The organism is Candidatus Hydrogenedentota bacterium (assembly GCA_035450225.1).
Classification (GTDB): domain Bacteria; phylum Hydrogenedentota; class Hydrogenedentia; order Hydrogenedentales; family SLHB01; genus DSVR01.
Genome location: DAOTMJ010000022.1, coordinates 1 through 57,671 on the forward strand (window position 1 = coordinate 1; position 57,671 = coordinate 57,671).

At 58.6% G+C, this 57,671-nt stretch carries 44 protein-coding genes and 1 tRNA gene (1 of these 45 running past the window's edge); 28 read left to right on the forward strand and 17 right to left on the reverse strand.

Going from position 1 to position 57,671, the window contains the following annotated elements; all coding sequences use genetic code 11:
• The first annotated feature begins 73 nt into the window (after nucleotides 1-73).
• The 13 genes from rpmG (at nucleotide 74) to glgX (ending at nucleotide 14,544) form a co-directional block, all read left to right on the forward strand.
• Nucleotides 74-223: a 50S ribosomal protein L33 gene (gene rpmG, locus P5540_12390; GenBank protein HRT65615.1), complete on the forward strand. Its 150-nt coding sequence runs from the start codon at nucleotides 74-76 to the stop codon at nucleotides 221-223.
• 32 nt (nucleotides 224-255) lie between these two features.
• A tRNA-Trp gene (locus P5540_12395) sits at nucleotides 256-332 on the forward strand.
• A 45-nt stretch (nucleotides 333-377) separates the two neighbouring features.
• Nucleotides 378-608: a preprotein translocase subunit SecE gene (secE, locus tag P5540_12400; GenBank protein HRT65616.1), complete on the forward strand. Its 231-nt coding sequence runs from the start codon at nucleotides 378-380 to the stop codon at nucleotides 606-608.
• 12 nt (nucleotides 609-620) lie between these two features.
• Nucleotides 621-1,244, forward strand: a complete 624-nt coding sequence (nusG, locus tag P5540_12405; protein HRT65617.1) for a transcription termination/antitermination protein NusG — start codon at nucleotides 621-623, stop codon at nucleotides 1,242-1,244.
• 15 nt (nucleotides 1,245-1,259) lie between these two features.
• Entirely contained in the window at nucleotides 1,260-1,694 is a 435-nt protein-coding gene (gene rplK / locus P5540_12410; GenBank protein ID HRT65618.1) for a 50S ribosomal protein L11, read from the forward strand.
• A gap of 72 nt (nucleotides 1,695-1,766) precedes the next feature.
• Nucleotides 1,767-2,480, forward strand: coding sequence for a 50S ribosomal protein L1 (gene rplA, locus P5540_12415; protein HRT65619.1), 714 nt, complete (start codon nucleotides 1,767-1,769; stop codon nucleotides 2,478-2,480).
• Nucleotides 2,481-2,530: 50 nt separating this feature from the next.
• Entirely contained in the window at nucleotides 2,531-3,691 is a 1,161-nt protein-coding gene (gene metK / locus P5540_12420; GenBank protein ID HRT65620.1) for a methionine adenosyltransferase, read from the forward strand.
• 78 nt (nucleotides 3,692-3,769) lie between these two features.
• Nucleotides 3,770-3,922: a hypothetical protein gene (locus P5540_12425; GenBank protein HRT65621.1), complete on the forward strand. Its 153-nt coding sequence runs from the start codon at nucleotides 3,770-3,772 to the stop codon at nucleotides 3,920-3,922.
• Nucleotides 3,923-3,931: 9 nt separating this feature from the next.
• Nucleotides 3,932-7,054, forward strand: a complete 3,123-nt coding sequence (locus P5540_12430; GenBank protein ID HRT65622.1) for an exodeoxyribonuclease V subunit gamma — start codon at nucleotides 3,932-3,934, stop codon at nucleotides 7,052-7,054.
• Nucleotides 7,051-10,386 (forward strand): UvrD-helicase domain-containing protein, encoded by a 3,336-nt coding sequence (locus P5540_12435; protein ID HRT65623.1) that lies wholly within the window; start codon nucleotides 7,051-7,053, stop codon nucleotides 10,384-10,386. Before P5540_12430 ends, P5540_12435 begins: the two co-directional genes overlap by 4 nt.
• Nucleotides 10,387-10,560: 174 nt before the next feature.
• Nucleotides 10,561-11,535 (forward strand): hypothetical protein, encoded by a 975-nt coding sequence (locus P5540_12440; GenBank protein ID HRT65624.1) that lies wholly within the window; start codon nucleotides 10,561-10,563, stop codon nucleotides 11,533-11,535.
• A complete protein-coding gene (locus tag P5540_12445) occupies nucleotides 11,519-12,481 on the forward strand; it encodes a Gfo/Idh/MocA family oxidoreductase (protein HRT65625.1) in 963 nt (320 codons plus the stop codon). The genes P5540_12440 and P5540_12445 overlap by 17 nt, the downstream gene beginning before the upstream one ends.
• Nucleotides 12,482-12,483: 2 nt before the next feature.
• A complete protein-coding gene (gene glgX, locus P5540_12450) occupies nucleotides 12,484-14,544 on the forward strand; it encodes a glycogen debranching protein GlgX (protein ID HRT65626.1) in 2,061 nt (686 codons plus the stop codon).
• Nucleotides 14,545-14,551: 7 nt separating this feature from the next.
• On the opposite strand, the gene P5540_12455 is transcribed toward glgX, so the two are convergent.
• From P5540_12455 to P5540_12465, 3 genes are all read right to left on the reverse strand, one after another.
• A complete protein-coding gene (locus tag P5540_12455; GenBank protein HRT65627.1) occupies nucleotides 14,552-15,364 on the reverse strand; it encodes a PspC domain-containing protein in 813 nt (270 codons plus the stop codon).
• Nucleotides 15,365-15,506: 142 nt separating this feature from the next.
• On the reverse strand, nucleotides 15,507-16,445 hold the full coding sequence (locus tag P5540_12460) for a glycoside hydrolase family 43 protein (protein ID HRT65628.1): 939 nt from the start codon (nucleotides 16,443-16,445) through the stop codon (nucleotides 15,507-15,509).
• A gap of 142 nt (nucleotides 16,446-16,587) precedes the next feature.
• Complete coding sequence (locus P5540_12465) at nucleotides 16,588-19,173, reverse strand: choice-of-anchor Q domain-containing protein (GenBank protein ID HRT65629.1); 2,586 nt, start codon at nucleotides 19,171-19,173, stop codon at nucleotides 16,588-16,590.
• Nucleotides 19,174-19,353: 180 nt separating this feature from the next.
• On the opposite strand from P5540_12465, the gene P5540_12470 reads away from it, so the two are divergent.
• From P5540_12470 to P5540_12480, 3 genes are all read left to right on the forward strand, one after another.
• Nucleotides 19,354-20,616, forward strand: coding sequence for a (Fe-S)-binding protein (locus P5540_12470; protein HRT65630.1), 1,263 nt, complete (start codon nucleotides 19,354-19,356; stop codon nucleotides 20,614-20,616).
• Nucleotides 20,613-21,992, forward strand: a complete 1,380-nt coding sequence (locus tag P5540_12475) for a TldD/PmbA family protein (GenBank protein ID HRT65631.1) — start codon at nucleotides 20,613-20,615, stop codon at nucleotides 21,990-21,992. Before P5540_12470 ends, P5540_12475 begins: the two co-directional genes overlap by 4 nt.
• 137 nt (nucleotides 21,993-22,129) lie before the next feature.
• Entirely contained in the window at nucleotides 22,130-24,250 is a 2,121-nt protein-coding gene (locus P5540_12480; GenBank protein HRT65632.1) for a hypothetical protein, read from the forward strand.
• Between the two features lie 18 nt (nucleotides 24,251-24,268).
• Here the strand turns inward: P5540_12480 and P5540_12485 are convergent, their stop codons facing one another.
• Entirely contained in the window at nucleotides 24,269-25,903 is a 1,635-nt protein-coding gene (locus tag P5540_12485; protein ID HRT65633.1) for a hypothetical protein, read from the reverse strand.
• Nucleotides 25,904-26,147: 244 nt separating this feature from the next.
• On the opposite strand from P5540_12485, the gene P5540_12490 reads away from it, so the two are divergent.
• Together P5540_12490 and P5540_12495 are read left to right on the forward strand one after the other, a co-directional pair.
• Nucleotides 26,148-26,390, forward strand: coding sequence for a hypothetical protein (locus tag P5540_12490; GenBank protein ID HRT65634.1), 243 nt, complete (start codon nucleotides 26,148-26,150; stop codon nucleotides 26,388-26,390).
• On the forward strand, nucleotides 26,387-26,827 hold the full coding sequence (locus P5540_12495) for a type II toxin-antitoxin system VapC family toxin (GenBank protein HRT65635.1): 441 nt from the start codon (nucleotides 26,387-26,389) through the stop codon (nucleotides 26,825-26,827). Before P5540_12490 ends, P5540_12495 begins: the two co-directional genes overlap by 4 nt.
• A 35-nt stretch (nucleotides 26,828-26,862) precedes the next feature.
• Here P5540_12495 and P5540_12500 read toward each other — a convergent pair whose 3' ends face one another.
• The 3 genes from P5540_12500 to P5540_12510 form a co-directional block, all read right to left on the reverse strand.
• Nucleotides 26,863-28,098 (reverse strand): hypothetical protein, encoded by a 1,236-nt coding sequence (locus P5540_12500; GenBank protein HRT65636.1) that lies wholly within the window; start codon nucleotides 28,096-28,098, stop codon nucleotides 26,863-26,865.
• 12 nt (nucleotides 28,099-28,110) lie between these two features.
• The gene (locus tag P5540_12505) at nucleotides 28,111-30,246 is read right to left on the reverse strand and encodes a bi-domain-containing oxidoreductase (protein ID HRT65637.1); all 2,136 of its coding nucleotides are present in this window, start codon (nucleotides 30,244-30,246) and stop codon (nucleotides 28,111-28,113) included.
• A gap of 244 nt (nucleotides 30,247-30,490) precedes the next feature.
• On the reverse strand, nucleotides 30,491-32,557 hold the full coding sequence (locus P5540_12510) for an alpha/beta fold hydrolase (protein ID HRT65638.1): 2,067 nt from the start codon (nucleotides 32,555-32,557) through the stop codon (nucleotides 30,491-30,493).
• 206 nt (nucleotides 32,558-32,763) lie between these two features.
• On the opposite strand from P5540_12510, the gene P5540_12515 reads away from it, so the two are divergent.
• Nucleotides 32,764-33,735 carry a Gfo/Idh/MocA family oxidoreductase gene (locus P5540_12515; GenBank protein HRT65639.1) on the forward strand — a complete coding sequence of 324 codons (972 nt, stop codon included), beginning with the start codon at nucleotides 32,764-32,766 and terminating at the stop codon, nucleotides 33,733-33,735.
• A gap of 16 nt (nucleotides 33,736-33,751) precedes the next feature.
• On the opposite strand, the gene P5540_12520 is transcribed toward P5540_12515, so the two are convergent.
• From P5540_12520 to P5540_12530, 3 genes are read right to left on the reverse strand one after another with little or no spacing between them, the layout of a single operon-like run.
• Complete coding sequence (locus tag P5540_12520; GenBank protein ID HRT65640.1) at nucleotides 33,752-35,722, reverse strand: M23 family metallopeptidase; 1,971 nt, start codon at nucleotides 35,720-35,722, stop codon at nucleotides 33,752-33,754.
• Between the two features lie 58 nt (nucleotides 35,723-35,780).
• Nucleotides 35,781-36,989, reverse strand: a complete 1,209-nt coding sequence (locus tag P5540_12525) for a peptidylprolyl isomerase (GenBank protein HRT65641.1) — start codon at nucleotides 36,987-36,989, stop codon at nucleotides 35,781-35,783.
• Nucleotides 36,986-37,240 (reverse strand): hypothetical protein, encoded by a 255-nt coding sequence (locus P5540_12530; GenBank protein ID HRT65642.1) that lies wholly within the window; start codon nucleotides 37,238-37,240, stop codon nucleotides 36,986-36,988. Before P5540_12530 ends, P5540_12525 begins: the two co-directional genes overlap by 4 nt.
• A 156-nt stretch (nucleotides 37,241-37,396) precedes the next feature.
• Between P5540_12530 and P5540_12535 the strand changes: the two genes are divergently transcribed.
• Both P5540_12535 and P5540_12540 read left to right on the forward strand, forming a co-directional pair.
• Nucleotides 37,397-39,037 (forward strand): adenylate/guanylate cyclase domain-containing protein, encoded by a 1,641-nt coding sequence (locus P5540_12535; GenBank protein ID HRT65643.1) that lies wholly within the window; start codon nucleotides 37,397-37,399, stop codon nucleotides 39,035-39,037.
• Nucleotides 39,038-39,065: 28 nt separating this feature from the next.
• The gene (locus tag P5540_12540; GenBank protein HRT65644.1) at nucleotides 39,066-39,689 is read left to right on the forward strand and encodes a carbonic anhydrase; all 624 of its coding nucleotides are present in this window, start codon (nucleotides 39,066-39,068) and stop codon (nucleotides 39,687-39,689) included.
• A gap of 34 nt (nucleotides 39,690-39,723) precedes the next feature.
• Here the strand turns inward: P5540_12540 and P5540_12545 are convergent, their stop codons facing one another.
• The 6 genes from P5540_12545 to P5540_12570 form a co-directional block, all read right to left on the reverse strand.
• Complete coding sequence (locus P5540_12545; GenBank protein ID HRT65645.1) at nucleotides 39,724-41,532, reverse strand: hypothetical protein; 1,809 nt, start codon at nucleotides 41,530-41,532, stop codon at nucleotides 39,724-39,726.
• Between the two features lie 41 nt (nucleotides 41,533-41,573).
• Complete coding sequence (locus tag P5540_12550) at nucleotides 41,574-43,334, reverse strand: tetratricopeptide repeat protein (GenBank protein ID HRT65646.1); 1,761 nt, start codon at nucleotides 43,332-43,334, stop codon at nucleotides 41,574-41,576.
• Nucleotides 43,335-43,674: 340 nt separating this feature from the next.
• A complete protein-coding gene (locus P5540_12555; GenBank protein ID HRT65647.1) occupies nucleotides 43,675-44,382 on the reverse strand; it encodes a hypothetical protein in 708 nt (235 codons plus the stop codon).
• Nucleotides 44,379-45,044 carry an endonuclease III gene (gene nth, locus P5540_12560; GenBank protein HRT65648.1) on the reverse strand — a complete coding sequence of 222 codons (666 nt, stop codon included), beginning with the start codon at nucleotides 45,042-45,044 and terminating at the stop codon, nucleotides 44,379-44,381. The genes P5540_12555 and nth overlap by 4 nt, the downstream gene beginning before the upstream one ends.
• Nucleotides 45,041-47,113, reverse strand: a complete 2,073-nt coding sequence (locus P5540_12565; GenBank protein HRT65649.1) for a sulfatase-like hydrolase/transferase — start codon at nucleotides 47,111-47,113, stop codon at nucleotides 45,041-45,043. Before P5540_12565 ends, nth begins: the two co-directional genes overlap by 4 nt.
• A 259-nt stretch (nucleotides 47,114-47,372) precedes the next feature.
• Nucleotides 47,373-48,401, reverse strand: a complete 1,029-nt coding sequence (locus tag P5540_12570) for a DUF1559 domain-containing protein (protein ID HRT65650.1) — start codon at nucleotides 48,399-48,401, stop codon at nucleotides 47,373-47,375.
• A gap of 407 nt (nucleotides 48,402-48,808) precedes the next feature.
• Between P5540_12570 and P5540_12575 the strand changes: the two genes are divergently transcribed.
• Together P5540_12575 and P5540_12580 are read left to right on the forward strand one after the other, a co-directional pair.
• Nucleotides 48,809-51,592 (forward strand): fused MFS/spermidine synthase, encoded by a 2,784-nt coding sequence (locus P5540_12575; GenBank protein ID HRT65651.1) that lies wholly within the window; start codon nucleotides 48,809-48,811, stop codon nucleotides 51,590-51,592.
• A 100-nt stretch (nucleotides 51,593-51,692) separates the two neighbouring features.
• Nucleotides 51,693-52,403, forward strand: coding sequence for a hypothetical protein (locus tag P5540_12580; GenBank protein HRT65652.1), 711 nt, complete (start codon nucleotides 51,693-51,695; stop codon nucleotides 52,401-52,403).
• Here the strand turns inward: P5540_12580 and P5540_12585 are convergent.
• On the reverse strand, nucleotides 52,349-53,554 hold the full coding sequence (locus P5540_12585; GenBank protein ID HRT65653.1) for a uroporphyrinogen decarboxylase family protein: 1,206 nt from the start codon (nucleotides 53,552-53,554) through the stop codon (nucleotides 52,349-52,351). The genes P5540_12580 and P5540_12585 overlap by 55 nt on opposite strands.
• A gap of 178 nt (nucleotides 53,555-53,732) precedes the next feature.
• Here P5540_12585 and rpsT point away from each other — a divergent pair, with 178 nt between their 5' ends.
• The 5 genes from rpsT to P5540_12610 form a co-directional block, all read left to right on the forward strand.
• Nucleotides 53,733-53,996, forward strand: coding sequence for a 30S ribosomal protein S20 (gene rpsT, locus P5540_12590; protein HRT65654.1), 264 nt, complete (start codon nucleotides 53,733-53,735; stop codon nucleotides 53,994-53,996).
• A 174-nt stretch (nucleotides 53,997-54,170) separates the two neighbouring features.
• A complete protein-coding gene (locus P5540_12595) occupies nucleotides 54,171-56,018 on the forward strand; it encodes a DUF4091 domain-containing protein (protein HRT65655.1) in 1,848 nt (615 codons plus the stop codon).
• Nucleotides 56,019-56,279: 261 nt separating this feature from the next.
• On the forward strand, nucleotides 56,280-56,885 hold the full coding sequence (scpB, locus tag P5540_12600; protein HRT65656.1) for an SMC-Scp complex subunit ScpB: 606 nt from the start codon (nucleotides 56,280-56,282) through the stop codon (nucleotides 56,883-56,885).
• 4 nt (nucleotides 56,886-56,889) lie between these two features.
• On the forward strand, nucleotides 56,890-57,612 hold the full coding sequence (locus P5540_12605) for a pseudouridine synthase (protein ID HRT65657.1): 723 nt from the start codon (nucleotides 56,890-56,892) through the stop codon (nucleotides 57,610-57,612).
• Nucleotides 57,609-57,671, forward strand: the 5' portion of a protein-coding gene (locus tag P5540_12610; GenBank protein HRT65658.1) for a sulfate ABC transporter ATP-binding protein. Its footprint extends 978 nt past the window's final position; 63 of the gene's 1,041 nt are visible here — the first part of the coding sequence; the start codon lies at nucleotides 57,609-57,611; its stop codon lies off the right edge, out of view. The genes P5540_12605 and P5540_12610 overlap by 4 nt, the downstream gene beginning before the upstream one ends.

Sequence of the window (57,671 nt, forward strand, 5' to 3'; positions counted from 1 at the left end):
CCGCGAAGGCGGACGGACCGTCGGCGCGGGCGTCGTCTCGAAGATTATCGAGTAATAAGGAGACGACGAGGCGATGAGAGAACAGATTACGCTCCAATGCACGGAATGCAAACGCCGCAATTACACCGGCATGCGCGACAAACGCAAGAAAACCGAGCGGCTTGAATTGAAAAAATACTGCCGGTTCGATCGCAAACATACGATCCACCGGGAGACGAAATAGTTTTTTTACGCCGGGAAGCCCGGCGTTGTTGCAGGCCTGTAGCTCAATTGGCTAGAGCAGGGGCCTCCAAAGCCCAAGGTTGGGGGTTCGAGTCCCTCCAGGCCTGCCATATTTGAGAAGATTGGCAACCGGCCGCAACGAACAGGAACAGGGTATGGCAAAACAGATTGCAGATGCGGAAGTCAAGAAGACGATTCCGGTTCGGATTAAGGAGTTTTATCAGGACGTCATGGTGGAAATGGGCAAGGTGACATGGCCATCCCGTGAGGAACTGAAGACTTCGACTTCCGTTGTATTGCTGCTGCTGGTCATTGTGGCGGCGATCATCTATGTGTACGATTTCGTGTTCCAAATCATGGTGTTTGGCTTGTTCAAGTTGGTGTAAGGGAGAATGGACGTGACCGAGGAAAGCGCCGTACAAGACAGTCCGGTGATCGAAGCCCCGCCCGAAGAACCGCCGAAGCCCGTGGACGATGGAATCAAGCGGCGATGGTATGCCATCCACGCCCACTCCGGCCAGGAAGGCAATGTGCGCAAAAATCTCCTGGCGATGGCGGAACAGGCGGGAATCATCCATCTGATATCCAATGTTCTTGTGCCGATGGAAGAAGTCGCGGAAATCAAGGCCGGCCAGAAGAAGGTGTCCAAGCGGAAGTTTTTCCCCGGTTATGTGCTCGTTCACCTGCCGGAACATCCCGAGCGGCAGCCCGAGTTGTGGCATTTGATCAAGGAAGTTCCGGGCGTGACCGGGTTCATCGGATCGCGGACCGTGCCCGTTCCACTTGAAGATGCCGAGGTCAACGCCATTCTTGAAGAGTTGCGCGGCGAACGCGAGCGTCCCAAACCCAAAGTCAAGTTTGAACAGGGCGAGCGCGTAAAGATAATTGATGGACCGTTCGCGAATTTCCTAGGCAGCATTGACGAAATGAACTTGGAACGCGGAAAATTGAAGGTAATGGTCGAAATATTCGAGCGATTGACCAGCGTGGAAGTTGAATTCTGGCAGGTCGAGAAAGTGTAACAGGGAGAGTATGCAATGGCCCCGAGAAAAAAGAAACTGACCGCAAAAGTGAAATTGCAGTGCCCCGCCGGACAAGCCACCCCGGCCCCGCCGGTGGGCCCCGCCCTGGGGCAGCACGGCGTAAACATCATGGATTTCTGCCGGCAGTTCAACGAGCGCACGAAGGATCAGCAAGGCTTGATCATTCCCGTCATCGTATCGGTTTATGAAGACCGAAGCATTTCGTTCATCACCAAGACGCCTCCGGCCCCCGTGTTGCTCAAGCGCGCCGCAAAACTGGCGAAGGCTTCCGGCGAACCGAACAAGAACAAGGTCGGTTCCGTCACGAAGGAACAGATCCGCGAAATCGCGACCCTCAAGATGCCGGATTTGAACGCGGCATCCGTCGAGGCGGCGATGAGCATGATCGCCGGAACGGCCCGTAGCATGGGAATTCTGGTTCAGGGATAACGTCCGCAAGGATATGTCACAACAGTGGGAGGGCCCTTGTTGCGGCCCGATCGCACCACAGGAGAACACACGATGGCACGACACAGCAAACGCATGAGGGGCCTGCGGGCCAAGGTTCAACCCGGTCGTTTCTATGGACTCGCCGAAGCAACGGCCCTTGTCAAGGAATCCGCCACGGCCAAGTTCGACGAAACCGTCGAACTCGCCTTCTTCCTCGGCGTGGATCCACGCCACGCGGAACAAATGGTCCGGGGCGCCGTTTCCCTGCCGCACGGAACGGGTAAGAAGATTCGGGTAATCGTCTTTTGCAAACAAGAGGCACAGCAGTCGGCCGCGCGCGACGCCGGCGCTGACGAAGTGGGCGCGGAAGACCTTGTCAAGAAGGTGCAGGACGGTTGGACGGATTTCGACGCCGCCGTCGCGTCGCCGGATATGATGGGCCAGATCGGCCGCTTGGGCAAAATATTGGGACCGCGTGGATTGATGCCCAGTCCCAAAGCCGGAACGGTCACGCCGAATGTCGGCCAAGCCGTCTCGGAAATAAAAAAGGGGCGCATTGAGTTTCGTGTAGACAAGAATGCGAATATTCATGTGCCTATCGGCAAAGCCTCTTTCACCGCCGAACAAATCGCGGAAAACGCGTCCGCGGTGATCGAAGCGATTGTGAAGGCCAAACCGGCGGCCTGCAAGGGCACCTATCTCAAGACCTGCGCCATTAGCAGCACAATGGGTCCGGGTTTCAAACTGGATCCCGCTGCGTTGACGGCGCAATATCGCAGCGTTTAGTGGTCCATCGCAACCCGTGGTCATGATGGCCGCGGCAAGAGGAGCGAGGCATGAGCAAGGGCATACTCTTTACATCCGAATCCGTCACTGAGGGACATCCGGACAAGCTGTGCGACTACATATCCGATTCCGTGCTGGACGCGGTCATTGAGCAGGATCCCATGAGCCGCGTGGCTTGCGAAACACTCGTGACGACCGGTCTTTGCGTGGTCGCGGGCGAGATCACCACGAAGGCCGTGGTTAATTTTGCCGATGTTGCGCGTAAGGCGATATCCGAGATTGGTTACAATGGCGGCGATTCGGGTTTCGACGCCAAGTCCTGCGCGGTGATGGTTACGCTGGATCGCCAGTCGCCGGACATCTCGATGGGTGTCACGGCGACCGCCAGTCATGAGCAAGGCGCCGGCGATCAGGGCATGATGTTTGGTTATGCCTGCGACGAAACGCCGGAATTGATGCCGCTGCCGATTTGGCTTGCCCACAAACTCGGCCTGCAACTTTCAAAACTTCGCAAGAGCAAAAAACTGCCTTGGCTCCAACCCGACGGCAAATCGCAGGTTACGGTCGAATACGTGGACAACAAGCCAGTCCGTATTGACACGGTCGTCATTTCCAACCAACATTCCGCGAGTGTTTCCCAGAAGGAAATCCGCAAGGAAATCATCGAAAAAGCCTGCTTGCCCATTCTTCCCAAGAAGTATGTCAAGGGCGAAATCAAGTTTCACATCAATCCGACCGGGCGTTTCGTGGTCGGCGGCCCTTGCGGCGACACCGGGCTTACTGGACGCAAGATCATCGTGGACACCTACGGCGGCATGGGACGCCACGGCGGCGGCGCATTCAGCGGCAAGGATCCGTCGAAAGTGGATCGTTCCGCGGCCTATATGGCGCGTTACATCGCAAAGAACGTCGTCGCGGCAAATTTGGCCGCCCGCTGTGAAGTGCAACTGGCTTACGCCATCGGTGTGGCCAAGCCGGTATCCATCAACGTCGCAACATTCGGCACCGGCAAAATTGACGATTCTAAACTTGGAAAAATCCTCATGGACGAATTCGACTGTCGTCCCGCCGAGATTATCAAATTGCTCGATCTCCGCAAGCCGATTTTCCGAAAGACCACGAATTACGGCCATTTCGGACGCGAAAACCAAGGATTCCGCTGGGAAATGACCGACAAGGCCGATGTGTTGCGCAAGAAGGCTGGTTTGTAAGCGCATATCCAAAATACGTATCCTATTTCGCGCCCGGATTCTCCGGGCGCGGTTCTTTTTTTCAGGGAGCAGATCGGCATGAAAGTGCAAGATTTCGCGTATCAAGTGGCTTCGCGGACTTTGGCCTTGCTCGAGGAAACACAGCACTATAAAGTGCCTGAGGATCTTCGCAAGAGCGTATTGGCTCAGATTCAGAGCGAAGTGGACCTTCTTATCAAGAAGGCCTCCTGAACCCTTCGCATGGCGGAAGTCCTAATCATTGCCGGCGCGCAGCGTTCCGGTCGTTCCGCGCGTATTGACAGTCTCATGCGCGAACGGTGGGGACGCGCCATGTTATTGACGCCGACACGCCAGTTTGCCTCACGCCGTCTCGAGCGGCTCTTGACCGAAGGCGGCCTGTCCGGCGCTTGGGGAAGGCCGGTTTTGACCATGGATGATTTCGTCGCCGCCTTGCTGCGCGCGGAAGGCCGCCGGCCCTTCCGTCTCGGCGATCTGGAACGTCGCATTCTTCTCGAGCGCATCATTAGCCGCATGGAAGCCGGCGGCACACTCGAAGCGCTGGGTTCGGCCGCCCGGACGAACGGTTTCACCACGCACATCCTACGTACGATCACGCAACTCAAACAGGCCGCCATCGAACCGGCGATCTTCGCGGAACGGGTAAGGCAACGCAAACATCCGTCGCCGCTCGATGCCGTGGTCGCGTCGGTGTACGCGGAATACCAACGCATGCTGCTCGATACGGGATCATACGACTTGCCCGGGCTATTCTGGGAGGCAAATCTCGTTGCCCAAACGGGACGTCCAGCCTTTCTTGAAGATATCGAAACACTTCTACTTGATGGATTCGATGATTTCACGCCCTCGGAATTCAGATTATTGGCCTCCATCGAGCCGTATCTGGCCCGGCTTGTGTTCGGGATGAATTACGACGACGATCCCGGCCGCCGTGATCTATTTGCCCTTCCGCATCGCACCGTCGGGACGATTCAAGCGCAATTCACCGTGCGAACGGAGATTTTCCACGAAGAAGACCCGCGAACCTACGCGGAATTCGCCTCGCGCCACTTCATGCACCGCGGGCGTCCCGTACCCCCGGCTGATCTTTCGCCTGATGTCGTGTTATGGACTTGTCTCGATTTTTCGCTTGAAATGGAGACCCTCGCGCGATCGGTAAAAAAATTATTGATTGACGGCGTGGAGCCGGAACGAATCGCGATCGTTTATCCGAATCTTTCCGAAGCCGCCCCTGGTCTTCGCGCGATATTCGGGGAATTCGGCGTGCCGCTTCGGATCATTCAGCCGCCCTCCTTGTGGTCGAGCGCCCTCGTCGGATTCTTGCTAACGCTGTTCGAGTCGCTGGAAACATGGAGCCGCGCCGCCGTGCTCGACGTGATCATTTCGCCGTGGTTTTTCGGCGAATGCACCGAATCGGGAACGTTTACGCGTCTTGCCGCACAGGCCGGTATCGTGTCGGGTCGTACGGAATGGATCAATGCCGTTGAGCGGCTGAAAACACGCCTAAACGCGGATAATGATGGCATCGGGAAGGCTTTGCCTGATGTGCTTCCCAACGCGGCAAACTCGCTTGAAGCGTTACATGAGCGCCTCCTTGCGCTGGATCGAATCGCCGAATCCACGTCTGATAGCAAAACGGAGGCGACATGGGCCGCATGGCTCGACGACCTTATTGATGAACTGGACATACCCGCCCGCGCCGCCTTGCATCCGGTCCCGGTCATTCGGGACCATGAACGCGCCGCGCTGGCCGCCTTGCGCGAACTGCTAGGACGTTGGGCCGTGTGGACGGCAGACGACCCGACCCTTTCAACGCGTGAAGAATTCGCCGCCGCACTGCGCCACGCCGTCCAGCGGGCATCGTTCATGTCGCCCGGCGCATCCCATGGAGTCGCCGCGCTCGACTTGCCTTCTCTTCGCGGTCTTGAATTCGACCACGTGTTTCTCGCAGGCGCAAACGAGGGCGATCTCCCCTCTCCCCCGCCGGCCAATGCCATCTACTCCGAAGCGGATTTGTCGGACCTCGAACAGGCGGGCATCGCCCTCGAGGGACGTCGCACCCATGCCGAGCGCGAGGCGCGCCTGTTCCATAACGTGCTCGATGCGGCACGCAAACAGTTGATCCTTTCCTGGCGCCTTTACTCCCGGGAAGGCCGGGAACAGTTTCCCAGCCCCTACGTCGCGGAGTTGCGCGAATTGTTGGGCAACACGTTTGGTCAGCCCGTTGTTTATGATCGCATCGCCCCCAAACTGGATGAGATTGCCTCGTGGCGGGATGTATGCAATGCGGCCAGCGAAGGCTGCAAGGCGCTGAAGCCAATTGTCGAAAGCCGTTTCCCATTCATCGAAACCGCCATGCGGATCGAACGCGTGCGCAACGACAAATCGCCTTTCGGGTTTTATGACGGCGTTGTAGACCGTCCGGATATCGCCGATCGTTACGGACCGAATCATGTGTTCAGCGTCAAGCAACTGGAAACCTATGCGGACTGCCCATTCCGCTTTTTTGTCGAGTACATTCTGAACGTCGAGGAGACCGAACTGCCCGAAGCGGAATTCGATCCGCGCGTGCGCGGCCTGATTATGCACCGGGCGCTCGAACTGCTCCATCGCCGCTATCACGGATTGTCCGTCCTGGAATGGCCGCAGAAGGAAACGAGCGAAGCGGTTCGCGCCGCCGTGGATGAAGCGTTTGACCGGTTTGCCGTTCGCAGCGCCGCCACTACGCGCGGCGTCATAAACGCCGAGCGGCAACGTTTTCTCTTGTTGCTTGACCGGTATCTGTGCATCGAGATCGAAAAAAAGGATAAAGAATGGAAGCCCAGCCATTTTGAAGTGGCTTTCGGCGATGTACGCGATTCCAGTGACGATCTGGGGAAAAAGGAACCGTATCGGCTGCCTTTGGATAACGACACCGCCATCCTTCTGAGAGGCCGGATAGACCGAATCGATCTCCTCGGCAACGACACGGCGCGCATCATTGACTACAAGACGTCAATGCCCTCGCCGGATTTCAAGACCGGACGCTCCATGCAATTGGCCGTCTATGCGATGGCGCTCGAAGAACTTCTCATGCCGGGAAGGATATGCCGGGAAGCGCTTTTCCTGGCGCCCGGCAAAGCGGATCGCAAAGAGGCGCTTGGACGCACGATAAAGACGGACGAATGGCCGGAGCGCCGGGCCGCCGTAATCAATCAAATCATGAAATGCCTCGAAGGCATCCGCGCGGGGCGATTCCCGCCCACAACCGCCGACCGCGACAAGATCTGCGCCCATTGCGCGGCCCGGCGCGTGTGCCGGTTCGATGAAAACCGCATCAAACGCAAGGAGGCGGCTGCGCCATGAATCGCACCGAAGCGCAGCAAAGAGCGGTTACATCCATGCAAAAGACGCTTTGTGTGGATGCGGGTGCGGGATCCGGCAAAACCCGTGTGCTCATCGAGCGAATCATTTATCTGATCGAAGAACAAAACGCGGATCTCGACGAGATTGTTGCGATAACCTTCACGGATAAAGCCGCCGCCGAGATGAAAACACGGCTTCGCCAAGCCTTCCGCATGAAAGCCCCCCTCGACAGCGCCGAGGGCATGACGCGATGGCGTGATCTTGAACGGCGCGTCGAGACCGCTCGCATCGGAACGATTCATTCGTTTTGTGGAAATCTTCTTCGCGAGCATGCATTGCACATCGGCACGGATCCTGATTTTGCCGTGATGGCCGAAGCCGAAACCGCGCTTCTTCGCAATGAGACGGTATCCGCCGCCGTAACCCGATTACTTGATCTTGGCGATCCGGCCGCCCTGCGCACCGCAACCGAATTCGGGACGTCAGCCCTGATCCGTGAACTTGACCGTCTTCTTGCCCGGCGCGGCACACTTGAGCGCCTTGAATCGAACCTGCCGCTGCGGGAGCCGGCAGCCTTGGCTGAACGCTGGTCGGAAATCGTGCAACGGGAATACGAGGAACGGTTGCTAAATTTTGCCCAATCGCGGGACGTAAACGACTGGATTGATCAACTCGGATCGTTCGACGGTCTTTGTCTTAAGGCTTCCGATGGACGCGAAATCCAGCGGCAGGCAATACTGAAACAGCTCGTATATATTCGCGATAGCCGTGACATGACCCAATTGAAGTCATGTATCGAGGAAATCATATCTGCGCCAGCCGGGCATCCTTCCAGCAAGAACTGGGAATCGCCGGAAACATTCGAAAATGTCAAGAAGATCCTGGATACGATCAAGAAACGCATGGAAGGTCTGGCGTGGACCGATCCCGATCCCGCCGTCGAATCGCTCGCCGCACAACTGACCTGCGACCTGTTCTCACTGTTGGAACATGCCAGCAAGGCGTACAAGGCCGCGAAGGCGGCACGGGCCGCGCTGGATTTCGACGACCTGATCGCCTCCACATGGCGCATCCTGCATGACAACACCGATGTGCGCAAGCGTGTGGCACGAGGCATTCGCTTTCTGTTGGTGGACGAATTTCAGGACACCGACTGGATTCAACTCGACATCGTCCGCATGCTGTCCGACGAACCCGGCGGCCCGGATTGGTTTTTTGTCGGCGACGCGAAGCAATCCATCTACGATTTTCGCGGGGCGGAAGTGGAAGTATTTCAACAGCAACGCGTCGCTTCCAGGGAAACAATTCCCATGGCGCAAAATTTTCGCACCGTTCCGGAAATCATCGCATTTGTCAACGACCTGTTCACGTGCACGGGGATTCTGGAAGCAGTCGAGACCGAATACAAGGCGCTGGAGCCCCATCGTCCGCCCGCGAACGAGACGCGGATAGCGTTTCTCGTGCCGCCCGAACGGGAAGAAAAGGCGAACGTCGAGACGTATCGCCGCGATGAGGCGGATTTGATCGCCTGGCGCATCGAAGAAATGTGTGCGGGACCCCACCGCGCGATGGTTGAATCGGACGGCGAAGCGCGCCCTGCACGATTCGGCGACGTGGCTATTCTCCTGCGTTCCTTTTCCGATATTCACTTGTACGAGGAGGCCCTGCGAAAACGTTCGATTCCCTTTGGCGTTGTGTCCGGCAAAGGCTTTTACGAACGGCAGGAGATACTCGATCTGCGGAATCTTTTGACCGTCGTGGTGGACCCGTGGAATGAAATGGCGCTGTTGGGATTTCTCCGCGGCCCGTTGGCGTGTTTGTCCGACAATGCCCTTGCCGCCATGCAGTTGCATGGCGGTCTGGCGCGTGTGTTTTGGAGCGAGGAGATTCCAGCCCAGTTTCCCGAAACCGATAGTCTCAAACATGCGCGTTCGTTGATTGAAGAGTTACGCGGCAAACAGGACCTGCCGTTGGCGGCTTTCATGCGACATGCAATCGAGCTCGCGAAGCATGAGGCCATTCTTCTAGGCCAGTTTCACGGCGCGCGCAAAGCGTGGAATATCCGCAAGGCCGCCAATCTTGCCGAGGACTTTGCGCGCACCCAACCCGCGCGCCTCCCGGCTTTTGTCCAGTATCTTGACACGCTCGCCGACCGCGCCATTCGTGAAGGCGATGCCGTGGTCGAACCCAAGGATGCCGTGACGCTCATGACGGTCCACAAGGCCAAGGGCCTCGAATTCCCCATCGTCGTCCTGGCCGATTCGGGACGGCAGGAAGGCGGATCGCGCCCTGGTTTCTCGGCATTTCATCGCGATATGGGACTTGCAGTCCGTGTAACCGGCAACAAAGGCGAAACGATCCAGCCTTCGATATACAAGACCATGCGGAATGCCTCCGGCGCCAAGGAAACCGCTGAACATGCCCGTGTCCTGTATGTCGGCATGACACGAGCCCGCGACTGGCTCCTGTTCGGCGGAACCCCGAAACCCGGCAAGGGCAGTTGGCTTGCCATCATGAACGACGCATACCACCTTCTCGATCGCAGGCATGGCGAATTCGTCGAAACCGAAACTTGGAAGGCGATCGTCTGGCGCGAAGCGGCTCCCCCCGCTTCGGCGTCTGAAGAGAGCCGTGCGGCCGTCCCGGTAAATGTTGCCGCCATCGTGCGCCAAGCCGAGCCGATTGTATCGGTTCCTTCCCGGCGCACGATTTCCGTCTCCACTTTGCTAAACATGATGACCGGCATGGAAACCGACGACGAACCTTCACGTGAACCCTACAACGGATTCCCGGCGCTATCCGCCATGGAACGCGGCACGCTGGTCCATCGCCTGTTTGAAGTCTGGTCGCCGGGCGAACGTATGGATATCGAAGCGTTTCTTCTTCGAGAAGCCCCCATGCTGCATCTTCGCGAAACGCTCGCCGCCGATCTCGACGCCATCCTGAAACGATTTGAATCCGGCGCCTTGGCCCGCCGCATGGCCGCCGCGAAACGGATCGAGCGCGAGGCGCCGTTCCTCCTGCGCATCGGCGCGACGATCGTCTCCGGGACCATAGACGCCCTGATTGATCGGACACTGATCGTGGATTTCAAGACAGGGCGCATACATGCCGAAATGCACGAACGCTACGAATACCAGATTCATCTCTATGCCGCCGCGGTTCAAGCCCTTCTGGGCCATTCACCCACCGAAGCCCTGTTATACTATGCGGACCTCGGCGAAGAGTGCGCGGTGGATGTGAGTCCGCCACGCATTCGCGAGGCGCTGGAGCGAGCCGAAGCGGTTCTCGCCAATGATGTTGAACAAACCGGCATCGGGCTAAGGACATAAAGGACGAAAGGGACAAAATGGACATCCGGGACTAAAAAGATTGGAAAAAGCGCCGAGTAGTCTGCGATTTCTTGGTAACTTTCGTCTTTTTTCGTTCCCCGTATTTTCTTTGTTCCCTGAAAGCGTAAATTGTCAAACCTTCGAGGACGGCCCACCACGAAAGATATATCCACATTGATCTTCCGTTTTTTTCCGGCCCTTGCCCTGCTGGCGGCTCTTGCCCTTTCATTTCCCGCTTGCGCCGATGAGCAGCGCCTCTCCGAAGGCCTATTGACCATTGTTCACGACGCATCCGATGCGCCCCTCGCCCGCGAAACGATTGATATCCTCAAGGAGGCGCTCGCCGAATATACGACACGCCTGCCGGCGGGCGGCGATCCCATCACGGTCTATCTGTGCCGCACGATGCAGGAATTCAAGTCGCGCGCCGGCGCATACGGCCAGGCGCGCGTCGGCGGCGTGGCCAAGGCAGACAAGGGGGTCATCATCGCCAAAACGCCGGCGCTGTTGCCGCCGTCCGCGCAATTTCGCGGCATCATCCGACACGAACTCATCCATGTCCTGCTTGCGCGCAACACGGAGGCGGCCTACGTTCCCCGTTGGTTCGACGAGGGCGTCGCGATGGTTCTCTCCAAAGAAATGCGGTGGGAAAGCAGTTTCGAGGTGGCGCGCATGTATGTGCAGCGCCGCCTGATCCCCTACATCGAACTGAATTTCGCGTTCGCGCCGATAGGCGACGAATCCACCTTCGGCGGCGCCTATGCCCAGGCATTGTCCATGACGCGATGGCTTAAAAATCGCATGGGCGAAGATCGCTTTTGGCAATTGGTGCAATCGCTTCGCACGATGCCGTTCGAGGACGCGATCCGCGTGCATGCGAATCTCACGCCCGCCGGACTCGACGCCGGCTGGCGCGCTTCGTTGTGGAAAGTTGCCCTCGTCGCGTCGCTTGTGTCAGGATTTTCCGCGTTCCAGCTCATGGCGGTTCTGGCCGTCGTTGCGTATGTGTATAAATGGCGGCGCGGCCAGCGTATCCTGCAGCAATGGGAGGAGGAAGAAGAAGGCGAAGAACCGCCGGCGCCTTGGTGTGAATCCACCGAGGACGATCCGTATTTTTGGGAAGAAGAGGACGATGACGATCAGAAGTGATAGGCGCGTTGCGATAATCGGCGCAAGCGGCATCGGCAAGCACCATGCGAAGTGGTGGGCGCACGCGGGGGCCGATGTGTGCGCCTTTGCGGGAACGTCGCCGGAGTCCATCGCCAAGACGCACGACACGCTCACGACGCTCTTCGGATTTGCCGGACGCGGTTATACCCGCGTGGAGGAAATGATCGAGGTTGAGCGTCCGGATATCGTGGATGTCTGCTCCCCTCCCCCGCTTCACGCCCGACATGTGCGCGCGGCGCTGGAATCTGGTTGCCATGTCCTCTGCGAAAAGCCCTTTGTCTACGATCCCGCCCTGTCGCGCGGGGAATTGATGGATGCGGCGGCCAGTCTGGCTTCGCTTGCACAACGCCGCGGATGCCTCCTGTCCGTTTCAACGCAATATGCAGCGGCCGCGTTGTCATTTGCCCGGATTTGGGCCAATCGTGAGCCTGTCGCCCATTACCACGGCCATCTCGAATCGCCTGCACGCAACCGCCCTCCCGATCCGGTACGTGTTTGGGTGGATCTCTCCCCTCACCCCCTGAGTGTGTTGTTGAAACTGGCGCCGGATGGCGAAGTCCTCTGGAACACACTCGACACGCGGTTCGCCGGATACGAGGCCATCGCGAAATTCGACGTGCGGCGGGCGAACGGCGCCTGTCTGCATGCCGTTATCGTTACGCGCAACGCGCTCGATCCGCCCCTCAATGTCCGCCATTTCAAATACAATGGCTATCCGTTCATCGTGGAAGGACAAAACGACGAGAGTGGCGTCTACCGCGCGCGCATTGAAACACCCGATGGCGACCACATCGAGCCCGACATGCTGCACGCCTCCATCGTCGAATTCCTGCGCGGCGAGCCTGTCGCAACCATGGACGAATCGCTGCGCAATCTCGATTGGATGCTGCGCATCCGCGACACGGCGCGGGAGGCCGCACAATAACCATGCCCAAGCTGAACGCCGCAAATCTGCGATTGCTCCCTGGGCGCGCATATCCCCTGGGACCAGCCGTGCGGGCTTCGGGCGTCCGTTTCGCCGTGGTTAGCCGCCACGCCACACGCGTATGGCTCGCGCTGTTCGACAATGCCGACGATCGCGAACCGGCTCTGGAAATCGAACTCGATCCAGCCCGTTACCGCACGGGCGATGTCTGGAGCATTTATGTGGAAGGTTTGGCGCCCGGCGCATTCTACATGTACCGGGTTGACGGACCATTTGATCCGAAAGCCGGCCACCGTTTCGACAAAAACATCTACCTTTTGGATCCCTACGCCAAAATAATTGTCGGAGACATTCAGGAACGCACGGCCAAATGTGTCGCTTTTGGAGAAAGCCAGGACTGGGTGGACGACGTTCGCCCGCGCGTGTCCCTTGGAAATCTTGTCATCTACGAAACACATGTCCGCGGCCTGACCTTTGACACATCATCCGGCGTACAGCATCCCGGAACTTATTTGGGTGTGATCGAAAAGATCCCATATCTGAAGGATTTGGGCGTGACGGCCGTGGAATTCCTTCCGGTCCAAGAATTCGGCGAAACGCGACTCGGACGATGCAGCATCGCTTCAGGACAGGAATTGCACAATTACTGGGGCTACAACACCATTGGTTTTTTTGCGCCGACGGGCCGCTATGCCGTTCAGCCCGGCGCGCAACTCGACGAATTTCGCCAGATGGTTTCCGCGCTGCACAAGGCCGGGATTGAGATCATCCTCGACGTCGTGTTCAACCACACCTCCGAGGGCAATGAAAAAGGCCCGACGCTCTGTTTCCGCGGCCTCGACAACGCCATCTACTACATGCTCGACGAAAACGGCGCTTACCGCAATTTCAGCGGTTGCGGCAACACGCTCAACTGCAACCATCCGCTTGTGCGCGATTTCATCCTTGATTGCCTGCGTTACTGGGTCACGGTGCTCCACGTGGACGGGTTCCGTTTCGACCTAGCCTCGATCCTCGGTCGCGATACCAGGGGCCGCATCGTCGAAAATGCGGGACTCGTCGAGCGTATCGCCGAGGATCCCGTGCTGCGGGACACAAAACTGATTGCCGAAGCATGGGACATGGGCGGCGCCTACCAGGTCGGATCGTTCGGCGACGTGCGCTGGGCCGAATGGAACGGGCGTTATCGCGATGATGTCCGCCGTTTCTGGCGGGGTGACCCGGGCACACGCGGACACTTCGCGACGCGCCTCACCGGAAGTTCCGATCTTTACCAATGGGCCGGACGTACACCGGCGCACAGTATCAATTTCATTACCGCCCATGACGGATTCACCCTGCGCGATTTGGTTTCTTACAACCATAAGCACAACCGGCTCAACGGCGAGAACAACCGCGACGGCCTCGACGAAAACTTCAGTTGGAACTGCGGCATCGAGGGCGAAACCCGCAATGCGCAAATCAGCGCGCTTCGCCTGCGCATGCAAAAAAATTACCTTGCCACCCTGTTCTTGTCCCTCGGCATCCCGATGATGCTCGGCGGCGATGAATTCGGCCGTACCCAACAGGGCAACAACAATGCCTATTGCCAGGATAACCCCGTTTCGTGGTACGACTGGAGGCTCCTCGAAAAAAATGCGGACCTGTTCAGATTTTGCAAGGAAGCCATCCGGTTTCGCCGCGAAAATCCCGTTTTTGCCCGGCTTCAGTTCTTCGACGGCAAACCCTCCGTCGAAAACGGGGAGCCGGACATCGCATGGTTCGACAACACCGGCAAACCGCTGGATTGGGAAAAGGATGCGGGGTATTTCGCCTGTCGCATAGGGGGCATTGTAAACGGATCCATTGCGCTCTATTGCATGTTCAACGCTTCTTTCAGGGAAGTATCCTTCCGCATCCCCCGGGGCGCATGGGTCATGCGCATCAACACCAGCCTGCCGTACCCCGACGATATCCGCGATGCCCACAATGCGCCGGAAATCGAGGGCCGCGGACTGGTTACGCTTCCCGCCAAGTCCCTTGCCGTCCTGTCCGCCCAATCCAACCCCGAATCGTGGGATTGACGCGATTTTACAACGTGAATCCCTTAGCGATGTGAACGATGATGCCGGTGATATACAACGCAAAGCCGATGGAAAGGATGGCGGCGTACACCGCAAGGATGGCCTGTGCGCAACGTTTTAGCGTCTTGTCCCATTCGCCGGCTAGGGGAAGGCCGCCCAGTATCGCCAGCGGCACGGATAGCGACAGCGCGCAGAAAAGCAAGAACGGCATATTGACCGGCAGCCAGTCCCATCGCTCCAGTCCGGGATAAGGACCCAGGCTTGGAAACCGTTCGTAGCCGTAACGCACAAGGCGGAGCAGGCCGCGCATGCCCAGATCAAGCGCAACCGTCGCGATGATTATGGCGGCCGTTTGTCCCAGCACACGCCACGGGTCAACATGCGGGATGCCTTCGTTTTCCGACGCCAGATACATTTCGATATATAATGCCAGGTAGGCAATTAGGGCGATTGGACCGGTTATCCCAAGCAGAAGAAAAATTGCGCGCACAAAAGAAGGGTTCAGCCCAAAATATTCGGCCACTCCGCCGCACACTCCCAGCCAGCGGCAATTGTCTGTTGACAACGTCAAGCCGTCGGAACCGCCCGAAGTGTGCAGCGACACCATCGCCGGATCCGATGCCGTGCCCAATCGGGCAAGAACGGACTCGACTTCCTTGTCCTCCACCAAGCCGCCGCCCTTGCGCAGTTCGGCATAAATCCGGTTTTTCAAACGACGCAGGACGCGTTCGCGCGTATCGTCGCTGACGTCGCCCAAACCGTCCGCAACTTCACGCAAATAGCGTTCAATGATTGTTTCCTGTCGCTGTGTGAGCATCATGCGATCATGTGTTCCTTCGGCATTTTTAATTTTCTTGTGGCAACTCCCGCGCTCCGCGCATGGTTGTGGCGATCAACGAAATTGTCTACTTGACTCTAAGATGATCGCCGGACCGCCTTAGTATAACGATCCGATGAAGCGTTCAAAAACGAAACGGCGTGCTTATGAGTTCATGGGGCGATTCCCCGATTTCAAACAGATGCGCGCGTTCGCGGCCGCCGCCGTTCGGGCGATGTAGCACCAGCATTTGCCGACCGTCAAAACACCGGAACAACATGCCGTGCCCCGCGTCTTCATCGAACCATGGAATCTTTTGCTGCACCCACGGCCCGGACAAATGTCCCGATTCCGAATAGGCATACGACTGGACATAGCCTTTTTGTGAAAAACTCGACCATAGCATCAGCAGCGCGCCCTCTTTTGTGCGATGCAGAAAGGGACCGTCCGTGACAAAGCCCTTGCGCGGTCCGCCAAATCCGACTTCAACGACCCACGGCGCGGCAGACGCCCTGAACAACAGGATGGGATCGCCCTCGGCTTTCGACAAGTCAGGCGACAATTTGCGCGCACAAATTTCGCCATCCCGCGTTTGCGTCCACTCGTGGCAGAAGACAATCCACGGCTGCTTGTCCTCGCCGATGAACAATGTGCCGTCGAGACAATCCCAGTCGGGCGGAGTTACGGGGCCGTCTCCATGCACGCGATAAGGCCCTTGGGGGTTGTCGGCCACGAGGATTTGCGTGGCGCGTCGCCGTCCGGGCGCGTTGAAACTTGCGAACATGAAAAACCGTCCCCGATGGCGATGGACCTCCGGCGCCCAAAACTCGCGATCCCCCCAGAATCCCTCATGCTTTTCAAAGGCGATGACCGGCCCTTCCCACGTCTTGAGATCCATGCTCCAATAAACGGGGAAATCCACCGCATGCGACGCGTGTGTGCCGAAAAGGTAGTAACGCTTTTCCTCATCCACGGGCAGGATAAACGGATCGCGAATGTGGATGTTTTCAAGCGTCCATGCCTTTGCGGCGGCCTCCCCCGCTCCCAGCGATGCGGCAAGCGATACTATAATGGCAACGGCCACGGCCTTTCCTTATCGTTGTTTTTTGACCGAGCACTCTTGTCAAAAGGACAGGCTGGACAGCCTGTCCCACAAATATTACTTATAAATAGCCTGTTTTTGCCAGGTCGCGGATGTAAACGTCAAGCAGTGACCGGCAGCCGCCTCACACGGACCTTTTTCGGCGTTTCCACATTCGCGATTTTACCGATGCGGCCGCAAGCATGCCGACAAGGACCAGATAGGCGACTCCGTTGCCGCCTGAATTCGACGACGGTGAGACCGGGCCGGCTGCATGGAAACAGCCTTCGCCTTCTCCCTCCCCTTCGCCACCGGTGAATGTCAGCATAAATGTTTCCACAACGACATCGCCGGGGATCACGGTGACATTGCGGCTCTGGCCCGCATGGCTATTCGCGGACACTTCGACAAGGTGCGTTCCGCCGGCAATCGAAGGAAAAATAAACAGGCTGCTCGACAGGTCGCGCGCGGGCGCAATGGCGCCGATGACGGCCTTGGGCGCGTACTTGCTTTCCACGGGATTGTTCGTGGCCTGGCTCTGAACGGCCACGACGAGCGAGGCGTCCACCAGCGATCGCCCGATGTACGGCTTGAACGTGACGCTGCCGGCTTTGCCCGCGCCGCCAACGATGCGCGAGCCGATATCCGTGTCGGTGTACGCGCCCCAGTCGTTGTACTGCGCGCTGACATCGTCTCCCGCTTCATTTTTGATAAAAAAGCCTGAACTCATGTTGAAGCGGTTGAATCCTGTCGTGCTGGCGGAGGCGATATTTCCAAGCATCGGCGTTTCACCGCTGGTCTTGCCTTCCGGCGGACGAATGAATATCGCCCCTTCGAGAATGCTTTCAAACGTGTTCCGCGTGACGTTGATTCCGGAATCCACCGCGTACACGCCGTATTCCACCCGCTTGATCGTGCAATTTCGGATGGATGAGGGTGTCGAGCCGGGGCGCGTCACGAATACGGCGATGGCGTGCGGGCTGTCGCCGCCGTTGAAAACGACGTTGCGCACCTGCATGGCGACATTGTCAATGCGAAGCAATTCGGCCGTTGCGGTGACGGATGCCGGAAACGTCACCGTGCAGGATCGCAGACCGCATCCTTCCGCCGCAGTCAAAACCACATGCTCGTCGTCCGATGCCTGATAATACCGGATGGTCGTCGCTTCCGCGTCGGCGCCCTCAATGCGCGTGTACGGCCGGAAAACAACGCGCTCGTCGTACGCGCCTGCGGCGAGATAAATCGTGATGGGGAACAGGGCAGTCCCTTCCGGCACGGACATCATCGCATGATCGATCGTTTTCCACGGTTCCGCCTGCGATCCATTTCCCGTCAGGTCGTCTCCGGATGGCGAAACATAAAATTTCGATGGCGGATCGTTTTCATCTTGCGGATTCGTTCCGCGCCGGAATTCCTCGCGGTTGTCCAGGTGATCGTTGTCGGAATCCTCCGCATCATCGGCCGGATCGAAAGCAACGAGTCCGTTGTCGTTTTCATAATCATCCGGCAACCCGCCGCCATCGGTATCCGTTCCGAATTCATACGCGCCGATATCGGGACCGTCGTTCATGGGACGTGTCGCCCCGAGCACATCCGTGGCCGGCGCGGAGGCATCCCCCGCGTCAATCGCGGGCGAATCCCAGCTCAACTGATACGGAGGGTCGTCCACGAGGCGGAAGCGCGGGGCGACGTCCCGATTGCCGGCGCCGATGTAACCGCCCTCGACGATACTGTTGGTTACCGTGCAAAAGGCGTCTTCATAAACATGAATCGAGCGCGGGGCGTTACCGTACAGGATGCAATTTTCAACGGTGGCCGTCGAAGACGTCCACACCAGCAAGGCCCCCTTGTCAATTCCGTCAGATGACCGATTGCCGGCCAGCGTGCAGTTCAACAAAGCCGCCGAGCACTGAGAAGCAACGTAGACGGCGCCTCCGCTCAGCGCGGCCTCGTTTCGTCCAAACACCGTGCTCGTCGCCGACAATTGGGCGTTACTGGCCGCATAAACGCCTCCGCCAATACCCGCCGTATTGTCGAGGACCATGCATTGGTTCAACGTCACGCCGCCGCCGTAGATAAAAACGCCGCCGCCCCCACCGCTCTCATTGGCTTGGATTCGCGACGACATGATCTCGATGGAACCGTTGACCACACAGATGCCGCCGCCCCGCACAAAGGATATGTTGTCCTCGATAATGCACCGGTTCAGTCGCAGCAAACCGCCGGTGACATTCACGCCGGCGCCCGAATCGTGCGGCGGATCGTCTCCGGCATCCGCATTGCCTCCGGAAATGGTGAATCCATCGAGAAGCGCCTCGCCTTCCGCGAGCGTGACGACATGACAGCTGTTTTCGCCGCGGCTGGAGAAACCGGCGCCGTCGTTGCTGTTCAAGTCGCCGGTAAGCACCGTCCGCCGGGTATTGGGGTCCCGGTCGCCGCGCGATTCCGCGCCCGGCGGGAAACCGCCATACACCGACACGCCGCTTTTCAGACGAAACGACAAGGTCCGGGCGCCATTGGAACCGGCGGGCGCATAAATCCCCGCTGCGACCCACAGTTCATCGCCCGGTTGTGCGGCGTCCAGCGCATCCGCGGGAGAACGATAGGCTCGATCCCACGAAGAGCCATCCACCGGCGCCCCCGTGGCCGCCGCATCCACGCGCAGCACCGCCGCTTCAACGATATCGGCAGTCAAAACACAGGCCGCAAGCACTACCATCACGAAACGCATGGAGCATCCTTTCCACAATGGCCAGTCGCTGGCCGCCCTGCCCCTAACTGCCCTACACTGTCAATTGTAACTTACCATGAAACGGCCATCCGCGCAACTGTTTTTACCGGCGCTCTTTTGATATCTTGACGCCGGCAGGACCACGGACGGCCGAATCCAAGGCGGCCGGGAGGACAACGCATGGTTGAAACGGCTTTCCCTTTCGCGGACCGTTTTCTCGAGGAACGGTGCAATCTTTGCGGCATTTGCCTTGCGCAGTGTCCGGTTCTCGAATGGCCCATCGAGCGGGCGCAAGCCGAATTCCGCAAACTGCTTGAAGCCGGCTGGTCGGAAGCAGCCGAACGCTGCACCGGCTGTATGGCGTGCAACATTCTGTGTCCGCTCGGCGCCAACCCGCACACGCGCATCATGCTGGCATGGCAGGATCGCTACAAACGCGAGGGTCTGCCCGTGCGTGCACGATGGGTACTCCCCTACCAGCGCCCCTCCATGATTACGAAAAGTCTCGAATCCCTGCCGCCAGATGAACGCGCCATCGTCGCACAATGGGAGCAAAACGTACGCGAACCGCGGGACGCCGGCACGGCCATCTATGCGGGATGCAACATGATGCTCCAGCCGCGCCGATTGGCCTCCCCCATTTTCGCGGGCATCCCCGTTTTCGGCTCGCTCGACTTGTGCTGCGGCGAACCGCTCTATCGCATGGGTTGCTGGGACGCCGCGCGCAAGGCGGCGGAAAACGTCCGGCAAACCATCGGGCAAATGCGTCTCGAACGCGTTCTCGTGCCGTGCATGGCGGGCTATCATCTATTCCGGCATGTTTACCCGGAAGTGTTTGGCATCCCGCTCGATGTCGAGATTGTGTCGCTGCTCGACTGGATTGACGAACGAATCGCTTCGGGGAAACTGCCGCTCTCGCCGCTTGGCAAGCGGGCGGCGGTCCACGACAGTTGCTGGCCGAAGGCTTCCGGCTCCCATTTCCTGGATCTCACACGCAAGTTGCTCGCGGCCTGCGGGGTCGAAGCCATCGAACCGGAGCACTGCCGGGAACGGGCCCTGTGCTGCGGAATGGGCGTGGCGGCCGCGCGCTTTTCCCTCTGCCACATCGCGGACACGGCCATCAAACGCCTCCGCGAACTGCAAAAAACCGGCGCCGACTTTATCGTTGACGATTGCGCGGGATGCGACTGGATTTTCGCGATTGCGGGTCTTATCCCGTCGGTAAACCCGCTGTTCCGATCTACCATCTGCTCGATATTGTCCGAATGGCCGCCGGAGAAAAAGTCAATCCGGGGGCGCGCCGTCTCGCCAAATCCATGGCCAAGCACTCCTTCGCCCCCCTTGCCTCCGCGTACTTGTCCGGCAGGCGAATTCGGATTGATTGAACACGGCGCTTCTTCATGCCAGAATAACGCTTCCATTCGACAACGAGGTGTGCCGTGATTGATTTGATTCGAGATGCGGAAGCGGTGCTGATGCGTGCGCTGGCCCACGGCGGCGCGTTCGCTGAAATCTATTTCGAGGAAACGTCCGCGACGTCAATCCGTTTCGAGGACGGCAAAATCGAACGGATCAACAGCGGCACGGATATCGGCGCCGGTATCCGCGTTCTGACCGGCGACCGTACGTGTTACGCCCATACGAACGACGTTTCGCTCGAAGGATTGCTGGCCGCGGCGGATACCGTCGCGGGTGCGGTTTCGGAACCGCGGGCATCGTATTCGTTCGATTATCGGCCAGATCGTTTCGAGATGCCCGTGGCAAAACCCGCACAGGCCGTTTCGACGCGGGAGAAGGCGCGCCTGCTGGCCGAAGCCGGCCGCGCGGCCCGTAAACACGATTCGCGCATGGTTCAGGTCGCGGCCACCTATACCGATTCGACGCGCCACGCGATAATCGCCAATTCGGAGGGACGCCACGTCGAATTGGTGCGCCCCCAGATCATGCTCATGATACACGCCGTCGCGGCCCGGGACGGCGTTATCCAGACCGGCTATCATGCCGTCGGCGGAACGTCCGGCTTTGAATTGTTCGACAATGCACCGCCCGAATCCGTGGCCCTGAAGGCCGCGCGCCAGGCCTGCCTCATGCTGGACGCCTCACCCGCGCCCGCCGGCCGCATGCCCGTCGTCATCGCGGGCGAAGCCGGCGGGACCATGATTCATGAAGCCGTCGGGCACGGACTTGAAGCGGATCATATCGAAAAAAACATGTCGAAGTATTGCGGACGACTTGGCGACATGATCGCGGTCCCGGAAGTTACCGTCATGGACGACGGCACTCTACCCGGTCTGCGGGGCTCGTGCCCCGTTGACAGTGAAGGGACGCCCGCACAGCGAACCATCCTCATCGAAAACGGACGGCTTGTCCGATTCTTGAACGACCTGCGCACCGCGCGCAAACTCGGCATGACTCCCACCGGCAACGGCCGCCGCGAATCCTTCCAGGACAAGCCGATCCCCCGCATGACCAACACGTTCATCGCGCCCGGCAAGGCCAATCCCGCAGATCTCCTGGCGTCAACGCCGCAGGGCCTTTATGTCCGCAAGATGGGCGGCGGACAGGTCAATCCCCTAAACGGCGATTTTGTGTTCGAGGTCAGCGAAGGCTACCTCATTCGCAACGGCCAACTTGCCGAACCCGTCCGCGGCGCATCCCTTATCGGCAACGGGCCGGACGTATTGCTGAATATTGACGCCGTCTGCGACGATTTGGGTTTCGTCGTCGGCACCTGCGGCAAGGACGGCCAGGGCGCGCCCGTCACCAGCGGCCAGCCCACCATCCGCATACGAGAATTGACCGTCGGCGGAACGACCTAATCCCAAGCCTTCACGTTCAATTTTCATTTGTTTTTCTCTTTCGATATGCTTGGAACGTGAAATAAAACGGTATTCGATCGGCAAGATGTGTGATCATCGGCCATGTCACATTTTCTTGGGAAGGAGGGCAGCGGACTATGATCGTGATTCTCCTTGCCGTATACACATCAGCCGCATCCGCACCAGACGTCTCCTTTAAAACGGCATTGCCGCAGGTGTATTTGATTGACTACGCGGCGACCCATGTGGGCAATCCGCAGTACCTCGAGACCATCGCCGAAGCGCCGCCGGACATCCTGCACGTGGGGCACGACCTCGCGTTCAAGAGCCACTTGGGGCCGTGCCGGGGCTTTGGATCATTCCCCGCATCTTATGATCTGATGTCTCCCGATGAATGCGACGTGGAAATCGCTCGGCTGCGCGAATATGTGGACACGCTTCATCGCGCAGGCGCGCGGACGGTGATTCCCTACATCTGCGACGTATTCCTTTTCGGCGACCATGAGAAACGCACGGGATTCTGGACGTTCTACGACCACTGGGCGGACTATAAACGGTTCGGATTCGGAAAGAAGCCCGAAACGGACCCGATCGAATGGATGCAGAGCGACGAGCGCCGGCCCTTCGAGCGCAACGACATGTTTGTCTACGAACCGTGTATCAACCATCCCGACTGGCAGCGCTATCTGCGGGCCATCGTTCGGCTCGTCGCGCAATGTGGTTACGACGGGGTCTTCGTGGACGTGAATTCGTTCCGCTGTCCGCACGCATGTTGCCGAAGTCTATTCTGGAAGTACCTGCGCGAGCGCTACTCCGCCGAAGAAGTCAATAAATTGTTTGGCTTCGATTCGCCAAAGTCGGTACGACTAAACGAGAACGGCAAAGACCTGTTGGCGGTGGAAACGTGCCGCTTCCGCGCGTGGAGTTTCGCGCGGCTGTTCACGATGCTGAAGAACGAGGGCGCGGCGATTCATCCGGGATTCATGCTGCTGCCGAACCTCTCGCCGATGGCGCATATCGCGGGCGTCCGCCAGCGCATCGGCAACGGCCAAGATGTCGGGCGATGGGCGACGGTATGCGATTGGCTGATGTTCGAGGAGATGCAGCAGCCGGGCCTCTTCGGAGCAGGCACGATTTCCGACTGCACGCTGCAATACAAGCTCGCATTCGCAAACCGTGTTCGCGGCGGTATGCTGTTGTACCATGCGCGCGATTCCGACGGCGTCTCGCTTGCCATGGCCGAAGCGGGCGCGGGCGGTGGCGGCGCGCTCATCCAAGGCGGCTACGAAAGTCCCGAAGCGCGAAACCGGTATCGCGCGTTCTGGCGGGACAACCGGGATTTCTTCGAAGGATACGAGCCGTGGTCGCAGGACGGCGTCTGTTATTTCCGCGACGAGTTGTACTGGGGGAACCTCGCCCACTTGCATGCCATCTATCGTCTCCGCGATCACCTCGCCCGACACCACGTCCTTTTCGATTTCATTGTGGACGGTGGTTTGAAACCCTGGAAATTGCGCGGTTACAAAGCCGTCATCTTGCCTTTTCTGACTCACCTGAACAACCGGGAGCTCGAAGCGCTTCGCGAATATGTTGAAGAAGGTGGCGTATTGGTCGCGATGGGCGATTGCGGCACATTCGACGAGTTGGGACGGCGGCGCGCACGCAGTCCGTTTGTGCGATGGACGGATTCCGCAAACACGGAAGGCTCATCCTTCGTCCGGCACGTAAAGAAAGGGGCTTTCCTTTCGATCGATGACTTGGACGCCCACGTCCCCCCTTCCCCGTTCAACCTCTACGACCTCGGCGAAGAGGAAGCAAACGATATCGAAATTGTCATGCGGCACGCGATGGACGCTCCCGCCATTGTGAAAGAATCGAGTCCGCTTCTCGAACTAATTGCCCCATTGGCAAAGACTGACTTGACTGTCGCCGGCCCAGAAACGCCCCGCACCGTCCAAGTGAGCGCTTTTGTGAAACAGGACGCCGCCGGCGGCTCCCTCGTGCTTCACCTTTTGAATTACAACCTGCCGATCCATGGATTGGCCAAATCCGGCCCGCCGGTTCCTGTCCACGACATCACCATTGATGTCCCGCTTCCCCAAGGTTGGCGAGCCATATCCGCCGAAACAATTGCACCGGATGCCCCGCCGGAAAACATCGCCTTCACAAAAAGCGGATTGCGCACACGGGCCCATATCCCACAACTGAACCTGTACAAAGTATTGCGAATCCGCTGCAAGACCGACGTCAGGCCATAGCCTTCCCAACCGTAACGGTTATTTTGGCCATGCTTCCTTCATGCGGCGGATCAAATCTATCGAATTCCGGTGAACGGCCGGGGCCACGTCCGGGCCGCCGCTGTTGACCTCGCCGTACTGGCCCTTTTTCGTCCCATAGGCAAATGGCGGCTTCGTATCCCATTGGCTCTTGGGAATGATATAGCCGATTTCATCGTTGGCAAGGCCAATAACCATTTTGACCTTGCCGTCCATTTCCTGGCGCAGGGGCGGCACCTCGACCGGGGCAATCGGAAAATCTTGGCCGGCCGGCGCCTCGACGCCACCTTCGCCGATCTCGACATACAGTTCGCCGGGAACCGTCAACATATCGAGATCGCCCACGCGCGCGAAATTGACTTCAGACCGCGCACAGATGCCCTCGGACGTCAAAAAAACGCCGGGATGAATCAGACCCAGCAGGATCGCATACTTGAACAGGCCGGACATCGGCGCGTAAAACGTCTTTGCCGCAATGCCGACGCGCGGATTTTCGCACTTGATCACATTCGGCCCCCGCAGGCCCTTCACCGTGAGAATGGCGAGATTCTCGCCAAGCGCCTGCGCCTTTTCCCATGAATCCTCGCGATACGTGTCCACGCCATTGCGGTGCGGCACCGTCGTGTGCAACTGCGTCATCAATCCCCCGACCATCCCCTGGAAATACAGGCACATGCCGCCGAGTCCCTCGACGCCGCCCGGATTGGAAACGCCATTTTCGACGCCATCGCGCCAATATCCGCAGAAATCCGACGTGATCAGCGGATTGCTGCCGCCGAGCGTTTCGGGATGATTGCCCCAAGAAACCATGGTCGCGATGGTTTCATCGGCGCCGTGCTTGGTAAAACGAGCACAACAGATGGTCTTGTCTATGACGATGGGCTTGCGTGAATCGTCAACGAAATCCTCCGGCTTCTCCAGGGTAATCGGCACGATGTACATGTCGGCCGGCTGAAGACCGCGCACCGCCTCCTCGACCGCCTCCTTGCAGGCCTTCTTGATCCGGTCCATGTTCTTGTGGTCGAACGCCCACGGCGTCGGGATCGGCCCGCTCCAGTTGCCCATGGTATCCGGCGTCTCGTGGTTGTGGAGACTCGAAAAAATCACGTGATCGATCTTGAGGTTCGGATCGATCATCTTCCGCATGTCAATGAATTTATCATGGAAAATACCGATGGCGTCCAGGGTCACCATGGCAATGGTCACACCGTTGTTGCGAAATGCGATGGCGCGCGCCCAGATGGGATCGTGGACACCCTTCGCGGGACGGTTGCTGCCGAACCCGGCGATCCACACCGGATCGAACTTGCCGTTGTGATTGCGGTCGTTATAGGTGTCGTTGCCGGCCACCATCTTGATCTTGCTCATCCAGCCTTCTTTCGGCTTGTACTTGTTGTCGTTGTCCACGTCGTCATACGTGTCGTATTGGGCCAGGTCCGGCGTGATGTCGCGCTTGGCGACGCCCACCTGCAGGACGCCCGCCGGTTGGTCCGCGTTTACTTTGATAAAGTCCACCTTGTAGAAACGGTGCGGACCGATCATGCGCGAACCGAAAAACAGGACGATCAACACGACCACGATACCCAGCGCAGTGATTATTTTGTGGCGGCGGATAAACGAATCTTCTGAAAACACGGGGCAACCTCCTCTGTACTACTGCCATGGCCGACATTTACTTCGGCCTCAACTTATCTGGAAAGAAGCAATCATACACGATAGACGCTTCGCGCGAAAAACCGCCGCGAATTTCTTTCCGCACATAAGACTGAACTCCGTTCATTCGGGTTTCCAGATCCAGGGATCGTCCATTGCATGGTTGCACAGTGCAACCACAATTTGTATAATATATTTGAACACTAAAGAGGCAGGAGACAAACCGATGGCCACATTGCATGTGCGGAACGTTTCAGAGGACTTGCATGCGCGACTCCATCAAATCGCGGCAGCCGAAAACCAGTCCTTGAGCGCGGAGGTCGTCCGTTTGTTGGCGGACGCCGTTGAGCAGCGAGAACGGAGATCCGGTCAGAAGCGGGTTCTGGCCGGAATGCGCCGCAGGCGTTTTGTTCCGAGCGCGGGGACGCCCGACAGTCTCACGCTGCTTCGGGAAGACCGCTCGCGATGATTCCGCCTTCTCGGTGCGTGATAGACGCAAGCGTGGGCATCAAACTGTGTGTCAAGGAATCCCTCTCCGATAGGGTGGAGTCGCTTCTTTCCAAAGAGGGCGCCGATGAAAACACCCGGCGATACGTGCCGGATCTGTTCTTTGTGGAATGTGCAAACGTTCTCTGGAAATATGTGGTGCGCTTTGGATATTCCGCCAAGGACGCCCGGCGCATCATGACGCTACTCCGGCGGCTCGATCTCATGGCCATTTCCACCGAAATGCTCCTTCCCGAAGCGCTCAATATCGCCATTGGACATTCCATTTCGGTATATGACGCATGCTATGTGGCGGCCGCCGTCGCAGTGGAGGCTCCGCTGATTACAGCGGACGAACGGCTTGTCGAATGTATGCGGGACACGGCATACCGTGTTCATTCGTTGCGGCAATTGCGCTGAAATGTTCATTCCCGTGCATGGCGCCGGATGGCGGATTAGGCCATGGCCAACACTTCCGCCAATGCCCTGTACATCCACGCAACTCCCCAGCGCATGCAGACCAAACGGGATGTGAAGAAGGGGTATTTGCGGTAATAGGTGGTCCCATCGCGCGTATTGCGCATATGCGAGTAAGCCCATTCGAGACTTCGGACAGCCCGTTCGCGGGCATCGGGAAAGCGCTTGGAAAGCATGGCGGGACACAAAATGCTTTCGGCGCAGGCATGGATGTCAACGGGATAACGTCCGTGTCCATTGATTGGCGCGCCATCCGGAGCAAACAGGCGATCGCGATAGTAAGCGTATCCGGATTCCAGTGCTCCCGCGAGTTTATCGCGAAGTGGAAGATCCAGCCCCCCCTCGACAATCCCAAGAATTTCGTACAGCGACCGGAGGACGAACCCGGTGTGGTAATGGTCCACAAGACGCAGCAGACTCTCCTCGAACGGTTCCGAAGGTTCATATTCTCCATACGGCCATGAACCATCCGGTCGCTGGCGTTCGAGGGTGAAACGCAAGGCCGGCACGACAGGATCGAGGAAACGATCCGCGCCTGTCAGCGCATGGGTCCGAACAAGATGGGCGGCGACGTGGAGGTTGGCATTGTGTACGCGGCGGCGATCGCCGGGCGTGTAGGCGAAACAGATCGTGCCGTCGTTCTGCGGCATGCGCGGAATGTCGTGAAGCAGATGGTCGGCGATGCTCGCGACCGCTTCGCGATAAACCGCATCGCCTGTTATGCGGAAGGCCAGGGCGAACGCCTCGCCCGCAATGGCCGCGACGACGGCAATCGGCGTGCCGCGCGGCGTATCAAGACCCTTGGCATGCACGTCGAACGGATATCCCCACGCCAGGCCGGCGTAACCCGGCTCGGCATGTTGGATCAACCATTGCAGGAAATACCGCGCGCGGTCGAGATGCGCGCTGCCACCCGTGGCCTCGAATCGCCGCAGACGACCCAGCGCCGCCAAGGCAAAAGTTTTCGGATTGCGTTGCGGCTGTATGCGGAGCATGGAGCGGCTCGCGTTTGGGAGCGCGTCGCTAAACAGCGACGTGGCCTTGCGCAACAGCGGATACGGTTGGGCGGCGCGAACGAGCCGGTGCTGCTTTATGTCGAACGGATCGAAACCGCACCCGTCATGCGCGTCAATATATCGTTCGAGTTGAGCGATCCACTCGTGTGAATTGCGGATTGCGGATTGCGGACTGCAGGCTGTGGAGTCATCCTTCATCCTTCATCCTTCTCAGGGATTGTGGCACTTGCGCAGGGCTTCCTGCGCAATCCAAGTGGCGCGAAGGCCGTGGCGGGCGGTTACGCTGAGTTCCCCTTCACCGCGAATGGCCTTGATGAAATTCTCGAGCAGCTCGTATTGGCCCTTATGCTCGATTTTCTGATGCGCGGCCTTTTCGGGCAGACCGCCGAAGCGAATGCCCATGAAATTGTCTATCACGATGATGGCGTTTCCGCCCGCGATTTCGATGTATTCCTTGGAAATGGACGGATGCCCGATGGCGCAGTAGACGACGGTTGCGAGCGATCCGTCCGGGAATCGCATCGTGACGCTGAGATTGTCCGAAGGAATAATCGCCTGCGTATTCGCATCAATGCGGTCGGCGCGGATATCTATCGGGTCTTGGTCGAGCAGCCAGCAGCAGAAATCGAAGAAATGCACGCCTTCGCCGACGATGCGCCCGCCGCCCTCGATGGGATCGGTCGCCCAATGGCCAACGGGCAGCGCGCCCGCATTGCATCGGTACAGGATCATCTTCGGACCGTGCATGCGTGGCAGCAGGGCCTTGGCCCGTTGGCTGAATTTCGAAAAGCGGCGGTTGAACCCGACGCTGAGCAGCACACCGGCCTTTTCGACCGCGGCGCAGACTTCCTCGCAGTCGGACACCGTAATCGCGAGCGGCTTCTCGACGAAGACATGCTTGCCGGCCTCGGCGGCGGCAATCGCCAGCGGCTTGTGCATGTTGTGCCGCGTCGCGACAATGACCGCCTGTACGCGGTCGTCGGCAAGGACTTCGCGGTAATCCGTCGTGCAATAGCGCGCGCCGTACTTTTCGGCGGCCTGTTTCGCCTTCGCGCCGGCCACGTCCACGACGGCTTCGAGCCGTGCTTCGGGCATCTTCGCCGTATTCGGCAGATGAAACGCGCTCGCAAATCCGCCCGCGCCGATCACCGCCACGCCGACCTGTTTCGTGACCGGATTTTTCGGTTTTACGAGCAGACGCCGTTCCGGCGGGGGCCCGGTTTGTTCCTGTTCGCCACCGTACGCAATCAGCGCGGCGATGGTGTTCGAATCCTTGTCGAGAATGGCCTTGTAGGCCTCCGCGGCCTCCGCGATGGGTTTGACAACGGAAATGAGGGGCTTTACGTCCACCCGTTTGTCCGCGATCATGCGCAAGAACTCGGCCATGTTGCGGCCCTCGGTCCAGCGGACGTAGCCGATGGGATAGTCCAGGCCTTTCTCCTCGTAACCGGTGTCGTAGCGGCCCGGCCCGTACGAGCAAGAAAGCCGAAAGTCGAGTTCCTTCATGTACATCGGTTCGCGGATAAGCTGCATGCCGACCGCGCCGACCACAATCACGCGCCCTTTCTGTCGGCAAAGATCCAAGGCGGACTGGGTCACGACGCTGTCCTTCGACGCCGCGCAAATGATAACCGCATCCGCGCCATAGCCCGCCGTCCACTCGTCGGCAACGGCGCTCAGTTCGCCGGGCGCGCAGGCGGCATCCGCGCCGAACCGGATCGCGAGCTCGCGGCGCGCGGCGACCGGATCGGAACCGATGACGTGGCAGCCGGCGGCTCGCGCAATCTGGACCGTAATCTGGCCGACGAGCCCCAGTCCCATGACGACGATGGTTTCGCCCAAGGTCGGCGCGGCCTGTCGCACGCCCTGCATCGCGATGGCGCCAATGGCGACGAACGCCGCTTCCTCGAAACTCACACCATCGGGAATCGGCGTCAGGAGTTGTTGCGGAACCACGTCATACTCGGCGTGGCTGGCATGGCCGACACCCGCGCATGCGACACGGTCGCCCGAGCGATAACCCTGGAGGCCGTCACCGCACTCGATGATCGTGCCCGCGGCGCTGTAACCCGGCGTCTGGAACTCGAACAGTTTGTTGCGGACGATGTCCAGAGTGCCTTTCAAGCCAATCGTCGCAAGTTTGCGTTTGACCTTCTCGATATTGAGCGGATCCTTGGCCTTCTTCATCGCGTAGGATGCGACGCCGCCTTCGGACACGAACGACGATTCCGTGCCGGAACTGATCATCGAACAATGGACGCGCACCAGCGCCGAACCTGCCGGCGCCGTCGGAACCGGTAGTTCATGCACCTCGACCTTGCCGCCGCGCACAAGTACTTGTTTCATGCATACGGATTCCCGTGTTGAACGATAAATTGATTCTTATGATACGGTCCTGTCCTGAAAGGCGCAAGTCGCAACAACAGGCGCGGTGAAAATCAATACTTCTGAATAAATTGAGCACATCATCCTTGCCCGAATTACTTCACAAAAACTCAACGCAAAGACGATTGAATCCCGCGACGTGTTTGATCTTTCTTTTCAACATGGCGACGTTGCGCCTGTGTTTTTTTGACCGTCATTTGAATACTTATTCTTTGCGCAGGGCCTGCGACAGGAACAACGCAACGTGCTCGAAGACCTCGCGGCTTCCTTCGCCATTGACGATGCCGTGACGGTCGCGTTCGAGGATGTACAGCGTCTTTCGGGTCGTGCCGATTTTGTCGAAGACGGCAGGGCCGCTATCGGGATGGACGATGGGATCGCGCGATCCCTGAATAACGAGAGCGGGTGAAGAAATTTTTTTCAGCGAATCCGCCATGATGTTCATGGCTGTGGTGAGTTCGGCAACGGTGGCGACCGGATTGGTGGTGTAGTTGATGTGCCGGTTTTCGGGGTGATTCTCGACATATTCCCAACGGAACCGGTTCCAATGAAACCGTTTCATCCACGCATTCATCTTCACGATGGAAGGGGCGTATTTTGCGGATGAATTGCGCAGATGCAGGGGCGCGTCAATGGCAAACACGGCGCTTGTGGTTTCCGGGCGTCGCGCGGCGGTCAGGAGCGCCATGCCGGCGCCCATTGAAAACCCGCCGACCACGACCCGGTCGCTGAGGGTGGCGGCGATGGCACATGCCCGTTCGATCGAGGCATACCAGTCGTGCCAAGTTGTCGTGGCGAGGTCCGCGGGGGACGTGCCGTGGCCCTTCATGCGCACAGCATAAACGGCATAACCTTTGCCGCGCAGAAACTCGGCCATCGCGCGCAATTCAAGCGGCGCGGCCATATACCCGTGAATCAGCACGATGGCCGCCTTGGCCGGCCGCCACGGACGCAGCAGAAACGGACGCCCCACCTCGATGGGTTTGGTGACCCCGTCCTCGTAGGTTGCCGCATAGTCGCGTTCAAACGAACGCTGGTCCTCACTGGTTAAAAGCAGGCGAACCTCGCGCCGGACCAGTGCGTTGGGAGTCCATGCGGCATGACGCATCAGGCGGACAATCGCCGGCATGGGATCAATGGTCTCGAAATAGGGCGCCAACGCCTGGTCGGCAAAGACGGGCACTTCTTTTACACGCCGGTACAACCCGTTTTCCACCCGAAGAAGACCCCGTTCGACACAACCCGCCATGAAGGCTTCGTATTGCGGCGATGCAATGCCCCGGATAATGGCATCGAACGTTGTGCGGTAGTCGCCATGAAGAGGCCCAGCGGTTTCCGCCTCGGCCCGCATCGCGCAAAGATACGCGCGGAGGCGGAACGCGCGATCGGTAAACGTGGATCGCCATTCGCTCCGCAGCAGACCGGCCAGAATATGCAGCGGATGCAACATGGCCAGCAGATGGACATCGGCATCGTAGCGGCGTTTGATCCGGCGCGCCGTCTCGGACACCAAAGACTGCGGATCCGATTCCATGGCGTCGAAACGCAGGATGCCGCCCGTAAAGACCTCGTTCCATTCCGGCGTTCCAATGAAGGATTCCACATCTATAGGCAGGCCAAGCGTCAAATGAATCTCCGCGTCGGCCCCCAAAACCGTACCCGAAACCGGCAAATCGCCCAAATCCGCCCCGTTCCCTTTGCGGGCCACGGCCGCGCCTAGCCACACGAAAAGTTCCGTTACGCCGTGTGGCGGATAATAACTGACATTCACGGGTACGATAACCGTCTGTCGTTTTGCATCCGCGTCGCCTTCCGAAGTCCCTTCGCGCATCGCAAGACGCCGCAAGAACGCCGCGCGCAATGCCAGCATCGCCGGCTCGGTGTGCGCCACGGGCACGTGCGGCGTGCCGTTCTTTCCGGATGTGTCCCGCATCAGCGAAAGCCATAATCCCCCTCCGTTCAACAGGGACGGCACTATATCCTCGTCTCGGTCGGGACGGGGAGAAAGCGTGATGGCGTGGGACTGCAAATACGCGCCGATGCGGCCCACCAGCAAGCGATCCTCGGCCAAAACGCCCACCGAACGCTTCAAATGCTTTTGAAAAAGAAAGGGAATCAGCAAAGACTCGAGCCTTCCCTGCCGATTGGACACGAGGATTGCATCTTGTTCCGGACGAAGCGCCTCGCGCTGATGGATATGCACCGCTGCGCGGACTATCTTGTCCCCGGTATTCTTGAGCCATTCTGTCGAATGCAACGCCACAAGCGCCATGCGTCTGTTACTCCCTGAGGACGCTATTGTAACGAAATTTGAACCGGCCGGTGCAAATGGATTTCCTTTTCCGGCTCGGATCTGCCAGAATGGGTGCATCGGTTTCAGAATGCGTCAGGACAGGCGGGCAGGTCTGTCGTCGCGGGAACGGAAAAGTTGCGATACAACACAGACTGGATAAGCTGTCGAAGAGGAGGAGATTGGACATGCGCAAGGTATGGGTGGCGATATTCTGCATGACCACGGTCAGTTTCGCGGCAAGCGCGGGCGACTTGCGGGTGGGCATGATCGGACTGGACACCTCGCACGTGCCGGCGTTTGCGAAGTTACTCAATAACGCGGACGATCCGCAACATGTGCCCGGCGCGAAGGTCGTGGCCGCTTTCAAAGGCGGAAGTCCGGATCTGGAAGCAAGCGCCTCGCGCGTGGACGGTTTCACGAAAGAATTGCAGGAAAAATGGAACGTTGTTATCTATGATTCAATCGAGGAAATGTGCAAGCACGTGGATGCGGTCATGCTTGAAAGCGTGGACGGGCGCCCACACCTTGAGCAGGCCAAGCCGGTCATCAAGGCCGGCAAGCCGCTATTCATTGACAAGCCGATGGCGGGTTCGCTGCGCGACGTCATCGAGATTTTCCGCCTTGCACGGGAAGCGAACGTCCCGGTGTTCAGCGCTTCGTCCTACCGGTTTTATGAATCGCTGACTGAAACCCTGAAAAAGGATATCGGGGGCATTCGCAGTTGCATTTCCATCGGCCCGTGTCATCTCGAGGCGACCCATCCCGACCTGTTCTGGTACGGCGTCCACCCGACGGAAGCGCTGTTCACCGTCATGGGCGCGGGCTGCGAAACGGTCGTTCGCACGACAACCCCCGACACCGATGTCGTCACCGGCACGTGGAAGGACGGACGGGTCGGCGTCTTGTACGGCATCCGCACCAGCGGCACACCCCACAAAGTGATTATTTTCGGCGAAAAGGGCGTTGCGGAACAGGAAAACTCCGGGGATTACGCCCCGATGATCGTCGAGGTGGTCAAATTCTTCCAAACGGGCGTGGCGCCCGTATCCGCGGAAGAAACGACGAACATGTTCGCTTTCATGGAAGCGGCCGATGAAAGCAAGCGCCAAGGCGGCATGCCCGTCAAAATTGCCGATGTAATGGCCAAGGCGAAATAATTCCGAAACCAGCCGGTTATCTTTTCGTTATTCCGGTTTCGCGGCGTTTTGAGGATTTCGGTTGAACCGTTTTGCCTTTCTTGGGCGGTTCTTCAGACGGACTGGATCCTGAAACGGTCGTTTGATTGCCCGCCTTGTCGGTGATTTGCAGCGAAAATGCCCTTGGCCCTTCCGGCAGGTCTTCATCCTGCTCCCATGTGATGACGTTTCGGGCCGGATCGTACTCACTGAGCAGCCACTTTCCATTACAGGTCAAGCGCCATTCGGCGATTCCGCTGCCGGTTTCATGTGCTTCACAACGGATCTTGGGCCGTTTGCCGGTTCCCGACACTTGAATCGTCCCCAGTATTGGCGGTTTATTGTCCTCCATCAGGGCGTAAACGCCCAACATGCGCGCATCCATCGCGAAGATTCCCGGTTCGCTGCAACACGACCATCGCGATCCGGTGTCGCGATAAACTGACACGCGCCCGGGCATCCTGTTGCCTTCCGGACTTGGAAAAGCCAGCCGGATCGCGCGGTCAACCGGCATGGCCGCGGGCCAGAGGCGAAGCGGCTCGCCGCAGAGGGGCAAAGGCGAAGCACTGTGCTGTTTCGCGGGAAATGCGCGCAGATACATCGTGCCATAGGGCGAATCCGGCTTCACGGCGATGGACGTCTCCCCCGCGCTTATGACGCGTTCCGGATCGCCGCGACGGAAAACATGGATGCGCTGTTCGAACGGCGGTATGCGTTCATGCGCGACCCGAACAACAATTTCGCACGACTCTTCGTCCGGGGCAATCGCCACGCGGAACCGCTTGGCGTCAATGCGGCGAAACGACTGCCCGGATCCGCCAAGGGTCCCTTCCGTGAAAAGGCGGGGCGCATCCGGTTCCGGCTCCGTAAACACCGCCGAGACCACAAGCCATGTGTTGACGCATTCGATGTCAATCTTCCCCTTGCCCGTCTTGCCGGAGACGGGGGCAGACGCTTCTTCGGCACGATCCGGTTCGAGAAGGAAACGAACGGCCGCCGCATTGCCGTCCACGTCGGACGATTCCATCACGACCTCGACGGACCGGTCCGGCACATCGAACCACCCGTCGCGCTCCGTTTGCCGGAAAATATCGCAAACGTTGCCCGGCCAGCGCCATTGCAGCAGAAAGGCGCCTTCACTCATTAGAAATGGATAATAGGAGACCCACTCGTTCTGACGATCGTCGTAGGAAAACCGGTCGAACTGAATTCGGAAAAGTTCCACCCCGTCAACGGTCGTTGCAATGCGGTAGACGCCGAGGCGGCTGTTGCCATTGTTCGCCGGATCAATGGTGTCGAGTCCAAAAACAACACGTCCCGAAGCCTTCACAGGACCGCAGACATAACTGCCGTCATCGGTCCGCCGGACCTTCAGAATCGCCGGAAGAAAATCCCCGTTGACCGTCGAGGCTGATGTTCCGGGCACGACGAGAACGGCCCGGATGGTGGGAGGCGTGACGTCGGGCCATTGGACGCCGCAACCGCGTGGATTCACGGGCCGGTTGTCCGCATCGCGGATTTCGTAATGGAGATGCGGATCCACGGTGCCCGTGCTGCCGCTGAACGCCACGTGCTCGCCTTTTTTTATCTGAAAGCGCGAGGGATCCGGCGTCAATTCGACGGTATACCGCTCGCGGGCATGTTGTTCCGCACGCACGTATTCCGCAATGCCGGGCGCAAAACCGTCGAGATGGCCCAGAACCGCCACATGACCATCGGCCAATTGCAGGTAGAGCGCGCGGCCATATCCCCACGGGGAGCATGTCACGCGCATGACATATCCGTCGGCAGGCGCATGAACGGGCCGTCCATTCTGTCCGGTCATCAGATCAATCCCCGCGTGGAAACGTCCGCCCCGATATTCACCAAATGTGCCCGTCACCGCGCGCGGCAGTTCCAGCGGCCATGCATAGGGTTCCTCATGGGCGGACACGGTCGCGGACATGAGCAACACCACCGCAGCAATCATAAACGCAATAAGGCCTTTCAATCCCAAACGTCCAATGGCTTCGGAAGGATACCGTCCCTCAGCGCTTGACGGGTTTCTGTGCCGGCGATTTGGGCTTTGTTGCGGCATCGGACGGTTTGGATGCCGAGCGGTTACTGTTTTGTTGCGGATCGGCTTCCTTTTGATTTTTGTCAAGCAATAGCCCTTCGAGGCCGGGTGTGGTCGCTATGGTCTTTTCCAGTTGCAGATAGACTTCCACCGCGCCGGGCGCATCGAACGTCGGTTTGCAAAACTCGATGACCGCCTTGTCGCCCTCTTGCGCCATGAGCAGCGATCGGATAAAGGAAGACGCCTTTTCGGGATCCGCGTCGCTCGCGGCCACCATTTCCACCAGCCGGATGAAATGAAACCCATATTCACTTTCCAGTATGCCGCTAACATCGCCCGGACGCATCGAGGCGGCAGCCTTGACATAGATGGGCGGTAACTGCGTAACGGGAAGAATGCCCATGTCGCCCCCCTTGGAGGCATCCGGCGCATCCGACATGGCTTTCGCAACGGCGGCAAAACTTTCCCCGGCCTGAACCCGTTTGAGGGCCTGCTCGATTTTCTGGCGGGCTTGCTCTTTTTTCTTCGGATCGTCCGGATCGCGTGGTCCCTTTCGGGCCGCAACGAAAATCTGTTCGACATGGAGCCGTTCCGGCTGCTTGAACTCCTCTTTGTTCTTTTCGTAAAACGCGGCCACGTCCGCGTCGCTCACGGTTATCTTCTTTTCGGCGATAATTCGATCGCGCATTTTCCGGACCAGCAACGACCTGCGCAGTTCAGCCCGCGATTCCTCCCGCGTTTTCCCCGCCTTTTTCAAAATATCTTCCTCGGAAAGATCCTTGTCCCCCGCCTTTTCGACGCTTTTTTCCAGCCGGGTCATGGCTTCTTTCCATTGTTCATCGAGTTCCTTTTCGGAAACGGTCAGTTTGCGCTTGACCGCCTCCTGGTAAAGGATCTCGTGCTGAAGCAGCGTGCGAAGACTGTGCAGCGCCGTTTCCATGCGCAGGCGATCATCCACATTTTTGGAACCAAGCCGGCTGGTCACGGCCAATAGTTCAGTTTGATACAGGGTAATAAATTCTTCTTTCGGGATGTTTTGGCCGTTGACTTTGGCGATGGGGCCGTCCGGCACCGATCGAAGCACCAAATCCAGGTTCTGAAGATCCGGCGCCTGACCCCAAGCAAACATCGTAGCCGCCAACAAGCCGGCCCATAAGCATCCTGTAACCGTTTTTTTCACGCTTCTTCTCCTTTTTCCCGGGCGGCTTCCGCGGCACGGGCGCGGCGCTCTTCCTCCAAGCGCCGTTGTTCCTCGCGCGCCAAACGATCACCGACGCCGCGAAGATAACGCGCGCAAAGAAATGTCGCGGCATACGCCACCAGCGCGGTCAGCCCCACGCGAACGGCCACGGTAAAGCCGTCCAGTTGGCGCCAAAATCCCAACGCCATTGCAAGTGTGCCGAAAAACGCGGCCGACCCGAACCCCATCATGTCCGGGTCCAGAAGCATCCGGCGGTATCGGTGTCGAAGATGTTGTTGCGGCATGTGGAAATGCTAACACATCGAAGCCAATGGAGAAAAACGAATATCCGCGGCATTGAAGCCATATGATCGCCCTGTTATGATAATTGCCAGGAGCGAAAACGCATGCCGCAGGTGATTGTTGAGCAGCCGAATATGCCGCCCATGACCATTCCGTTGTCGGGCGATGAAACGCGTTTTGGCCGGGCCGAAGACAACGATGTCGTTCTTGTGGCGGACGAGGTTTCGCGCCACCACGCCGTGTTGCGCCGGCACGGCGCCAAAATGCTGCTCCGCGATTTGAACAGCCTCAACGGCACCTATGTCAACCGGCAGCGCATTGTCGAACGGGTCTTGTCGCACATGGACGAAATCTGGTTCGGCGGAAAATGCCGGCTCGTGTACCGCGACGACACCATGTTCGGAAGCGCTTCTTCGTCCGGCCTGACCGAGTCGAAACTCATCAATGACGTGAACAAAATCCGCGCGGAACTCGACCGGGCCGGCAACAATCTAACGCTGATTGCGGAGAGCGGCCGGACGCCGTTGCCCGAGGCCACGTTGGCCGGCGCCGTCCTGCCCACGCCGGACGATTTGATTACGATGGGCCGCGCGTACCGGCGGTTGTCCGCCTTGTACCGCGCCAGCAAATTGATCGCATCCGATTTCGACTTGTCCAAACGCTTGTCCGACGTGCTTGACACGGCCATCGAGGTGATGGGCGCGGATCGCGGCTTTATTCTGTTGCACGACGAAACGGCCAAACGCCTTCGGGTAAGCGTTGCGCGCGAGATGGGCCAGGAACTGGCGGCCAGTTCGCCGAGCATGGGCATCGCGGGGACATCCGCCATAGACGGCGTGCCCGTGCTGATGGGCAGTTCAATAGACGACTCCGAGTTCGGTATGCGCGAGAGCATCATCAGGCAGCGCATCACCAGCGCGATGGCCGTCCCGTTGCGCATCGAGGATCGCATACTCGGTTCTATTTACGTGGATTCGCGCAAGCCCAATGTAACCTTCAACGAGGAAGACCTCGAACTCTTTGTTTCGCTGGCCACCCAACTCGCCATGGCGATTGATAATGTGCGCCTGTACGAACGCATGCTGGCCGCCGAGAAAAAACGATCCAATCTCAGCCGATTTCTTTCGCCCGCCATCGTTGACGAAATCATGAAAGAGGATTCGGTGCTCGAACTCGGCGGGCAAAAACGCATGGTCACCACGCTCTTTTGCGACATCCGGGGATTCACGCCCATCGCCGAACGCATACCAGCGCGCCTCATGGTGGATCTGCTCAACGAGCATTTCACCGCGATGACCGAAATCGTTTTTACGCACCAGGGAACCCTTGACAAGTATATTGGCGATGAAATCATGGCGGTGTTCGGCGCGCCGCTTTCCACCGATGACGATGCCGGTCGCGCCGTTCGCGCGGCCATCGCCATCCAGCAACAAAACGCCAAACTCAACGAACAACGCGCCGCGGACGGCCGCCCGATTTTCCATCTTGGCATCGGGATCAACTCCGGCGAGGTCATCGCGGGCTATATAGGATCCCCCATGCGCATGGAGTTCACGGTCGTCGGGGATCATGTCAACACCGCGCGCCGCTTGTGTGACTTGGCCAAGCCTGGACAAATTATCGTTGGCGGTTCAACCCACGAATTGATCAAGGATCGTGTGGAATCGCGCGCCATCGGCAGTGTCGCGCTTGAAGGCAAGGCGAATCCCGTAAACGCCTTCGAAATCATAGGGCTGAAAGAGTAACGGAATGGGCAAGGCACAGGAGAATTTTATGGCAGGGCGTGAGGCAGCATCCGGCATGCTGACTCCGGAAGACGTAATCGCTTTCTTGAAAGCGGGCAACGCCCGTTTTGCGGAAGACCGGCGAACACATCTACGCGCAGACAAGGATCGCCGCCGCGAAACGGCCGAAGGTGGACAACGCCCGCTTGCCACGGTATTGAGTTGCTCCGATTCACGCGTGCCCGTCGAACTTCTTTTTGATCAGGGCATCGGCGATCTATTCGTCATCCGCGTGCCGGGCAACGTATGCAACGATGATGAGATCGGAGCCATCGAGTACGGCGTGGGCCATCTTCATACAACGCTCTGCCTCGTCCTAGGTCACACGAAATGCGGGGCGGTAACGGCGGTGGTCGAGCAGAATCACCTCCAGGGGGCTCTGGCCCGACTGGTCGCTAGCATTGGGGAATCAGCCGACGTGGTCAGGCGGGAAACACCGCAACACCAAAGCAAGGATCTTGTCGAAGCCGTGGCGCGCGCCAACGTGCGTGGGACAATGGCCCGGTTGATTGCCGGCAGTTCAATCGTGCGCGAGGCCGTGGACCGCGGCAACGTCAAAATTGTCGGCGCCATGTACGACATCGAGACGGGTGTCGTTTCCTGGATGGACTGAGTTTCGCGCAATAACTCCCCGAAAAGCGGCCATCCTACGACGCCACCTCGTAGCGATAATTCCAGCGGCGATTGGGTGCGCTGTCTCCGTTGACGCCCAATTCGGACACATCCCCGAATCCTTGGATGTTATCCGCCCAGTGAAAATCAAAAGTCGGTTTTCCGGATTCCAAACCCAACAACGATCGCTTCACTCCTATCTCCATACCGTTGCCGTCCACGCGGTAACTGGCCGTGCCGGACGTCTTCCACGTTCCATCGTTCCACCTTTTTACGGTGGTCTCCTTTTCTCCTCGCACCTCCAAATTTACGACATAATCGTAGCCCAGCCAGCCGGTCCGTGCATCACAGTCGGAATCGAGAAGCAACAACATCCAATTTGGATCCGTGCAGGGAGTAATGGATGCCATTGTCTGGACGTAAAAATAAAGGGTATCCGTATCATGGGCGGCTTTCGCGATGACAAAATCGTTTCGTCCGGTATCGTTTCTATACGGCACGTTTCCGTAACCCGGATGATCACGATGCGTCACATCGCCTATCGTGTCCCGAAATTCAGGCGTGACATTCGTCCAGTCCTCGAAGGATCCGTCTATTGAGATTTTCGAGGGACCCGGCGACAAAGGACGCGCACGTACACCCTTGAATTTTCGTATCCAACTTGCCAGTTGGTAATAGTAATTGTCGGTGTGGCCTCCGCGCATCGGCTCACAGTCCCGGCTGTATTCCTGCGTGTACTGATCCACGAACAGGCCGCCGCGGTAGTAACAATCGGCATCGGTGTATTTGCTCCACTCCGTGTACCGACCGGCAATCCATTCATTCCAGCCGGTCACGAATACAAAGGCCGGATTCACTTCCAGCGCCCGTGTCCACTGTTCCTCGAAGTTCAACCCATGGTTCACGGCGTCCTTGCCCGGATCCTTTGCCCCCCCATGCCAACTGCGTCCCATGGCGCCGGCCTTGTGGCTCATCGGGGCGGGTCCGGGCGTCTTCGGAAGGGCGTTCTGGGCCACCCCCACGCTGATTTGCTCCGCTTCTCCCTTGCTGTTCCTAAAGACATGTTGCGGATACACCTCGAGCCAACTCCACTGGTCCGGACCACTCGGTCCATCCCAATAATCCGGCATGGGCCTCCGGAACGTAAAAAATTCCAAGACCGCCGAATCCTTGATAAAGTCCCGATTGGCCAGCAAGAGCGGCTTTCCATCCCATAAGAACCAAAGATCCCGCCACAAGCCGGGCTGGTAGAGATCCTGCCAAAGCCGCTCGACCACGGCGGTCGGATCCCAGAACGGAGTGATGAATCCAATGGCCGGCGTGCGAACGCCTTGTTGACGCATGGCCGTGTACTCCCGGCACAGGGCCTCGTATTCGTCTTTCCAAGTAAAGGGGGGATTTGTCGTGTCGAACAAAATCACATCCACCCCGGCGTCGGCAAGCATGCTGGCGTGCTTTCGAATCACGAAGGGATCCGTCATCCGGTAATAACCGAGTTCCGGTTCTCCCCAATGATGCGGCGCGCCGTTGTTCGGCCATTCGATGCGATCCGATTCACCGGCCGCGGCAATAATCTTTGTATTGTCGTTCGGACCGCCCGCATGCGGCACATGCCACGTCCAATAGAAAATGCCTACCCATTTTCCGGACTTGACCGGTCCGGTCTTTTCCAAATCCGGCTGAGTGCGTCCCAAGGCGTCGGTCGCCACCCACGTGTCCGCAAAGACATCGCCGTCCGTGTATGGTTTTCCGGCATATTCCCCGAAAGCGGCCGCGCAGGACAAGAAACACGCCAGCACGGCGGCATTCCAAAATAAAATGCCCACATGGTTTTTCAGTCGCATTTGCTTTTCCATCTTTCTCTCCGCGTTTCGTTGGGAAACGATCAGTCTTTTATCGTGTCACGCAGTTCGCGGGCCGGCGCATGATCGAGAACATTGGCAAGGTAGTCGCAGAGTTCCCGCGCCTCGTCGTTTCGTTTCAAGGAAATCAGGCATTCCGCGCGATTGTAGAGAATGCTGCGGTTGTTCGGAAATGCGGCATTTATGGCATCCAAAATACCCAATGCGCCGGCATAATCGCCCTTGAGATACGCCTCCCCCGCTTCGGCGTGAAGCCGCTGCGCCTCCCGCTTGTCCATGGCGTGTGGGGACCGGGCATGCCGCATTTCATCAAACCGGGCTGCTTCACGGCTGGCATCCCCCGACGCTGTTTCCGTCTCAGTCGCGGATTCAACCCCTTCTTTTCGATGAATCCGGGAAAGAGCGTCCTCGCAAGCAGAAACGCGCTTTCGGAGATCCCTCAGCGTTGACATGGCTTCCGACAACGTTTCGGAAACGATCTCTTTATGTCCGTCAAGGCCTTGTTGCAGACCGTCCAATCTCGACATCACTTCCGAAAGCGCGGCTTTTCCCGCTTCACGCTCCGCAGTCCGTTGCCGCGCCTCGTTCTTGACAGCCTCACGAAATTCCTTCAATTCGTTTTGGATAGACGGCAGCGCCCGGACGATGGATGCCAAGGCCTTGTCCGTTTCATCATGCCTTCGATTCAAGGCGTCCATGCCGGACTTCATGCCGGCCAGCGCGGCTTCGGTGGATTTCCTCGCCGGCGCATTCTGCTGGATTTCAGCCCGAAGCGCTTCTTCCTGCCGCGAAAGGCCCGTCTGGACCGCATCAATAGCCCGCTCCAGTTCCGTAAGGTTCTCGCTCATTTTGATCAGCGTCTGATTCAAGCGCTCGTCCTGGGTCTGAAGCGCCGTCAAGACCGCCTGTTCCGCCTCGCGTTCGGCATCCCGTTTCCGGGCTTCCATCTGAAGATCCTTGCGCAAGGATTCGAAATCCTTCCGCAACGCGGCCGCCGCCTGGTCCAATTCCGCGATGGCATCCCGGTCTTTTGCAAGCGCCTGGGTCAAGGGAACCAATTGGGACTCCCAGGCGGCCATGGCCTTCTTCGCTGCGGCGCGATCATCGTCACGCTGCACATTTGTCGCCTGAACGGCTTCCTGCACGCGCGCGGCATCCGCTTTCAACGTTTCGATTGTACGGACAATCTGGGCCATGCCTTGCTGCATCTCGGCCTGGGCCTGTTTCAGCGGCATGATCTCGGATTGGGCCGCCGCCAGTGCAACTTCGCCAGCCTCGCATTCCGCGTCCCGCTGCAGGGTTTCCTCGGCATACATCTCCCGTTGAGATGCAAACTCCCGCTTCAGTTCATCCACGGTTTTGCCGATTTCCGACATGAAATGCCGCCATCGGGTTTGCGCTTCATTTTGTGCCTCGGCCCGCGAAGCGCAATCGGCCGCTCGATCCGCCTCCCGCCGCAATTGCAGATCGTGCAGGGCATTCTCCTGCCGGCGTAATTCGTCGCGCAACATTTCCACCATCTTGAAGTTTTCTTCAAGTCGCGACCGCGATTCAGCCCGCAGATCGTCCAATTCCGCCCGGATGCGATCCTGCATGCCCCCAATCAAATCCACAAGGCCATGATAGACCCTCATGGCCTCGCCGTCTTCCCCGGTCTGAACGCCCAATTCGCCTGGGACCGTGGAATCGTCCGGCCCATGGGCCTGAGTTTCCCTATTTTTACGCCCGGTCTCGCTGCGTAGTTGTTCCTCAACCCGCTTCAATGCATCCAGAATCGTGCTCACGGCGACTCGGTTCCTCCCGCCTCGAGGCCTTGCCTTCCCAATCCCTCCAGGGAAGGCAAACAAACCCTCCCCGATTGCTCATAGGTCTTTCCGGTGCGGCAATGGTAGCAGGTCCAGTCACGCCATGCCAGCAAATCCCCGCAACAAAAATTCGCACATAACGAGGAGGGTCGGTGCTCTCGCTGACCGGCAGTTACGCAAAGAACCCTGATTGGGAAGCGGCGCACGAGGACGCGCGCCCTCCAAACTATCCCGCGATCGTGCTTCTTCCAGCGAAACGTGTACGAAGAGCATGAAAAACGACCATCCGCATCTCGCTTGCCGATTGTGTCCGCGAGCGTCAGGCCAGCACGAGGAAGGCAATCAGTTCCAATTCAATCGCAAGATGGGCCAGAAAAGGCAACAGAACGTTCCGGCGGCGCAGTGCCCATGGCGTGAGAATCATGGAAAAGGCCGCCATACCGACCGCTTCGATCAGGGGTTTCTGTAAATGATAGACGAATTCGAACAGGGGCGCCAACAGCCATCCCCATCGCGGCCAGCGTGCGTCAAGCGGTCTCAACAGGAAGCAGCGATGCAGGAATTCCCAACCGACAAGCCATGAAAAGGTCCAGATAATCTGATGCGCCGCAAACGACCACTTGGCGGACGCCGTAATGTGCGAGAGGCTTCCATACGTGTTGCGCAGGCTGGGAAACAGCGGAATGGCCAATACGGCCAGCGCGCAGATCGCAGCCAACGCGCACAAGACAGCCACGTCAATCTTTTTCCACCGGGCCACGCCGAACCAACCCCAGTCGAATCGCCGAAAGCTTATTACAAACGGCACAATGAACCAAAATGCCAGTTTGAACCAATCCGCCCCGCTACCCGAATGCCATAAAAACATCCGCCAGGCTATGGGCGTTCGGACATCATGCACCGCCAGCGTGTCCACCGCGAGAACGAACGCGGTATAAATAATCGCGAACGCAAGCATCCACGGCGAACCGGCGCCGTCGGGCATGGTTTCCCGCGTCGCTTTGGGATTGGACTGCGCGCGTTTCATCGGGCGGCGTTCCGCTCGCCGAATGGACAAAGGGCGATTATCGCGCATTCGCCGCAGCGCGGTTTTCGGGCATGGCACACCGCCCGCCCGTGGAAGACGAGGCAATGGGAGAATTGGGTCCACGTCTCCCGCGGCCAGATCCTCATCAGCTCGCGTTCGATGATGACCGGATCCATGCTTTTCGTGAAACCCAGGCGGTTGCCCAGGCGAATGCAGTGCGTATCCACGATGACCGACGGCACCCCGAAACATTGCCCAAGGACGCAGTTGGCGGTCTTGCGGCCAACGCCGTCAAGGGCGACAAGTTCCTCCATCGTGCGCGGCACTTCTCCCCCGTGAACCTCAATGATACGGCGACAGGCTCCGACGATGCTCTTGGCCTTCTGTCGAAAAAAACCACAGGTGCGGATGGCGTTTTCCAGTTCTTCCCGAGGCGCCTCGACGTAGTCCCACGGCGTTTTGAATCGCTTGAAAAGCGTCTTGGTGACGATGTTCACGCGGGCGTCCGTGCATTGCGCCGCGAGTATCGTCGCCACCAACAATTGAAGCGGGGAACGATAGGTAAGCGAACACGTCGCCTCCGGATACAGTGCGCGTAATCGTTCATAAACGGCCGCCGCCCGTTCACGTTTTGCCCGTAGTGTTTGCTTGAATGTCGTCAAGGTTGCGAACCTTTCTTTTTGAGGTAATCCTCCAACCGCGTCCTCAGGCGCGCGGTCAGATCTGGATTTCTGGCGGACACATCGGCACACACACCCAGTCGCCGCGCCTGAAGCGCATCATAGAGTCCCAAAACGGCGCCCGAATCTGTCGTTTCTCCTGATCCAAATGCCATGCGTCCCGATTGCCATGTCAGCCGCCAGCGATCAAAACGGATGGACAAGGCCAGCGGGGAACCGGACATGGATACGGGCGTTTTTTTCAGGGGTCCGGGCAGAAGGTTCTCCCCGTCCATTTCAATGCTTGAGGCCGTGCCGGCTAAGGCAAGAAGCGTTGGGGCGAGATCTTCAAGCCCGATCGGATCGGGTCGTTCGGTTTTTTTGATGTCGGTCCCGTGCAACCATAACGGAACATGCAACGATCGTTCGGAAAGGCCGGCGGCGGACGCCATTTGGGGCTCCGTGAAAAAGTCGTATCCGTGGGAAGATGTCACAGCTGTCACCGTGGATTTACCCGCGTCGGAACTACGTATCGCCTGCAAAAACGATCCCAGACAATGATCCACATAGGCAAGGGCGCTGTCGTAAGCGTCAAGCGTCGTCGGATTTTCCACGCCCTTCGTAAAACCCGGCGCATACCGTTCGCGCCACTGAAAATTCCCCAGTTCGCGCAAATGCACAAAGACAAAATACTTCACACCGGCATGGGCTAAAATCCACGATTGCGCCTTGTCGAGGATCGCGGCGCTATCCGCGTCCGGCGAAGGCTGCGAGGAATCCAATAGTAGAAACCCACGTTCAAGCCCACTGGGCATTTCACCATCCGTAAAGGCCGCCGTGGCGTATCCTTTTTCCAAAAAGATCTCCGCGATCGTGCGCAGACCATCCGGCAGCGGCCCGGCGCGACGGCCAAGAAATCCGTGCCGAAGCGGATTCACGCCTGTCAGCACGGTTGCGCATGCCGCCGCAGACTCCGGCGCGGGCGTGTAGGCGTTACTGAACAACAAGGCGCTGTGGGCCAGCCGGTCAAGCAAAGGCGTCGTGCCGCGCTTGTAGCCCAAGGCCGACACATGATCCGCTCCAAGGGCGTCCACGACAACGAGGACAAAGTTTGGCCCGCCTCCCGGCGCGCGCTCCTCCTGCACATGAGGCCCCGCCACGAGCAAACACCGGTCCATGGCCGCCGAGGGGCGAATGCCCAAATGCCGCTGCCATGCCGGCGCTTTGTGCGATTCCCAAAACACAAGGGCTTTCGTCTGATTTTTGGGAATCTGGTCCACCGGCAGACGCACCTCCGTCCAAGCGTCTTGGGCAAGAGTCGCGGAAACTGTCACGCGGTTCTTTTTGCCGAACTCGAACGTCACATACGCGCGCGCGATCCGTTCGGCATCGTCAACCGCATCGGGGGCAAAATCGGGCGCGCCCTCTTCCGGACGGGCAAGCAACAAAGCCAAGGCGCCACCGGACCGCCCCCCCCACTCGACCGGAATCGCCGCACGCTCCGGTGTCAACCGCGCTGTTGCATATTGCCCGTTAATGACATGGCGCGCCGTTTGTGAAGGGGCCATCGCCTGTCGGCTTTCCGCCGCCCGCAACCATGCCGATGAAAGAAATACCGAGCCGCCCATGCAGATGCCGCCGCACAACAACCACGCCAACATGGGAAGCCGACCCGCCGGTTTGCCGCGAATGGCCGCATAGAAACTCGCCAGTTTCAAAAAACCGTGCGCCGCGACAAAACCGCCCAGAAAAATGAACAACGCGAATTTTTGCAACGCGGGATGCGGCCACGGAACCGGCAGATGAAGCAGGTACGGCACAAAGCTCAACGCCGCCAGTTGCGACAGCGCCTCGCCAAACAACGGCGCGCGCGATCGGGTCGGAAAGAGCAGCCGCAGTCCGGCCATGTAAAACAATTGCAACGACGCAAAGGCGCAAGCCGCGCCGCCTGCCGCTGTTGCCGACATGTTCAATCCGTGAATATAGCCGTATTCGCCGAGGATCTGGCTCGCCATCAACCCCGCCAAACCCGAAGACAACACAAGCGCCGCCACATAAAATACAATAGCCATTCCGATTTCCAATCGTTCAACGACGGCGCATTCTATCAAATTGGATGGGAAAGCCAAGAATCGGATCCAACGACCCTTCTGCGCTTATGTCCCTTGTGTTTTTTCCCTTCGATGCAATCCCTTGTGCCGGAAATCAAGGCCCCTCCATCGCATTCTTCAAAGCGGACCGGCCGCAATATCCCAATCAAGGGCAAGAAATAAGTAAAAAAAGGGCGGAAACTCGCGTTTCCGCCCTTCGCAACCGATGTCGCGTGCGTTTTTACGGCATGCCCTGCATGTCGTTCACATCCAGGGTCGCGCCGATCACGCGGGCCAAAAGCGGGCTGACCGGCCAAATGTTCGGGTACTTCAGGAATTCGACGTGACCGTCCATGTACAACACATTGCTGCCGCCCGGCAGATGGTTGAAGGCCAAGCCGCCCTGCGTGCCGTTCCAGTCCGCCATAATGGACAGAACGCTCTGCGCCTGAGTCGTGGCGCCCGGATTGTTGATGTCGGTGATAAAGAAGCGCTCGATGCCTTCGCGCAGGCGATACACCGTGTAGGTGTCGCTGACTTTATAGTCCTCATCAAGCTTCTTGCGGTTCGCCGCCACTTCGGCATGACTCACCCAGTTGGCAATATTAGCGACCGCCGAAGCAAACGCGCCCGCATTGGGCTGCAGAGCCGACTTGCTGTCCAGCCAGCTGACAATCGCCGCCAAACCGCCGCCGCCGTTCGGATCCGGATCTTCGGTGCTGTCCGTGACATAAGCCATGTAAATCGCCCAGCCGAAGTAAATGTAGCTGTTCGTCCGATGGCTGGATTCGCACGGATAGAACTCGGTGTTCTTCACACCGGTGGTCGCCGTCGAAGTATTGACCAATTGCTTGCCATCGAAGACCTGCGGCAGGTAGTCGGCTTCATTGTACTTCTTGGCGACATTCGTGCCACCCACCGATGACGGACACAGCGTGACCGCCGCATCGGTCAGGTATTCGGGATAAAGCTGGTTCATGTTGATCGTGAACCCGCCTCGGAAAGCCGAACCCGGAATGCTCGGATCGGCAACCGAACCATAAAGCCCCGCCGCGCACCCGATGTAGGCCAAGGTTGGGAACGACATCTGCCGGTTCTCGTTCACGTACATCTTGCAGACAACGCCCATCTGCTTCAGGTTGTTCTGGCAGCTCGAACGACGCGCCGATTCGCGCGCGCGCGCCAACGCCGGAAGCAGGATCGCCGCTAGAATGCCGATGATCGCGATCACGACCAGCAATTCAATCAGTGTAAAGCCACGTTTCTTCATTGCAAGTAATCCTCCTTGAATTTTGATTGTTCGCGTCCAGTCAAATCAATGCCACAACCTATCACTTCAACTTCAACTACCCGCCAACGCCTACGTTGCCGCCACGTCACCTCCTTTCACTCCTTTACGCCCATAAACACCACTCACTGCCCGGTGTCTCTCTCATATTTCCGACGTCATTATACCAGTTTTCCCAAAAAATGCAAGCAGTTTTTTTTACTGGGAAACATTTAGAAACAATTTTTGTAAACAATTCCGTATCAATATCTTACATATAATCCTGCCCGGATTTTGGAGATTCCTGAGCGCACAAATTCTGCTCGCCGGCTTTGACTCTGTTCCATTTCTCGAGGCATGATACGTCCCGCACATTGTTTTTTTTACGGCATTTATATTTCGGAGTCCAAATGCTGATATTTGGCATGAATCCCCTTGTCGTTGCCGCCGCCATCCGCCGTCATCGGCAGGCGGCCTGCGTGGCCGTTCTGTTTCTGATTTCTGGCGCTACCGGTCTAGTTTACCAAGTCATTTGGACACGTAGACTCATTCTGCTGTTCGGAACCACGGCCCACGCCGTAAGCGCGGTGCTTGCGGTTTATTTCGTGGGGTTGGCCTTGGGAAGCCTTTGGGGCGGACGCCTGGCCGACCGTACGCGTGTTCCGCTGTTATGGTACGGATTTTTCGAGATGACCATCGGCGCATGGGCAGCGGGATTTTTGGCTTTTTCCAATTGGTCGGAATCCGTCGTTGCGCCGCTCCTGCGGCACGCGGCAGCGTCGCCCCATGCGGGCATCGCGTTGCGCGCCGGGCTGGCACTGGCCTTTCTGGCCGTCCCCGCCACACTCATGGGCGCCACCCTCCCCTTGCTGGCGCGTTTTGCCGCGGGCGATGAACGCACGCGGGGCATGCGCATCGGCGCGCTGTACAGCATCAATACGTTTGGGGCCGTAGCGGGTTGCGCCGCGGCCGGCTTCTGGCTGCTGCCCCGATTCGGCTATTCAGGCGCCACATGGATTGCCGCGGGAGGCAATGGCTTGGTGGGCATTGCGGCCTGTTGGCAGGGATGGGGAACGCTCCTGCCCGGAAACTTCGCGGGGACACCGGGAACCCCGGTAACGGGAAACCGGAGGGCGCGATACATCCTCGTGGCGTTCGCCCTTTCGGGCGCCTGTGCGCTGGCTCTCGAAGTCATTTGGACCCGCCTGCTCACCGTCGTTTTTCTGGGAACCACCTACGCATTTACCACCATGCTTGTGTCGTTCCTGTGCGGGTTGGCCGCAGGAAGCGCCGCCGGCGCGGGGCTTTCCGGACGGATACGGAATCCGCTGTTGGCGTTCGGCTTGGTCGAAGGGTTGGCCGGCATTGCGTGCGTGGCTCTTTTACCTCTGTTTGCGGCGCTGCCCGAAAGGTTGCACGCAATGCAATTGGACGCGGGCCTTCAGTGGGAAGGCATCGTTCGCGCCAAGTTTATCCTCTCGTTCCTCGTGCTGTTTGGTCCTACCTGTTTGTTTGGGGCGACCTTTCCGTTTGCCGTGCAGGCCTACCGGCGCGCGGGCATCGGCGGCGATGTGGGAAGACTTTATTCGGCCAACACGCTGGGCGGCGTTGCAGGTTCGCTGGCGGGGGGATTTCTGCTTATTCCCCAACTCGGCGCACATCGGGGCCTTGTGGCCATCGCCTGCCTATTGGCGGGGATTGGCCTTTTCCTGGTTATGACCGCCCAAAACGTTTCCCTTACGCGCAAGTCCGTGCTTGCGGGCCTTATGGCGGCCTTGATGGCTATGGCCATGCTTCGCGCGCCCGACAACGTCGCCTACGCGCTGAATGCCGGGTATTTGCCCAAAGGCGATCGCCTCCTGCACATGCGCGAGGGTGTGGAAGGCGTCGTCGCGGTCAGCGAACCGCCGGACAACGCGTCGGAATCGAACCGCGTTTTGTGGATCAACGGCGTTCAGGCTACCGCCTCGATCGAAAAGGGCGTCAAAATGAACCGTTTTCAGGGCGTACTGCCGCTCCTTTTCGACCGGGACCCGCGCCTGGCGCTGTTCATGTGTTTCGGATCGGGCATCACATGCGGCACCCTGGCCCTTCACGATTTCGACCGAATTGACGCGGTCGAAATTTCCAAAGACGTCCTCGACGCCGCGCCCCTTTTCGCAAAAGACAACTGCCGGGTCCTCTCCAATCCGCGGGTCCGGTTCATCGTGGACGACGGCCGCAACTTTCTGCTCACCGCGCGCGACCGGTACGACGTGATTACCTTCGAACCGATGCCGCTGGCGCTGGCGGGCGTCTCGGCTTTCTACACGAGGGAATACTATCGCCTGTGCCTCGACCGGCTTGCGCCCGGCGGCCTGGTGTCGCAATGGGTGCCGCTTCATAGCCTCGATCCGGATATTGTGCGATCGTTGATCGCGACTTTCGCGGCTGTGTTTCCGGAATGCTGCGCATGGTTCATCAATGCCGATCTGTTTCTTGTCGGTTCAGACCGTCCCCTCCAAATTGATCCGGCACGCGCCGCCGGACGCCTTTCGACTCCCGACATTGCCAAGGCCCTTGCCGAAGTCGGACTCGACGATCCGGTGGAAGTGATGAGTTGCTTCTTCATGTCAAAAGAAAAAATACAGGCCTATGTCCGCGGCGGAACCATCATGACGGACGACCGGCCCTGGGCGGAATTCGAGGCGCCGAAACGCGTCTTCGCCCGCACGGTGGACAAAACACTCGAACAACTCGAACCTTATTTTGAAAGCCCGGCGATTCTGCTCGCCGCAGACGGTCTGCCGAATGAAAGACTGCAACAATTCGACGTGGCGCTTGGCAGGCGACATGCGGCGAAAGCGGAGGTGCTCAAGGGATTGAAACAATATTACGGAGGAACGTTCGGTTCGCGTCCGGAAACCCATTTCAAGCAGGCGCTAGCCATCGATCCGGACGATCGGACGGCCCGGTACTATCTCAAGGAAGTAACCTTCGCGCGCATCTCGACCTTCCGGGCCTGGAAAGAACTGGACAAGGCCGTCGAATCGGTCCAGGATGCCCTGCTCTACGCACCGTATCTACCGGAACTTCAACTCGCCCTCGCCGATCTCTATCACGACATGAACCGCGCAGAGGAAGCACGCGCCGCCTACCAGGACTACCTCGCTGCCGGCGGGAAAGATCCGCGCGCCGTCGAACGCGCAAAATGATTGCTTGCCCCGTAGCCGCGCCGTCTTTTTGAATCACCGCGGCGTGTGCGCCAATCATAAAATCCGGCAGCGGGTGTATTTTCACCCCGCGGCGTCGCCGGTGCTTCAGATAGCATTTGCCGGCCCAAAATGCCGCTTCGCGTGGTATGTCGTGAAACTCGAAGATATCCGGGGTCAAAATTTCCTCGAGTTCCTCGATTTGGGCGAAACCTATGGAAATCTCGGCGTAGATGACCGCGTTCAGTATTATACCGCCGCTATTGGCGGCTTTTGCGATCATCCCCGAAAACCATTCAAACCATTGGGAATCCCGGTTGAACACGTCAAGGAAAACACAGGAGTCCACCATAACCGCCATCTACCCATCTCCGCGCGTGAGCCGCATAATCTGGTCCGCCGTCATCTTGACGGTGCTCTTTCCCGCCATGCGCCGCGACGCTCCCCACCGAATTCGAGGATGCAAGCCGACCCTTCACCTGGCGCGAAACAGAGGGTTTTCGCCGTTCCTCGCCACGAGCCAGCCTTTCTCAACGCTCCACACGCATTCCGAACGGGCATGGGCGCTCCACGACAATATAAGCGAGAACGAGACAACAGTGGTGAAAATCAAGCGGAACGTGAAGACTCCCCGCTTTTCCGGGAGGAATACAGGGAAACGTCTATTATCGTGAAAAAAGTTCCCCCGATAATTGACTTTTTGGGCAGAAATAAGCGCATCAAGATTATTTCCCTGGCACAATTCGGATTCCTGTCTGCTCAGTATTTCGGCGTGCCGCCGACGTGGAACCATTCGCGTTTCCGGTCGAGATAATGCAGATAATTTGCGAGAGACACGTTCGCGGGCACGCGATGATCCACACCCGGTATGAATGCACCCTGTTCGACGTATGGACGCAATCGTTCCAGTTCGCGATCGATGGCCTCCTTCGATTCGGCCAATTTCATCTTGCACATCCCGCCCCAAATCCGTACGCGCTTGCCGTATCGTTCCCGCAACAGAACCGGGTCCGTTCCCGCGTGGACCTCGACCGGAAACATCGTGTTCAGCCCGTTGTCCAGAAAGGTTTCCACGATCGGCATGAGATTGCCGTCCGTGTCTGTCGTGTAGACGCAACAGCCGTGCGCCGTCAGCACGTCGGCGATGCGCCGGTACCACGGCCCGGCTGCCTCCCGGAAGAAATCCGGCGACACGATCGGCCCCTGATTGAAACAAATGTCCTCCCAGCCCATGCAGAAGTCCACCTGGATTTTCGGCAAGGCGCGTTCAAGCACGCCCACCGTGCAACGGCCGAACGCATCAATGATTTCGCGCAGCAGGTCCGGGTCTTCGTACTGCATGATGGCGATGCCCTCGAATCCGATCAGGTTACGCGCGATACCCACCATGCTGCCGCCGAACACGCCGACCGGATTTGGACTCTTTCGCAGTTTCTTCACGGACTTGTCCAAGTGCTCGTAACGTCGCGGATCGTCGGGATCGAGCGCCGCCTTGAACGGTTCCCACGACGCACGGTCTTTGACAGGGAACGAGATGAAATGCGGGATGGACTTGTGGCCTTGCTTGTTGATTTTCGCCACGCACCCGTAACCGTCCTGGTAAATGAGGTAGTCATCTGTTTCCTCGAGCGTCTTGTGCTCACAGACGGCAAAGGGACTCGAATTGACGTTGATCATGTCCCAATGCTCGATACCGAAATAGTCGTAGGCCGCTCCCTCGTCCTTGATGTCCTTCGGCAGCCCCTGATCGTGCCAGGTCCTCAACGTCTCTTCCCAATAGCCAAATTCGAAATTCGGCAACGTGTCCACTTCCTGATAAAACATCGTCCGCCGGAAACGTTCGCGCAACGTCATCCTGCGCCCGCGCGGTCGCGCCGTCGCCTGGGGTTCCCTCGCCACCGCCGTCCCGATATCCTCGAAATCCATGCCGTCCGCCTTTCTCTTGTCATTACCTATCCAGTGCATCCTATCACGCCGCGCTTTCGCTTCAAAAGAATCACGGAGTCCCGTACGGCGGCAATAACGCCGTTTGAATATGCCGAGACGTGTCTGCTACACTAGCGCTTCGTTGGACAAAGTAAGCCCCAGCAGAAATCGCCGTTGATACAACGGCGCCGCGGAAAGTCCGCTTCAAGGAAGAATCATGGCAAATATCAAGTCGTCGAAAAAACGAAACATAACGAACGAAAAACGCCGCCAGCGCAACGTGGCCGTGAAATCGCGCATGAAGACGCTGGTCAAACAGGCCGCCGACGCCATCGCCTCGAAGGATGCGGCAAAGGTCAAAGATTCGCTGCCCAAGGCCCTGTCGGAAATCGATCGAGCCGCGTCGAAAGGCGTCATCCACCGAAACAGCGCGGCCCGTAAGAAATCAACCCTTCAACGCATGGCCGGATCAGTGCAATAAACGAACAGGCATTCAAAAACCGCGGGCGCTTTTTGCGTTCGCGGTTTTTCTTTTTTCCCGAACGCATGCAAGGCCACTGAAAGAAAATCCTTTCAATCCGGCGACACAGCATCTTGCGGTTTTGCTTGCATAAGGCTGCTGGAGACCACTACTCTGTTCCAGGAGGGAAAAACGATGAAAACGGTTTTGACGATCATGACGGCTTTTGCATTATCCACAACCGCTTTGGCCGAAGTGACAGAGTGCATTCTCTTTGATCGATCATACGGGGAAACGGTTCCGGGTTCGACACGCGAAGTGGGTCTCTGGTGGGCCTCGTCGGGCTGGAAGGTCGCCCAGGATCGCCCGATGCCGTCGCGCCGGGGCAAGGCCATGGCTCTTGCAATGGCCCAAAATGAAACCGAAGCGGCCCAACTCGTCGTAAGGCCTGTGAAGGATCTTTCGGGCTTTACCGCCGTTTCATCCAGCCTTGCCGGACCGGGCAGCGCCTCGATCCCCGCCGATTGCGTCGAAATTCTGCGCGTGCGCTATGTCAACATTCAGCGCAAGACGGATATTTCAAGCGCGCTGGCCCCATGGCCGGATCCCCTGCCGCCCTTCAAAGGCCCCATCACGCTGGCCGCCAATATCAATCAGCCGCTTTGGGTCCGGATTCATGTCCCGAAAGACACCGCCGCAGGCGAGTACACCGGCCACATTGAACTAAACGCGAACGGATACAACGCGCGCGTTCCCCTCAGGGTTCGCGTGTATGGATTCGCGCTACCCGACCGGATGACCTGCGAAACGGCTTTTGGATTCGACGCGGGCGCCGTTTATCAGTATCAGGGCCTTGCGAACCCCGAAGATCGCCCGTTCGTTCTCGACAAGTATTGGGCCAGCATGGCGGCGCATCACATTTCTCCTTACAATCCCGCACCCAACGCCGGATTGCAGGTCCAATGGACCGCGCTTGCTCCGGAAGACGCCGCCCATTTGCCCGAACCGGATCGCACGCTACTCATGAACAACCCGCTGACGCCGGTATTCGACTGGGCGCCATGGGACGCGGAATTACAGCGCGTGTTCGATCAATTTCACTTTCACGGCATGCGCCTTGGGTTGCCGGGCATGGGCAATGCCGCCATTCAAGGATTCAAGCCGGGCACGCCGGAACACAGCCTCGCGTTTACCGCGTATTGCCGCGCCATGCAGGAACATCTGCGCGAAAAAGGCTGGCTCAACGGCGCATACGTCTATTGGTTCGATGAACCCACGACACAGGATTATCCTTATGTTATGGAATCGTTCCTGCGCCTGAAAAAGGCCGCGCCGGACCTTCGCCGCATGCTGACGGAGCAGGTCGAGCCGGAACTCGTCGGCGGCCCCAACCTCTGGTGCCCTCTCACATGGTTCTACAAACACGAGAAAACGCTGGAACGACGGGCCGCGGGCGATCATTTCTGGTGGTATGTGTGCACCGTGCCCAAGCAGCCCTACTGCGGCCTGTTCATTGACCATCCCGCCACGGATCTACGGGTATGGCTGTGGCAAACGTGGAAATACGACATCGAAGGCATCCTGATCTGGCAAAGCAATCTCTGGACGACCCGGTGCGCCTACCCCGACGAACCGCAGAATCCCTACGAGGATCCGATGTCGTGGGAACACGGCGGAACCGTCAAGAAAGGCGAGAAGCGCCCGTGGGGCAACGGCGACGGACGGTTCATGTATCCGCCCGAATCATGCGGAAATGCGAACCCGCCCGCGCCGGTCCTGGAAGGACCGGTTGACAGCATCCGCTGGGAAATGCTCCGCGACGGCATCGAGGATTACGAATACATGGCCATACTCAAGCGCCTGATCACCGATCGCCGCACCGTCCTTCCCCCTGCACACCTGAAAAAATACGAAGCGCTGCTGACAGTTCCCGAATCCATCACCAAAGATCTCAAGACCTACACCAAAGACCCCGCCCCCATCGAAAAACGACGCGACGAACTCGCAAGGGCCATTGAACAATTGCAATCCAAGGGCGCCTGAGCGCATTTGCCGTTCATTGCTTTCCGGGCGGGTGCGCCGGTATACTCGCAATGGGGAAAAGGCACAGGTGTAACCGGTGTAAGAAACAGCAGGTACAATGGTTATCGTGACGGATTCCCGGAAGCGGGAAGGTGAAGATTTCGATGCCGGCCAATGAAAATTCCGGCGAAAAGACGTGTTTGAAGGAAATCGCGCCGCGCACGGCTGCATGCAGATGATCGGAAACGTTGAATCGAACCTGAATCCAGGACTGAAACGGATATGGCAGAAGACGAACTGAACGAGCGGGAAGAGCAACTGGAAGAAGAACCGTCCGAGGATCTCGAACCGGTCGAAATGCTGGGACGCGACGAGACGCGGCAGGCGATCTGGGCGATGTTGTTCGCGGCGGATCGCCCGTTGAGCATCGGCCGGCTCGCCGAAGCGCTGGGCGGTATCGATCCGGACATTGTGGCGAACATGCTCCAGGAATTGCGCGAGGAACTCGACGGCATGCACGTGCCGTTTTTCCTGCGGGACATCGCGGGCGGCTATCAACTGCTCACGAAACCGGAATATGCGCCTTTCATCCGCCGCCTATTTCAGATCAAGCGAAGCAAGACTCTATCGAAAGCCGTGCTCGAAACCTTGGCAATCATCGCCTACAAGCAGCCGGTGACGCGGGCCGATGTCGAGGCGATCCGCGGCGTCAGCGTATCGTATGCCTTCGACACGCTTCAGGAAAAACGCCTCATCAAGGTTTCCGGCGTGGCTGAAACGCCGGGACGCCCCAAACTGTACCGGACGACGGACGAGTTTCTCGTTCATTTCGGTATGAAGAGCCTCAAAGAACTGCCTTCGATTGAGGAACTGCGGGAGATGAGTTGACCCGGTGATGCGACTCCAGCAATACCTTGCCCGGTGCGGCGTAGCCTCGCGGCGCGCAGCGGAAAAACTTATCGAAGAAGGCCGCATCGAAATCAACGGGCGCGTGGCGGTTCTGGGCGAAAGCGTCAATCCCGCCTCGGATATCGTCACGCACAACGGACGCCGCGTGCAGGAAGAACGGTTTGTTTACATCCTTCTCAACAAGCCGCGAAATGTGGTTACGACCGTGGCGGACACCCATGGCCGCCGGACGGTTCTCGATGGCCTGCAAGGCGTTTCGGCCCGGGTATTTCCGGTCGGGCGGCTGGATATGGACGTGCAGGGGGCCTTGTTGTTGACGAACGACGGCGAACTCGCCTACCGTCTGATGCATCCAAGCTTTGAAACTCCGAAAGTCTATCTCGCAACGGTTCGAGGCCGCGTGCTTCCGGAGACGGTTGCGCGAATCGAGCGCGGCATCCTGTTGGAAGACGGCCCGACGGCGCCCGCGCAAGCGGTCATCGTCCACGCGAGCGCGCAAGTTACGACCTTGCGGCTGACGCTGCACGAAGGCCGCAAACACGAGGTCAAGCGAATGTGCGAAGCCGCCGGGCACCGGGTTGTCGAACTGCGCCGCGTTTCGTTCGCCGGCATCACGACACGCGGGTTGCGTCCGGGACAATGGCGTTACCTGACCGATGAAGAAGTGGCCGCCCTGCGGCGCTTGACGGGAAAGACGCAGCCATGAGCATCGAAGTCCGCAACGTATCCAAGCATTTCGGCGATTTCGCCGCGCTGAAAGACGTA

Excerpts from the sequence above, each read along its gene's own strand:
- rpmG (HRT65615.1), top strand. The coding sequence starts at position 74 with ATGAGAGAACAGATTACGCTCCAATGCACGGAATGCAAACGCCGCAAT.
- secE (HRT65616.1), top strand. The coding sequence starts at position 378 with ATGGCAAAACAGATTGCAGATGCGGAAGTCAAGAAGACGATTCCGGTT.
- rplK (HRT65618.1), top strand. The coding sequence starts at position 1,260 with ATGGCCCCGAGAAAAAAGAAACTGACCGCAAAAGTGAAATTGCAGTGC.
- rplA (HRT65619.1), top strand. The coding sequence starts at position 1,767 with ATGGCACGACACAGCAAACGCATGAGGGGCCTGCGGGCCAAGGTTCAA.
- metK (HRT65620.1), top strand. The coding sequence starts at position 2,531 with ATGAGCAAGGGCATACTCTTTACATCCGAATCCGTCACTGAGGGACAT.
- P5540_12425 (HRT65621.1), top strand. The coding sequence starts at position 3,770 with ATGAAAGTGCAAGATTTCGCGTATCAAGTGGCTTCGCGGACTTTGGCC.
- P5540_12430 (HRT65622.1), top strand. The coding sequence starts at position 3,932 with ATGGCGGAAGTCCTAATCATTGCCGGCGCGCAGCGTTCCGGTCGTTCC.
- P5540_12435 (HRT65623.1), top strand. The coding sequence starts at position 7,051 with ATGAATCGCACCGAAGCGCAGCAAAGAGCGGTTACATCCATGCAAAAG.
- P5540_12445 (HRT65625.1), top strand. The coding sequence starts at position 11,519 with ATGACGATCAGAAGTGATAGGCGCGTTGCGATAATCGGCGCAAGCGGC.
- glgX (HRT65626.1), top strand. The coding sequence starts at position 12,484 with ATGCCCAAGCTGAACGCCGCAAATCTGCGATTGCTCCCTGGGCGCGCA.
- P5540_12455 (HRT65627.1), bottom strand. The coding sequence starts at position 15,364 with ATGATGCTCACACAGCGACAGGAAACAATCATTGAACGCTATTTGCGT.
- P5540_12465 (HRT65629.1), bottom strand. The coding sequence starts at position 19,173 with ATGCGTTTCGTGATGGTAGTGCTTGCGGCCTGTGTTTTGACTGCCGAT.
- P5540_12470 (HRT65630.1), top strand. The coding sequence starts at position 19,354 with ATGGTTGAAACGGCTTTCCCTTTCGCGGACCGTTTTCTCGAGGAACGG.
- P5540_12480 (HRT65632.1), top strand. The coding sequence starts at position 22,130 with ATGATCGTGATTCTCCTTGCCGTATACACATCAGCCGCATCCGCACCA.
- P5540_12490 (HRT65634.1), top strand. The coding sequence starts at position 26,148 with ATGGCCACATTGCATGTGCGGAACGTTTCAGAGGACTTGCATGCGCGA.
- P5540_12495 (HRT65635.1), top strand. The coding sequence starts at position 26,387 with ATGATTCCGCCTTCTCGGTGCGTGATAGACGCAAGCGTGGGCATCAAA.
- P5540_12500 (HRT65636.1), bottom strand. The coding sequence starts at position 28,098 with ATGAAGGATGACTCCACAGCCTGCAGTCCGCAATCCGCAATCCGCAAT.
- P5540_12505 (HRT65637.1), bottom strand. The coding sequence starts at position 30,246 with ATGAAACAAGTACTTGTGCGCGGCGGCAAGGTCGAGGTGCATGAACTA.
- P5540_12510 (HRT65638.1), bottom strand. The coding sequence starts at position 32,557 with ATGGCGCTTGTGGCGTTGCATTCGACAGAATGGCTCAAGAATACCGGG.
- P5540_12515 (HRT65639.1), top strand. The coding sequence starts at position 32,764 with ATGCGCAAGGTATGGGTGGCGATATTCTGCATGACCACGGTCAGTTTC.
- P5540_12520 (HRT65640.1), bottom strand. The coding sequence starts at position 35,722 with ATGATTGCTGCGGTGGTGTTGCTCATGTCCGCGACCGTGTCCGCCCAT.
- P5540_12530 (HRT65642.1), bottom strand. The coding sequence starts at position 37,240 with ATGATGGGGTTCGGGTCGGCCGCGTTTTTCGGCACACTTGCAATGGCG.
- P5540_12535 (HRT65643.1), top strand. The coding sequence starts at position 37,397 with ATGCCGCAGGTGATTGTTGAGCAGCCGAATATGCCGCCCATGACCATT.
- P5540_12540 (HRT65644.1), top strand. The coding sequence starts at position 39,066 with ATGGCAGGGCGTGAGGCAGCATCCGGCATGCTGACTCCGGAAGACGTA.
- P5540_12545 (HRT65645.1), bottom strand. The coding sequence starts at position 41,532 with ATGCGACTGAAAAACCATGTGGGCATTTTATTTTGGAATGCCGCCGTG.
- P5540_12555 (HRT65647.1), bottom strand. The coding sequence starts at position 44,382 with ATGAAACGCGCGCAGTCCAATCCCAAAGCGACGCGGGAAACCATGCCC.
- P5540_12565 (HRT65649.1), bottom strand. The coding sequence starts at position 47,113 with ATGGCTATTGTATTTTATGTGGCGGCGCTTGTGTTGTCTTCGGGTTTG.
- P5540_12570 (HRT65650.1), bottom strand. The coding sequence starts at position 48,401 with ATGAAGAAACGTGGCTTTACACTGATTGAATTGCTGGTCGTGATCGCG.
- P5540_12575 (HRT65651.1), top strand. The coding sequence starts at position 48,809 with ATGCTGATATTTGGCATGAATCCCCTTGTCGTTGCCGCCGCCATCCGC.
- P5540_12585 (HRT65653.1), bottom strand. The coding sequence starts at position 53,554 with ATGCACTGGATAGGTAATGACAAGAGAAAGGCGGACGGCATGGATTTC.
- rpsT (HRT65654.1), top strand. The coding sequence starts at position 53,733 with ATGGCAAATATCAAGTCGTCGAAAAAACGAAACATAACGAACGAAAAA.
- P5540_12595 (HRT65655.1), top strand. The coding sequence starts at position 54,171 with ATGAAAACGGTTTTGACGATCATGACGGCTTTTGCATTATCCACAACC.
- scpB (HRT65656.1), top strand. The coding sequence starts at position 56,280 with ATGGCAGAAGACGAACTGAACGAGCGGGAAGAGCAACTGGAAGAAGAA.